The organism is Methylobacterium sp. E-041 (assembly GCF_022829665.1).
GTDB lineage: Bacteria > Pseudomonadota > Alphaproteobacteria > Rhizobiales > Beijerinckiaceae > Methylobacterium.
In genome coordinates this window covers 1-54645 of the sequence record NZ_JAKSYQ010000132.1, presented here as the reverse complement: position 1 = coordinate 54645, position 54645 = coordinate 1, and the positions used below count along the sequence as shown (strand labels likewise).

At 73.5% G+C, this 54645-nt stretch carries 56 protein-coding genes and 1 pseudogene (1 of these 57 only partly in view); 23 read left to right on the top strand and 34 right to left on the bottom strand.

Features of this window, described 5'->3' with window-relative positions:
* The 9 genes from hisG to MKK70_RS12265 form a co-directional block, all read right to left on the bottom strand.
* Positions 1-592, bottom strand: partial view of an ATP phosphoribosyltransferase gene (gene hisG / locus MKK70_RS12310; protein WP_409565993.1) — the 5' portion only. 392 nt of this gene lie to the left of the window's left edge; the window shows 592 of its 984 coding nt (coding positions 1-592); its start codon is at positions 590-592; the stop codon falls past the left edge of the window.
* Between the two features lie 8 nt (positions 593-600).
* Positions 601-1785, bottom strand: coding sequence for an ATP phosphoribosyltransferase regulatory subunit (locus MKK70_RS12305; RefSeq protein WP_243948012.1), 1185 nt, complete (start codon positions 1783-1785; stop codon positions 601-603).
* Between the two features lie 636 nt (positions 1786-2421).
* Entirely contained in the window at positions 2422-3948 is a 1527-nt protein-coding gene (hisS, locus tag MKK70_RS12295; protein WP_147729065.1) for a histidine--tRNA ligase, read from the bottom strand.
* Between the two features lie 385 nt (positions 3949-4333).
* Complete coding sequence (locus MKK70_RS12290; RefSeq protein WP_243932974.1) at positions 4334-4837, bottom strand: DUF3429 domain-containing protein; 504 nt, start codon at positions 4835-4837, stop codon at positions 4334-4336.
* 186 nt (positions 4838-5023) lie between these two features.
* The gene (locus MKK70_RS12285) at positions 5024-6268 is read right to left on the bottom strand and encodes an MFS transporter (protein WP_147860298.1); all 1245 of its coding nucleotides are present in this window, start codon (positions 6266-6268) and stop codon (positions 5024-5026) included.
* 177 nt (positions 6269-6445) lie between these two features.
* Positions 6446-7312: a flagellar motor protein MotB gene (locus MKK70_RS12280; RefSeq protein ID WP_243948004.1), complete on the bottom strand. Its 867-nt coding sequence runs from the start codon at positions 7310-7312 to the stop codon at positions 6446-6448.
* Between the two features lie 34 nt (positions 7313-7346).
* The gene (gene motA, locus MKK70_RS12275; RefSeq protein WP_147727230.1) at positions 7347-8204 is read right to left on the bottom strand and encodes a flagellar motor stator protein MotA; all 858 of its coding nucleotides are present in this window, start codon (positions 8202-8204) and stop codon (positions 7347-7349) included.
* 177 nt (positions 8205-8381) lie between these two features.
* Positions 8382-9251 (bottom strand): SDR family oxidoreductase, encoded by an 870-nt coding sequence (locus tag MKK70_RS12270; RefSeq protein ID WP_243948002.1) that lies wholly within the window; start codon positions 9249-9251, stop codon positions 8382-8384.
* Between the two features lie 93 nt (positions 9252-9344).
* Positions 9345-9734, bottom strand: coding sequence for a tautomerase family protein (locus tag MKK70_RS12265; RefSeq protein ID WP_147727228.1), 390 nt, complete (start codon positions 9732-9734; stop codon positions 9345-9347).
* 97 nt (positions 9735-9831) lie between these two features.
* Between MKK70_RS12265 and MKK70_RS12260 the strand changes: the two genes are divergently transcribed.
* The 3 genes from MKK70_RS12260 to MKK70_RS12250 all read left to right on the top strand — a co-directional run bounded on the left by MKK70_RS12260 (position 9832) and on the right by MKK70_RS12250 (position 11527).
* Entirely contained in the window at positions 9832-10692 is an 861-nt protein-coding gene (locus MKK70_RS12260; RefSeq protein WP_243947995.1) for a LysR family transcriptional regulator, read from the top strand.
* A gap of 171 nt (positions 10693-10863) precedes the next feature.
* Positions 10864-11226 carry a type II toxin-antitoxin system RelE/ParE family toxin gene (locus MKK70_RS12255; RefSeq protein ID WP_187275658.1) on the top strand — a complete coding sequence of 121 codons (363 nt, stop codon included), beginning with the start codon at positions 10864-10866 and terminating at the stop codon, positions 11224-11226.
* Entirely contained in the window at positions 11201-11527 is a 327-nt protein-coding gene (locus MKK70_RS12250) for a helix-turn-helix domain-containing protein (protein WP_147844690.1), read from the top strand. The genes MKK70_RS12255 and MKK70_RS12250 overlap by 26 nt, the downstream gene beginning before the upstream one ends.
* Positions 11528-11671: 144 nt before the next feature.
* Here MKK70_RS12250 and secB read toward each other — a convergent pair whose 3' ends face one another.
* The gene (gene secB, locus MKK70_RS12245; RefSeq protein ID WP_147729755.1) at positions 11672-12172 is read right to left on the bottom strand and encodes a protein-export chaperone SecB; all 501 of its coding nucleotides are present in this window, start codon (positions 12170-12172) and stop codon (positions 11672-11674) included.
* Positions 12173-12637: 465 nt separating this feature from the next.
* On the opposite strand from secB, the gene MKK70_RS12240 reads away from it, so the two are divergent.
* From MKK70_RS12240 to MKK70_RS12210, 7 genes are all read left to right on the top strand, one after another.
* Positions 12638-13354, top strand: a complete 717-nt coding sequence (locus MKK70_RS12240; RefSeq protein ID WP_147860295.1) for a Tim44/TimA family putative adaptor protein — start codon at positions 12638-12640, stop codon at positions 13352-13354.
* A 31-nt stretch (positions 13355-13385) separates the two neighbouring features.
* Positions 13386-14594 (top strand): murein transglycosylase A, encoded by a 1209-nt coding sequence (locus MKK70_RS12235; RefSeq protein ID WP_243947993.1) that lies wholly within the window; start codon positions 13386-13388, stop codon positions 14592-14594.
* Positions 14595-14784: 190 nt separating this feature from the next.
* On the top strand, positions 14785-15483 hold the full coding sequence (locus MKK70_RS12230; protein WP_243947992.1) for a Smr/MutS family protein: 699 nt from the start codon (positions 14785-14787) through the stop codon (positions 15481-15483).
* A 67-nt stretch (positions 15484-15550) separates the two neighbouring features.
* Positions 15551-16279, top strand: coding sequence for a DNA polymerase III subunit epsilon (dnaQ, locus tag MKK70_RS12225; protein WP_243947989.1), 729 nt, complete (start codon positions 15551-15553; stop codon positions 16277-16279).
* A 105-nt stretch (positions 16280-16384) separates the two neighbouring features.
* A complete protein-coding gene (locus MKK70_RS12220; protein ID WP_243948033.1) occupies positions 16385-16819 on the top strand; it encodes a CopG family transcriptional regulator in 435 nt (144 codons plus the stop codon).
* Between the two features lie 85 nt (positions 16820-16904).
* A complete protein-coding gene (locus MKK70_RS12215) occupies positions 16905-18278 on the top strand; it encodes an alpha/beta hydrolase family esterase (RefSeq protein WP_243947987.1) in 1374 nt (457 codons plus the stop codon).
* A 202-nt stretch (positions 18279-18480) separates the two neighbouring features.
* Positions 18481-19353, top strand: a complete 873-nt coding sequence (locus MKK70_RS12210; protein WP_243947986.1) for a transporter — start codon at positions 18481-18483, stop codon at positions 19351-19353.
* Between the two features lie 19 nt (positions 19354-19372).
* Here the strand turns inward: MKK70_RS12210 and panC are convergent, their stop codons facing one another.
* The 6 genes from panC to bla form a co-directional block, all read right to left on the bottom strand.
* Positions 19373-20230, bottom strand: a complete 858-nt coding sequence (gene panC / locus MKK70_RS12205) for a pantoate--beta-alanine ligase (RefSeq protein WP_243947984.1) — start codon at positions 20228-20230, stop codon at positions 19373-19375.
* A gap of 102 nt (positions 20231-20332) precedes the next feature.
* Positions 20333-20677 (bottom strand): DUF6883 domain-containing protein, encoded by a 345-nt coding sequence (locus MKK70_RS12200; protein WP_243947982.1) that lies wholly within the window; start codon positions 20675-20677, stop codon positions 20333-20335.
* Complete coding sequence (locus tag MKK70_RS12195; RefSeq protein ID WP_147860144.1) at positions 20674-20925, bottom strand: DUF4926 domain-containing protein; 252 nt, start codon at positions 20923-20925, stop codon at positions 20674-20676. The genes MKK70_RS12200 and MKK70_RS12195 overlap by 4 nt, the downstream gene beginning before the upstream one ends.
* A gap of 106 nt (positions 20926-21031) precedes the next feature.
* A complete protein-coding gene (locus MKK70_RS12190; protein ID WP_405041682.1) occupies positions 21032-21388 on the bottom strand; it encodes a hypothetical protein in 357 nt (118 codons plus the stop codon).
* Between the two features lie 72 nt (positions 21389-21460).
* Positions 21461-21952 (bottom strand): aminoacyl-tRNA deacylase, encoded by a 492-nt coding sequence (locus MKK70_RS12185; RefSeq protein ID WP_243947980.1) that lies wholly within the window; start codon positions 21950-21952, stop codon positions 21461-21463.
* Positions 21952-22833: a class A beta-lactamase gene (gene bla, locus MKK70_RS12180; RefSeq protein WP_243947978.1), complete on the bottom strand. Its 882-nt coding sequence runs from the start codon at positions 22831-22833 to the stop codon at positions 21952-21954. Before bla ends, MKK70_RS12185 begins: the two co-directional genes overlap by 1 nt.
* Before the next feature lie 188 nt (positions 22834-23021).
* On the opposite strand from bla, the gene mnmE reads away from it, so the two are divergent.
* Positions 23022-24326, top strand: a complete 1305-nt coding sequence (gene mnmE / locus MKK70_RS12175; protein WP_243947976.1) for a tRNA uridine-5-carboxymethylaminomethyl(34) synthesis GTPase MnmE — start codon at positions 23022-23024, stop codon at positions 24324-24326.
* A gap of 188 nt (positions 24327-24514) precedes the next feature.
* Here mnmE and MKK70_RS12170 read toward each other — a convergent pair whose 3' ends face one another.
* Positions 24515-24664, bottom strand: a complete 150-nt coding sequence (locus MKK70_RS12170) for a hypothetical protein (RefSeq protein WP_187275615.1) — start codon at positions 24662-24664, stop codon at positions 24515-24517.
* Positions 24665-25025: 361 nt separating this feature from the next.
* On the opposite strand from MKK70_RS12170, the gene mnmG reads away from it, so the two are divergent.
* The 5 genes from mnmG to MKK70_RS12145 all read left to right on the top strand — a co-directional run bounded on the left by mnmG (position 25026) and on the right by MKK70_RS12145 (position 30142).
* A complete protein-coding gene (gene mnmG / locus MKK70_RS12165; RefSeq protein ID WP_243947974.1) occupies positions 25026-26900 on the top strand; it encodes a tRNA uridine-5-carboxymethylaminomethyl(34) synthesis enzyme MnmG in 1875 nt (624 codons plus the stop codon).
* 202 nt (positions 26901-27102) lie between these two features.
* The gene (gene rsmG / locus MKK70_RS12160; protein ID WP_243947973.1) at positions 27103-27729 is read left to right on the top strand and encodes a 16S rRNA (guanine(527)-N(7))-methyltransferase RsmG; all 627 of its coding nucleotides are present in this window, start codon (positions 27103-27105) and stop codon (positions 27727-27729) included.
* Between the two features lie 50 nt (positions 27730-27779).
* Positions 27780-28628: a ParA family protein gene (locus MKK70_RS12155; protein WP_147728222.1), complete on the top strand. Its 849-nt coding sequence runs from the start codon at positions 27780-27782 to the stop codon at positions 28626-28628.
* A 96-nt stretch (positions 28629-28724) separates the two neighbouring features.
* Complete coding sequence (locus MKK70_RS12150) at positions 28725-29621, top strand: ParB/RepB/Spo0J family partition protein (RefSeq protein WP_243948029.1); 897 nt, start codon at positions 28725-28727, stop codon at positions 29619-29621.
* 254 nt (positions 29622-29875) lie between these two features.
* Positions 29876-30142, top strand: coding sequence for a hypothetical protein (locus MKK70_RS12145; RefSeq protein WP_147728221.1), 267 nt, complete (start codon positions 29876-29878; stop codon positions 30140-30142).
* Between the two features lie 119 nt (positions 30143-30261).
* Here the strand turns inward: MKK70_RS12145 and MKK70_RS12140 are convergent, their stop codons facing one another.
* A complete protein-coding gene (locus MKK70_RS12140) occupies positions 30262-30621 on the bottom strand; it encodes an ArsR/SmtB family transcription factor (protein WP_243947971.1) in 360 nt (119 codons plus the stop codon).
* 50 nt (positions 30622-30671) lie between these two features.
* Between MKK70_RS12140 and arsH the strand changes: the two genes are divergently transcribed.
* Positions 30672-31409 carry an arsenical resistance protein ArsH gene (gene arsH, locus MKK70_RS12135; RefSeq protein ID WP_313899089.1) on the top strand — a complete coding sequence of 246 codons (738 nt, stop codon included), beginning with the start codon at positions 30672-30674 and terminating at the stop codon, positions 31407-31409.
* 110 nt (positions 31410-31519) lie between these two features.
* On the opposite strand, the gene holA is transcribed toward arsH, so the two are convergent.
* The 5 genes from holA to MKK70_RS12110 form a co-directional block, all read right to left on the bottom strand.
* Positions 31520-32551, bottom strand: a complete 1032-nt coding sequence (gene holA, locus MKK70_RS12130) for a DNA polymerase III subunit delta (RefSeq protein WP_147844017.1) — start codon at positions 32549-32551, stop codon at positions 31520-31522.
* A 22-nt stretch (positions 32552-32573) separates the two neighbouring features.
* Positions 32574-33134: an LPS assembly lipoprotein LptE gene (lptE, locus tag MKK70_RS12125; RefSeq protein WP_147728217.1), complete on the bottom strand. Its 561-nt coding sequence runs from the start codon at positions 33132-33134 to the stop codon at positions 32574-32576.
* 525 nt (positions 33135-33659) lie between these two features.
* Positions 33660-34511 (bottom strand): acid phosphatase, encoded by an 852-nt coding sequence (locus tag MKK70_RS12120; RefSeq protein WP_147729549.1) that lies wholly within the window; start codon positions 34509-34511, stop codon positions 33660-33662.
* 139 nt (positions 34512-34650) lie between these two features.
* Positions 34651-36051 (bottom strand): amidase, encoded by a 1401-nt coding sequence (locus tag MKK70_RS12115; RefSeq protein WP_243947969.1) that lies wholly within the window; start codon positions 36049-36051, stop codon positions 34651-34653.
* Positions 36052-36159: 108 nt separating this feature from the next.
* On the bottom strand, positions 36160-37773 hold the full coding sequence (locus MKK70_RS12110) for an ABC transporter substrate-binding protein (protein WP_243947967.1): 1614 nt from the start codon (positions 37771-37773) through the stop codon (positions 36160-36162).
* A gap of 249 nt (positions 37774-38022) precedes the next feature.
* On the opposite strand from MKK70_RS12110, the gene MKK70_RS12105 reads away from it, so the two are divergent.
* Together MKK70_RS12105 and MKK70_RS12100 are read left to right on the top strand one after the other, a co-directional pair.
* Positions 38023-39567 carry an acetolactate synthase large subunit gene (locus tag MKK70_RS12105; RefSeq protein ID WP_243948026.1) on the top strand — a complete coding sequence of 515 codons (1545 nt, stop codon included), beginning with the start codon at positions 38023-38025 and terminating at the stop codon, positions 39565-39567.
* 340 nt (positions 39568-39907) lie between these two features.
* Positions 39908-42265, top strand: a complete 2358-nt coding sequence (locus tag MKK70_RS12100) for a penicillin acylase family protein (protein ID WP_243947965.1) — start codon at positions 39908-39910, stop codon at positions 42263-42265.
* Positions 42266-42400: 135 nt separating this feature from the next.
* On the opposite strand, the gene MKK70_RS12095 is transcribed toward MKK70_RS12100, so the two are convergent.
* The 3 genes from MKK70_RS12095 to MKK70_RS12085 all read right to left on the bottom strand — a co-directional run bounded on the left by MKK70_RS12095 (position 42401) and on the right by MKK70_RS12085 (position 44204).
* Positions 42401-43069, bottom strand: a complete 669-nt coding sequence (locus MKK70_RS12095) for a hypothetical protein (RefSeq protein ID WP_243947964.1) — start codon at positions 43067-43069, stop codon at positions 42401-42403.
* Positions 43070-43203: 134 nt separating this feature from the next.
* Positions 43204-43476 (bottom strand): YiaA/YiaB family inner membrane protein, encoded by a 273-nt coding sequence (locus tag MKK70_RS12090; RefSeq protein ID WP_147729665.1) that lies wholly within the window; start codon positions 43474-43476, stop codon positions 43204-43206.
* A 47-nt stretch (positions 43477-43523) separates the two neighbouring features.
* Positions 43524-44204 carry a PspA/IM30 family protein gene (locus MKK70_RS12085; RefSeq protein WP_243932883.1) on the bottom strand — a complete coding sequence of 227 codons (681 nt, stop codon included), beginning with the start codon at positions 44202-44204 and terminating at the stop codon, positions 43524-43526.
* A 111-nt stretch (positions 44205-44315) separates the two neighbouring features.
* Here MKK70_RS12085 and MKK70_RS12080 point away from each other — a divergent pair, with 111 nt between their 5' ends.
* Complete coding sequence (locus tag MKK70_RS12080) at positions 44316-44966, top strand: TetR/AcrR family transcriptional regulator (protein ID WP_243947963.1); 651 nt, start codon at positions 44316-44318, stop codon at positions 44964-44966.
* 34 nt (positions 44967-45000) lie between these two features.
* On the opposite strand, the gene MKK70_RS12075 is transcribed toward MKK70_RS12080, so the two are convergent.
* The gene (locus tag MKK70_RS12075) at positions 45001-45255 is read right to left on the bottom strand and encodes a hypothetical protein (protein ID WP_147844120.1); all 255 of its coding nucleotides are present in this window, start codon (positions 45253-45255) and stop codon (positions 45001-45003) included.
* A 152-nt stretch (positions 45256-45407) separates the two neighbouring features.
* Here MKK70_RS12075 and MKK70_RS12070 point away from each other — a divergent pair, with 152 nt between their 5' ends.
* A complete protein-coding gene (locus MKK70_RS12070) occupies positions 45408-45599 on the top strand; it encodes a hypothetical protein (RefSeq protein WP_147729394.1) in 192 nt (63 codons plus the stop codon).
* A gap of 106 nt (positions 45600-45705) precedes the next feature.
* Here MKK70_RS12070 and zwf read toward each other — a convergent pair whose 3' ends face one another.
* Positions 45706-47238: a glucose-6-phosphate dehydrogenase gene (gene zwf / locus MKK70_RS12065; protein WP_243947961.1), complete on the bottom strand. Its 1533-nt coding sequence runs from the start codon at positions 47236-47238 to the stop codon at positions 45706-45708.
* Positions 47239-47359: 121 nt separating this feature from the next.
* Positions 47360-47617 (bottom strand): hypothetical protein, encoded by a 258-nt coding sequence (locus MKK70_RS12060; RefSeq protein WP_243947960.1) that lies wholly within the window; start codon positions 47615-47617, stop codon positions 47360-47362.
* 116 nt (positions 47618-47733) lie between these two features.
* Between MKK70_RS12060 and MKK70_RS12055 the strand changes: the two genes are divergently transcribed.
* Together MKK70_RS12055 and MKK70_RS12050 are read left to right on the top strand one after the other, a co-directional pair.
* Positions 47734-48510 (top strand): ABC transporter ATP-binding protein, encoded by a 777-nt coding sequence (locus MKK70_RS12055; RefSeq protein ID WP_243948024.1) that lies wholly within the window; start codon positions 47734-47736, stop codon positions 48508-48510.
* Positions 48511-48586: 76 nt separating this feature from the next.
* A complete protein-coding gene (locus MKK70_RS12050; protein ID WP_147729800.1) occupies positions 48587-49096 on the top strand; it encodes an OsmC family protein in 510 nt (169 codons plus the stop codon).
* 77 nt (positions 49097-49173) lie between these two features.
* On the opposite strand, the gene MKK70_RS12045 is transcribed toward MKK70_RS12050, so the two are convergent.
* The 5 genes and pseudogenes from MKK70_RS12045 to MKK70_RS12025 form a co-directional block, all read right to left on the bottom strand.
* The gene (locus MKK70_RS12045) at positions 49174-49440 is read right to left on the bottom strand and encodes a hypothetical protein (protein WP_147844124.1); all 267 of its coding nucleotides are present in this window, start codon (positions 49438-49440) and stop codon (positions 49174-49176) included.
* Positions 49441-49810: 370 nt separating this feature from the next.
* Positions 49811-50671: a class I SAM-dependent methyltransferase gene (locus MKK70_RS12040; protein WP_243947958.1), complete on the bottom strand. Its 861-nt coding sequence runs from the start codon at positions 50669-50671 to the stop codon at positions 49811-49813.
* A gap of 94 nt (positions 50672-50765) precedes the next feature.
* Positions 50766-52826, bottom strand: a complete 2061-nt coding sequence (locus tag MKK70_RS12035; RefSeq protein ID WP_409568267.1) for a putative bifunctional diguanylate cyclase/phosphodiesterase — start codon at positions 52824-52826, stop codon at positions 50766-50768.
* Between the two features lie 112 nt (positions 52827-52938).
* Positions 52939-54234: a DUF5666 domain-containing protein gene (locus MKK70_RS12030; RefSeq protein WP_243947956.1), complete on the bottom strand. Its 1296-nt coding sequence runs from the start codon at positions 54232-54234 to the stop codon at positions 52939-52941.
* Positions 54235-54394: 160 nt separating this feature from the next.
* Positions 54395-54645 (bottom strand): annotated as a pseudogene (locus MKK70_RS12025) (hypothetical protein); the annotation flags it as partial.

The window sequence follows — 54645 nt, the reverse complement described above, 5'->3', positions numbered from 1 at the left end:
GGATCTTCAGGGCGTTGGCGGCCAGCGTCGCGCCGGTGGTGGTGATGTCGACCACGATCTCGGCCGAGCCCGCGGCCGGCGCGCCCTCGGTGGCGCCCAGGCTCTCCACGATCCGGTAGTCGGCCACCCCCTTCTCCGCGAAGAAGCGGCGGGTGAGGTTGACGTACTTCGTGGCGATGCGCAGGCGCCGTCCGTGGCGGGCGCGCATCTCGGCGGCGACCTCGTCGAGGTCGGCCATGGCGCGCACGTCGATCCAGGCCTGGGGCACGGCCACCACGACGGTGGCGTTGCCGAAGCCGAGCGGCGTCAGGAGCTCGACCTGGCCGTGCGCGTCGGGCAGCGTCTCGCGGATCAGGTCCTCGCCGGTGATGCCGAGATGGGCCGCGCCCGAGGCGAGCTGGCTCGCGATCTCGGAGGCGGAGAGGTAGCGCACCTCGACGCCGGCCACGCCCACGAGCTTGCCGCGGTAGTCGCGCGCGCCCGCCCCCTGCGCCAGGCGCAGGCCGGCGCGTCCGAAGAAAGCGGCGGCGTTCTCCTGCAGCCGGCCCTTGGAGGGCACGGCCAGCACCAGGGGGGCGTCCGGGATGTCCATGGTCTCGCTCATCGGGCGGCTCCCGCCACGGGTCGGCCGGCTCCCGCCGCGGGATCGACCCAGCGCGCGACGCGGTCGACCCAGAAGGTGCAGCCGACCGCCGGCTGCGCGGTCGCGCTGCCGAGATGGGTCAGGAGCCCGTCGTAGCGGCCGCCGCCGACCAGCACCGGGCCGGCGCGGTCCGTCGTCGCCGTCACCTCGAAGATGAAGCCGGTATAGTAGTCGAGGTTGCGCGCGAAGGCGCCGGAGAAGCGAAAACCCTCGAGCGCCAGGCCGCGGGCGGCGATGAAGCCGTTGCGCTCCTCGAACAGGTCGAGCGCCGCCTCGAGCGCGTCGTGGCGCAGGCCCGCGTCGCGGACGAGGGCCCGCAGGTCGCGGGCGGCGGCGTCCGGGTCGCCCCCGATCGCGCGGTAGCGGTCGACGAGCGCACGGTTCTCGGCGTTCAGGCCGGCGCCGCCGTTGGCCTGGGCTGCGGCCTTGGCCAGGAACCGCTCGGCGATCTCGCTGGCGCTGCGCCCGCCCACCGCCGAGATCCCGGCGATCGCCAGCACGTCCTCGACGAAGGCGCGGACGCCGCGCGGGTCCTGGCCCTGGATCGCGGCGAGCAGGCCCGCATGCGGGTCCTCGGGCTGGGCGGCGTTGGTGACCGCGTCGAGCGAGCGCCCGGCCGCGAGCGCCCGCAGCGTCCGGCGCTTGGCGGCCGGCGGCACGCTCAGGGCCTCCAGCAGCGCCACCGTGAGCCCCATGTCGCCGAGGCGCACGCCCGGCGCCGCGTGCCCGAACAGGGCGAGGCCTTCCAGCGCGATGCCGAGCACCTCGGCATCGGCGGCCGGCGTGTCGGTGCGGCCGATCGATTCGATGCCGGCCTGCAGGAACTCGTCGGGCTCGTCGGCCGCCAGCCGGAAGACCGGGCCGCAATAGCTGTAATCGGCCGCCTGCCCCTCGGCCTGCGCGCGATGCAGGCGGCAGACGGGGATCGTCAGCTCCGGCCGCAGGCACAGCTCGGCCCCGTCCGAGCCCTGCGTCACGAAGATGCGCCGGCGGATGTCCTCGCCGGACAGTTCCAGGAACGGCTCCACCGGCTGCAGCACCGGCGGCGTCACGAAGCGGTAGCCGCCCTGCGCGAGATGCGCCGAGAGCCGCGCCTGCGCGAGCCCGTCCGCCCCCATCTCTCCTGCCTGCGGTCGCGTCATGATCCTGCCCGTCGTCGTCGAGCGGTTCTGTAGCAACCGGAACCGGGCTTGGCGACCGCCCCGCCGCCGCGCACGGGCGCGAATGAACACGCAGGGGCGAACCTGTGGGACGCGGCGGCCGTGCGGCGCCCGGCGCACCGGCTCTGATGGGTCCCCGACCCGATGGGAACCGGCTCCGATGCGCGCCCCCCTCGCCTTCCTCCCGGCGACCTTGGCCCTGGCGACCTGGGCCCTGGCGACCTTGGCCCTGGCGACGTTGGCCCTGAAGACTTGGCCGCTCCTCGCCGCGCCGGCGCGGGCGGAAGTCCCTCGCGACGCGCTCCGGGGCGTGCGCAACGCGGTCTACGCCGAGGCCGGCTGCTGCTTGCCGCACGCCGCGCGGGCTCCGCGCCTTCGGCAAGGCCGGCGGCCGCTACCGCGACATCGCCGACGTGCCGCTCCCGGCGCGAAACCGCGCCAAGGTCGCCGAGATCCAGCGCCGGGAACGCGCCGCCGGCTGCCCGCGCTGAGGGAGCCGCCGCTCTTCCCTCCCCCGACGGATCTCGGGCTCGCCCGAGATCCGCATCCCGTGTGCCCGAGTCGGGCAGGCCCGACTGGGGTGCGGGGGAGGGAGAGTCTGACCGTTGGCGCTTGCCTTCAGGCCTCGTCCGAAAAGTGCTGGGCCAGCACCTCGCGCACGCGGGCGACCATCTCGGCCTCCGGGCAGGAGAACTGCGCCGGCCGGGCGGCCTTCCACTCGGCGTTGCTGGCGATGTTGCGGGCGGCCTCGGCGCCGGCGATGAGGTCCTTGACCTGGACCTCGCCGGCCGCGCGCTCGTTCGAGCCCTGGATGATCGCCACCGGGCTGCCGCGGCGGTCGGCATACTTCATCTGCGCCTTCATCCCGGCCCCGCCGAGGTAGAGCTCGGCCCGGATGCCGGCCTGCCGCAGGGTGGCGACGAGCCGCTGGTAGGCGGCGATCTCGTCGCGGTCGAGCACCAGCACCACCACCGGGCCGGGCTTCGCCGCCGCCTCGACGAGCGGGCTGCCGGTGAGCTGCAGCGCCGAGAACAGCCGCGACACGCCGATGGAGAAGCCGGTGGCCGGCACCGGCTCGCTGCGGAACCGCCCGACGAGCCCGTCGTAGCGCCCGCCGCCGGCGACCGAGCCGAAGCGCACGGTCTGCCCGTCCTCGTTGACGACGGGGAAGGTCAGCTCGGCCTCGTAGACCGGGCCGGTGTAGTATTCGAGCCCGCGCACCACGGAGGGGTCGACGCGGATGCGGTCGACGCCGTAGCCGGCCGCGTCGACCAGCGTGGCGATCGTCCGAAGCTCCTCGATGCCGGCCCGCGCGGTCTCGTTCTCGCCGAAGGCCGAGAGCAGCGCGTCGACGAAGGCGAAGCGCTCGGGCGCCGTGTCCGAGCCGCCGCCGAGCAGCAGCGCGATCACCTTGTCGGCCTGGCCGGAATCGAGCCCGGCGCCCTTGGTGAAGTCGCCCGATTCGTCCTTGCGGCCGGGGCCGAGCAGCAGGCGCACGCCCTCGGTGCCGAACTTGTCGAACTTGTCCATCGCGCGCAGCACGGTCAGGCGCTGCCCGGCCTGGGCGTCGCCGGCGAGCCCGATCGTCGCGAGCACGCCGTCCAGCACCTTCCGGTTGTTGACCTTGATCACGTACCGGCCGGCGAGCCCGAGCCGGTCCAGCGTGTCGGCCATCAGCATGCAGGCCTCGGCATCGGCGGCGACCGACGGCGCGCCGACGATGTCGGCGTCGAACTGCATGAACTGGCGGAAGCGGCCCGGCCCCGGCTTCTCGTTGCGGAAGACGAACCCGTTGCGGAAGCTGCGATAGGGCTTGGGGATCGCGTCGAAGTTCTCGGCCACGTGGCGGGCGAGCGGCGCGGTCAGGTCGTAGCGGAGCGAGAGCCAGGCCTCGTCGTCGTCCTGGAATGAGAACACGCCCTCGTTCGGGCGGTCGAGGTCGGGCAGGAACTTGCCCAGCGCCTCGGTGTACTCGACGAACGGGGTCTCCAGCGCCTCGAAGCCGTAGAGCTCGAACGTCGCCCGGATCGTCTCCAGCATCCGCCCCTGCGCCGCGATCTCGGCGGCGCGGCGATCGACGAAGCCGCGCGGCAGGCGGGCCTTCAGGCCGGGCTTCTCGCCGGTGTTGGAATCGGCCTTGGACATGACGGTTCGTTTCGATCGCGCGCTTCGGGGGTCGCCGGGCTGTATCGCGGCGGCGGGGGCAGCGGCAAGCCGGCGGCTTGGCGACGGCGTCGCGCGACAGGATCCCGACGGCATGGCACGACGCCCGCAGATGGATCGCGGGGAGCCCCTCTCCCCGCACGCGGGGAGAGGCTCAGCGGCACCTCGTCGTGCCGCTGAGCAGCGGCGGCGAAGCCGAAGCGAGGGTGAGGGGGTGCGATCGGAGGAGGCTCCTCGGTCGAAGCCCCCTCACCGTCGGCTGCCGCCTCGCCGTGCTCCCCGACAAGGGGGAGACACGGCCCTCTCCCCGCGTGCGGGGCGAGGGGATGCACGGTTGGCGACGCGCCCGGTGGGTCGACGCGGCGACCTAGTACGGCGAGATCCACTTCAGCCAGAGCAGGGCCGCGAGGCTGATCACCGCGATCGGCATCTGCAGCGGGCGCAGGCGGGCGAAGAACAGCGGCGCCTCGCCGGCGCGCGCGGCGATCGGGTCGAGCACGGCGATGGCGGCGTAGCCGACGATCAGGAGGCCGAGCGCCGGGATCGCCTTGCCCATCACCACGGTGACGAGGGCGGAGAGCCCGAGCACGAACAGCCCGAGCATCGTCGCGATCTGCATCACCGTCGGGCCGCCCTCGGTGCGGAAGCTGACGCCGCGGCGGACGCCCGCCAGGAACAGCAGGATCGCGGCGCCGTAGAGGATCGTCATCAGGGCGACGAGGTAGTCGAGCGGCTGGCCGCGCATCCACCAGGCGGCGGCGGCGCCGGCCGCCAGCGGCAGCATCGGCCCGTAGCCCAGCACCACGCTGAGCCAGGGCGTCTCGCGCGATTCGTGGGCGGTGAGGGTGCGTCCGGTGGCGTCGTCGCGCATGGGGGGGGCCGTTTCCGTGTTGTCTCGGGCAAGGGGCGGGCAAGGAGGGGAGGGGGTAAGGTGCCGGCGGCCGCGCGTCGGGGCGATGCGACCGGCCGACACGGGGCCTGTCGCGCCCCGGCGCGTCACGTTTCGTGCCACCCGATGCGCGAGCGTGAACCCGCGCGCGATCCCGCAGTTCCGGGATCACGTCGCGGGGTGCAGGGTGCGGGCCTGGCGCCGCCGCGAGCGCCGGCCGGGCTCGGGCGTCGCGTCGAACCAGATCACCAGGGCGAGCGCCGCCAGCGCCGGCGCGCCGAGCGCCAGGAACGCGCCGGTCCAGCCGAGCAGGCCGAAGGCGAGGCCGCCGTACCAGGCCGAGAGCGCGCCGCCGATGCCCTGCACCGCGTTGACGGTGCCGAGCGCCGTCTGCGTCCGGCCCGAGCCCCAGGTCAGGTCGGCGACCACCACCGGCACCGCCACGCCGACGATGCCGGAGGCGACGCCGTCGAGGATCTCGGCCGCGATCAGCCAGGTCGGGTCGTCGACGAAGGCCGAGAGCGCGGCGCGCACCGGCAGCACCGCGAAGGCCGCCAGCAGCAGCTTGCGCCGGCCGCGCCGGTCGGCGAGCGAGCCGGAAAACAGCGCCACCGGCACCATCGTGAGCTGGGCCACCATCACGTAGATCGCGGTCCAGTGCGTCGCGCTGACGGCGGTGGCGACGAGCTTCTGGCCGAGCAGCGAGAGCATGCCGCCGCTGCCGAGGTTGAACAGCGTCAGCGCGCAGGCGAGCACCAGCAGCCGGCGGTCGCCGAGCACGGCGCGGATGCCGGCCCGCTGCGGCGCCTCCTCCGCTCCGTCTTCCCCACCGGGCTCCGTCCAGCCGACCGCGCGGCGCTGGCTCCAGGCCGAGGCCGGGGTGGTCAGCGCGGCGGCGATCGCCAGCACCGCCATCAGGCCGAGCACCCAGAAGGCGATCGCCGACCCGAACCGGGCGGTGCCCAGCGTGATGGCGCCGGCGGCGATCAGGATGCCGACGTGGTTGAAGGCCTGGTTGCGCCCCTGCTGGCCCGGGAACCGGTCCTTGCCGACGATCCCGAGGGTCAGCGCGGTCACCGCCGGCAGCAGCAGCGTGCCGCCGGCCGCCGCCAGCAGTTGCGCCGTGAACACGAAGGCGAAGGCGCGGGCCGGCAGCAGCAGCAGCGTGCCGGCGAGGATCGCGGTGCAGGCCGCGGCGATCAGCAGCCGCGGCCGCCCGACCCGGTCGACCAGCGCGCCGAACGGGCCGGAGAGCAGCAGCGTGCCGAACCCGACCAGGGTGGTGACGAGGCCGACGCGGGCCGGGCTCCACGATCCGGCCTCGGCCAGCCACGTGCCGAGGAACGGTCCCAAGCCGCCCTGGATGTCGCCGATGAAGACGTTGATCAGGGCGAGGTGGGTGGTCGGGGCCATGCCGTCCTTGGGTGCACGCGGGAGCGGCGCAGGGCGTGGCCCGGTCCGGTCCCGCGGTCAAGGTACGATCGGATCGGGCGGAGTCGCGGTGCTCAGGCGGCGCAAGCGGTCCGCTCGGGGCGGAAAGCGGCGCGCGGGAAGACGCTGCGGCCTCGGAGGGCGCCGGGCGCCCCGTCGTCAGCGGAGAACGTTCGGGGGCACCGGCGGGCTCCCGCTGAGCAGGGTGATCGTCACCCGCCGGTTCGGCGCGATGTAGGGATTGTCGGGGAAGACCGGCTCGGTGTCGGCGCGTCCCACCACGGACGCGAAGTTGTCGTTGGGCACCCCGGCACCGGCCAGGACCTCGCGCACGGCGAGCGCCCGCCCGGCGGTGAGGGTCCAGGGCTCGCCGGCCCGCGTCGAGCCCGGGCGCGCGGCGGCCGTGTGGCCGGTGATGGACAGGCGGTTGGGCAGCTTGCGCAGGGCGGGCGCGAGCGCCTCCAGCACGCGGCGGGTGCGCTCGTAGGGCTCGACGGAGCCCTCGCGGAACATCGAGCGGCCGTCGTCGTCCACGAGGGAGACGTTCACGCCCTCCTTGGTCGTCTCGAACACGATGTTGCGCGACAATTCGGCGATCTCGGGCAGCTTCTGGAGCGCCTGCCGGAGGCTGGCGATGGCGCTGTAGTTGGCCGGAACGCTGGCGGACCGCCGGCTCGCCTCGAGGTCGCTGGCGCTGCCCGGGCTGCTCGCGCGCACCGCATCCTCCTGCTGGGCGGAGCCCGTCGCCGCCTCGCGGGGCTTGGACGGCTTGTTGCCCGAGGTGTCGAGGGAGGTGCCGTACAGCAAGCCGCCGGCGCCGCTGGTCGCAGGGCTCGAAGCCGCCGGCGCGAAGTATTCCGCCAGGCCGATCTTCTGCTCCTGCGTCGTCATGCTGATCAGCCACATCAGCAGGAAGAACGCCATCATGGCGGTGACGAAGTCCGCATAGGCGATCTTCCAGGCCCCGCCGTGGTGGGCATGCGCGGCCTTCTTGACCTTCTTGATGATGATCGGCTGGAGGGCCATGGCCGTCGAGTTCCTGCGCGAGGTGGGGTCGGAACTAGGCGGGCAGGGCGGCGGTCGCCGCTTCCACTTCGTTGAAGGTCGGGCGGACGTCGCTCATCAGGGCCTTGCGGGCGAACTCGACCGCCATCACCGGCGGCTGGCCGGCGATGTGGGCGAGGAGGCCCGCCTTGAGCGAGACGTAGTACTTGGATTCGGCCTCGAAGAGGCTCTTGAGCGACTGCGCCATCGGCCCGAAGAAGCCGTAGGCGACGAACACGCCGAAGAAGGTGCCGACGAGCGCGCCGCCGATCAGATGCCCCAGCACCTCCGGCGGCTCCTTGATCGCCCCCATGGTCTTGATCACGCCGAGCACGGCGGCGACGATACCGAGCGCCGGCGTTCCGTCGGCGAGCGACTGCATCGCCGAGATGATCCGCTCCTGCTCCTGGTGGTGCGTCTCCAGCTCCTCGTCCATCAGGGCGTCGATCTCGTGGACGTTGTTGGCGCCCAGCGTCACCATGCGCATGTAGTCGCAGACGAACTCGACCGCGTGGTGGTTCGCCGCGAAGGTCGGGAAGCTGTTGAACAGCGCCGACTCGCTCGGCTCCTCGATGTGCGGCTCGAGCGCCATCAGGCCCTTCTGCTTCGCGAGCCGATAGAGCGAATACTGCATGCCCAGCAGCTCGACATAGGCTTGCTGATTGTATTTCGGTCCCTTCACGAGCGTGGCCAGCATGGCGGGCACGGCCTTGAGCACCGGCCCGGTGTTGCCGATGATGAAGGCGCCGATCGCCGCGCCGAGGATGATGACGAACTCGAACGGCTGCCACAGCACTTCCAGGTGGCCGCCCATCGCCGCGTAGCTGCCGAAGACGCAGGCGAAGACGACCAGTGTGCCGATGATCAGCCGCATGATTTGCCACCCTTGCGCGGCGGCAGGGACAGCCCGAGCGACGCCACTAGCGATCCGACAAATTGCCGATCTCGGTTAACGGCGGGTTTAGGCCGTGGCTCGGATGCCGTCCGGCTCCCTCGGCGCGCGGTCCGGGCGCCCGGCGACGGCGCCCGGACCGCGCGCCGAGACCCGCCCTCAGATCGTGACCATGCCGCCCGTCACCGCGATCATCGCGCCGTTGATGTAGCTCGCCGCGTCGGAGGCCAGCATCACGTAGGGGGGCGCGAGCTCGGCCGGCTGGCCGGGGCGCCCGGCCGGCGTCATCGAGCCGAAGCTCTCGACCTGGCTGGTGTACATCGTCGACGGGATCAGCGGCGTCCAGATCGGGCCCGGCAGCACCGCGTTGGCGCGGATGCCGCGCTTGCCCAGGATCTTGGCGAGGTTCGCCACCATGTTGCACAGCGCCGCCTTCGTCGAGGAATAGGCGAGCTGCTGCTCGACCGGGTTCTTGGCGTTGACCGAGGAGGTGGCGATGATCGAGGCGCCGGGCTTCAGGTGCGGCGAGGCGGCCTTGAGGATGTAGAACATCGCGTGGACGTTGACCGCGTATTGCCGGTCCCAGTCGGCGATCGCGATGCCCTCGAGGTCGTCGGCCAGCACCTGCACGGCGGCGTTGTTGACGAACACGTCGAGCCGGCCGAACTCCGCGATCGTCGTCTCGACCAGCGCGGCGCAATGGCCGGCCTCCGAGACGTCGCCCGGCAAGAGCAGCGCGCGTCGGCCGGCCTTCTCGATCCAGGCGGCGGTGTCCTTGGCGTCGTCGTGCTCGTCGAGATAGGCGAGCGCCACGTCGGCGCCCTCGCGGGCATAGGCGATCGCCACCGCCCGGCCGATGCCGGAATCGCCCCCGGTGATCAGCGCGACCTTGCCGGTGAGCTGGCCGGAGCCGACGTAGCTGTGCTCGCCGTGATCGGGCGGCGGCTGCATCTCGGACGAGCGGCCGGGATAGGGGATCGGCTGGGCCGCGAAGGGCGGCTCGGGGCGCGGGGAGGCGGTGTCGGACATGACGTTCCCATCGGTGAGGCCGCGGCATGCGGCGCCTCCTCGGGAACACGCCGGGAGGCGGACCGGCTCAAAGCGGCCTGCCGCGCCGGATCGTCACGCCGGCGGGCCGTACTGCATCAGCCCGTCGCCGAACGACCAGTTCTCGCGCGCGACCTCCACCAGGTTCACGAGCACGTTGCCCGGCTTCACGCCCGGATCCCGCCCGAGGTTGCGGGCGATCGCCGCGTAGAGCGCCCGCTTCTGCGCGGTGTCGCGGGTGTCGTTGGCGGTGATCTGGATCATCACGAGGTCGTCGTCCCGCGCGATGCCGAGATAGCCGGGATCGTAGGCGAAGGCGGAGGAGCCGTGCTCGTGGATCACCGTGAACAGGTCGTTCTCGGGCACCGCGAAGGCCTCGCGCATCGCCGCGTAGAGGCCGGCGACGAGAGCGGCGTGGTAGGCCGGGCTCTTGCCGGCGCGCAGGGAGATGCGGGTCAGGGGCATGGCGGGGGTCCTCGGGTCCGGTCGAGGGACACCCTTGCCGTCTGCGATGATAACGGCAAGATATCGGGCGCTATATCTGCCATAACGGATCGATGTGATGCTGACCCGCCCGCTCGACATCGAAAGCGTCCAGGCCTTCGTGCTCACCGTCGACCTGGCGAGCTTCACCCGCGCCGCCGCGGCGCTGGAGACCTCGCAGGCCGGGATCAGCCTGCGGCTGAAGCGGCTCGAGGACCGGCTCGGCTGCCGCCTCGTCGACCGCACCCCGCGCAGCGTCCGGGCCTCGGCGCGGGGCGAGCGCTTCCTGCCCGCCGCCCGCGACCTGCTGGCGGCCCATGCGCGGGCGATGGCCGACCTCGCCGCCGCGCCGCCCGCCCGGCTCGTCCTCGGGATCAGCGACCACGTCGCCGGCCCGGACCTGCCGGCGCTGCTGCACCGGCTCGGGCTCGCCGGGTCCGGCCTCGTCGTCGAGGTGCGGATCGCCCCGTCGCGCGACATGATGCGCCTGTTCGATGCGGGCGAGGTCGACGCGGCGATCGTCCGGAGCGAGGACCCGGCCGAGGCGGGCGGCACGGTGCTGGCCGAGGAGCGGCTGGCGTGGTTCGCCGCCCCCGGCTTCCGGTTCGAGCCCGGCGCGCCCCTGCCGATGGCGACGCTCGCCGGCCCCTGCAACGTCCGGGCGGCGGCGTTGCGCGCGCTCGACGCGGCCGGCCTGCCCTGGAGCGAGATCTTCGTCGGCGGCGGCGTGCTCGCCGTCGGCGCCGCGGTGACGGCCGGGCTCGCGGTGGCGGCGCTCGCCCCCAGCGTCGCGCCCGCCGGCGCGCGGGACGTCGGCGCCGCGTTCGGGCTGCCGGCCCTGCCGCTCACCCGGATCGTGCTGCACGCGCAGGCGCCGGACCCGCGCGCCGCCGCGGCGCTGCGCACGCTGGCGGCCGCCTATCGCGGCGTGGCGCGGTGAGGGTCTCCACGGCACCGAGGGCGGCGCTGCCCCGGGATCGGGGAGAGGCTTGAACCGTAGGATTCGTTCCTATACTTTGGGCGTCGGTACCGAGCGCTTGCGTTCCCGGTCTTGAGAGGCCGCCGAACGGATCTAGGTTCGGTCCATGTCGGGGGTGTCATGAGACTTTTCGTGACCCGCTCGGCATGGAAGCAGGCCTGCAAGGGCAAGATCGCCGCGGGCACGCTCGCCAAGGCCGCCGAGAAGGCCAATCTCGGGCTGGTGGACGCCGAGATCGGCGCTCACCTGTACAAGCAGCACGTCGGCCGAAAGGGCGATTTCCGTGCCGTCCTTTTCCTGGTCACGGACCGGCGATGCGTCGTCCTGCACATCTTTCCCAAGAACGTCCAACCCAACATCAAGGGTGCCGAACTGACGACCCTTCGCGCGTTCGCGAAGATCCTCGCAGATGTCGGCGACGCCGGATTCGAGACGCTTGCCGAAACCCAGGGGTGGAAGGACCTCTCCGATGAGAAGCCCGAAACGGACCTATAGGAGCGATCTGCTTCGATCGATCCACGAGGCCACGAGCGACCTTCACGCCATCGGGGCGATCGACAAGGCGACGCTGCGCCGGTTCGATGTTTCGTGCCTCACGCCCATCGAGCCGCTGCCGCCCGAGAGCATCCGGCGGATCCGCGAACAGGCCAACATGAGCCAGGCGATCTTCGCCAAGGCTCTCAACGTGACGACCTCGCTGGTGAGCAAGTGGGAGCGGGGAGACGCCAAGCCTGGCGGTCCCTCGCTCAAGCTGCTCTCGCTGGTGAGCCACAAGGGCATCGAAGCGATCCTGTAACGCGCCCCGGGCGTGCCGGCCGGGCTGTCCGCGCCGGCGGATCGCTTTCAGCGAGCCGCCCGGATGCGGTGTTTCCCGTGAAAACGAAACAGCCCGGCCGCGCGGGCGGCCGGGCTGTCGTCGAGACGCGGGAGGCCGCGGAACTCAGGAGGCGAGGGGGCCGGTCGCCTCGCCGGCGCCCTGGGCTTCCATCGCCTTCTGGCGGTAGAGGCCGACGAAGTCGATCGGGTCGATGTAGAGCGGCGGGAAGCCGCCGTTGCGCACGGCCTCGGCCACGATCTGGCGGGCGAACGGGAACAGCAGGCGCGGGCACTCGATCATCACCGCTGGGTGGACCTGGTCCTGCGGGATGTTGCGCATGCGGAACACGCCGGCATACTTCAGGTCGAAGGCGAACAGCACGTCGCCGTTGATCTTGGCGTCGCCCTCCAGCGTCAGCTCGACCTCGAAGTCGGCCTCGGCGAGCTGCTGCGCGTTGACGTTGACCTGGATGTTGATCTGCGGGCCCTGGCCCTCCTGGGGCTGGAGCGAGCGCGGCGCGTTCGGGTTCTCGAAGGACAGGTCCTTGGTGTACTGCGCGAGCGCGTTGATCGCGGGGGCCTCGTCGGCCTGCCCGTTGCCGTTCGGTGCGGGGGAATCGGCCATGGCGGGTCATCCTTCTCGAAAGATCGAACACCGGCCGCGGGCCGATGGCTACGGGTGACCGCCATGCCTGTGCGGTCGTGGGCAGAGGCGAGGCCGCTAACATGCCCGTTCGATGCGGACAAGCGAGGCGCCGGACGGCGCGCGGACCCCGCGCCGCCGCCCGGCCGACCGGGTGCCGGCGTCGGGCCGCGGCCGGTCCCGGCGGCGCGTGTCGCGACGACGCGGCCGGGGCGATCCTCCGCGATGTCGCCTGGAACCGGCCGGTGCATTGCCCCATATGCCCATTGCCCCCTATGCAAAGGGGGACGCGGCGCGTTTCCTCGAGAGCCCGGCCGCGTCCGCTCGAGGATGCGTGCGGCGTGACATGACCATCGTGCGACCCCTCTCGGATTTCCCGGAGCCGCGCGCACGGGCCAAGGCTGCGGCCGGGACCCGCGCTCCACGGCGGCCACCATCGGATCGGTGATGCAGGACAGCTTCGACGTGACGACGATCATCTTCCTGGCGCTCGCCGTCTTCGTGATCTGGCGGCTGCGCTCGGTCCTCGGGCAGAAGACCGGCGCCGAGCGCGCCCCGTTCAAGCCGGTCGACCGCAGCCGCACCGAGCCCCAGCCCGGCCGCGGCGACGGCGACAACGTCGTGCGCCTGCCCGGCGCCGACCGGGTCCAGCCCGAGCGCGCCGCCGAGGCCCAAGCGCGCGACTGGCGCGGCATCGCCGAGCCCGGCTCGGCCGTCGCCCGCGGCCTCGAGGCGATCGTCCAGGCCGAGCCCGGCTTCGAGCCGCGCGCCTTCATCGAGGGCGCCAAGGGCGCCTACGAGGCGATCATGATCGCCTTCGCCAAGGGCGACCGGAAGACCCTGAAATCCCTGCTCTCCCGCGAGGTCGGCGACGCGTTCGAGCGCGCCATCGCCGAGCGCGAGAAGAACCGCCAGACGGTGGAGACCACCTTCGTCTCGATCGACAAGGCCGAGATCGTCGCCGTCGACGTGCGGAACCGCGTCGCGCAGGTCACGGTGCGGTTCCTCTCCAACCTCATCACCGCCACCCGCAACGCCGACGGCGTCGTGGTGGACGGCAGCGCCGAGGCCGTGGTCGAGGTGCCCGACGTCTGGACCTTCGCCCGCACCCTGGGCACCCGCGACCCGAACTGGCAGCTGGTCGCGACCGAAGCCGGGGCCTGAGGGCGCCCGCGCAGCCATCGTCCCGAGAGCCATGCCGCCCCGACACCCGCCCCGTCCGACCGCAGCGTTCCGCGCTGCGGTCGCTCTCGTTTCGGGGGCCGCCGCGGCGAGCGCCGCCGAGCCGCTGCGCGTCGGCAACGCCGTGCTGGAGCCGGTCGCGATCGCGGCCCTGCCCGGCTGGCAGGCGGACGAGACGGCGGCGGCCTTCGAGGCTTTCCGCCGGACCTGCGCCGCGCCCGGCCCCGATCCGGCGCAGGCCGCCGGCGTCGCCGGGTCGCCGGCCGACCTCGCCGCCGCCTGCACCGCCGCCGCCGCGCTCGATCGCACCGGGGCCGGCTGGCCCGAGCGGGCGCGGCGGTTCTTCCAGGAGCGGTTCTCGGCCTACCGCGTCGTGCGCCCGGCCGACGGCACCGAGCCCGAGCGGAAGACCGGGTTCCTCACCGGCTACTTCGAGCCGCAGCTCGAGGGATCGCTGGCGCCCGGCCCCGGCTTCGCCGCCGCCGTGCTCGCCCGGCCCGACGACCTCGTGACGCTCGCCCCCGGCGAGACCCGCCCCGGCCTCGATCCGGCGTTGCGCGCCGGGCGCGCGGCGGCGGCCGGGTTCGAGGCCTATCCCGACCGGGCCGCGATCGAGGACGGGGCGATCGCCGGGCGCACCCGCCCGCTGCTGTGGCTGCGCGACGCCGTCGACCTGTTCGTGCTGCAGGTGCAGGGCTCCGGCCGCGTCCGCCTGCCCGACGGGTCGGCGATCCGCGTGCTCTACGACGGCAAGAACGGCCGGCCCTACACCTCGATCGGCAAGCTGCTGGTGGCGGAGGGGCACCTCGCCCTGAACGACCTCAGCCTCGCCCGCTGGACCGCCTGGCTGCGCGCGCACCCGGACCACGCACGCCGGCTGATGCGGATGAACGCGTCCTACATCTTCTTCCGCACCGAGCCGGTCACCGATCCCGCCCTGGGCCCGCCGGGCGCGGCCGGCGCGCCCCTCAGCCCCGGCCGCAGCCTGGCGGTGGACGGCACCCTCTGGCGCTACGGCCTGCCGTTCTGGCTGGAGGGCAGGCTGCCCGGCCAGCCCGGCAGCGGGCACCTCGTGGTCGCGGCCGATACCGGCTCGGCCATCCTCGGCCCGGCCCGCGGCGACCTCTACGTCGGCACCGGCGCGGCGGCCGGCGTCGCGGCCGGAGACCTGCACACCAAGCCCGGCTTCGTCGTGCTCCTGCCGAAGCCGGCCGCGCCATGAGGGGGTTCTGGTCTCCGACGCCATGGCTCCAATGCCATCGCTTTCCGCGACTCGCTGGAACCGGAACGGACGAACGAATGTCCGCATGTCGGAGTGTGGAAGCCGGAAGGATCCTGGGCGTCACGGCGCGGCTCCCTCTCCCATGGGAGAAGAGACCCGCGCTTCACCTCACGCGATCCGAGCGTCCGGCATGAGGCCGCCGCGCCGGCCGCGGGCGCTGTCCCGCGAGGATGCCCATCTCTGGGGCGAGATCGCCAAGCTGATCACGCCGCTGCGCGCCCGCGCGCCGCTGCGGAAGGCCAAGCCGGCTGCCGACGCCCCAGAGCCCGCGGCGCCGGCCGCGGCGAAGCCGACGCCGAAACCTGCGCCGGCCAAAAGCCCCGCCGAGAAGGCGGTGCCGCTCCCCGAGCCCGTGCCGGCGATGCCGAGCGTCGTGCCCGGCCCGGTCGCCGTCGTCGCGCCGGCGAAGAAGCCCAGGCGCGTGGTCCGGCTCGGCGCGGGGACACCGGCCCCGCCGCCGACGCCGGTGCGGCCGGCCTTCGTCCCGGGCCCCGCCCCGCCCGGGCTGGAGCGGCGCGAGCGCCAGCGGCTCAGCCGCGGCGTGCTGGCGATCGAGGGCCGGATCGACCTGCACGGGCTCTATCAGGCCGAGGCGCACGCGGCCTTGGTCGGCTTCCTGATGCGGGCGCGCGCCGCCGGGCATGCGCGGGTGCTGGTCGTGACCGGCAAGGGCGGCGAGGACGCCTATGCCGAGCGCGGCGTGCTGCGCCGCTCGGTGCCGCACTGGCTGCGCGGCGCGGAGCTGCGCCCGATCGTGCTCGGCTTCGAGGAGGCCGCCCGCCACCACGGCGGCGCCGGCGCGCTCTACGTCCGCCTGCGGCGGCGCTGAAGGCGCGGGTTAACCCGAGCGGGCTAATCGGGTAGGCGACGCGCGGAAGCGTTCGGGACCGGACATCATGCACGACGTCGTACGCGAGATCGTTCTCGACACCGAGACCACCGGCATCGACCCCAAGACCGGCGACCGGCTGATCGAGGTCGGCGCGGTCGAGCTCCTGAACCACATCCCCACGGGCCGGACGTTCCACAAGTACTGCAACCCGCAGCGGGCGGTCTCGGAGGGCGCCTTCAAGGTGCACGGGCTGTCCGACACGTTCCTGTCCGACAAGCCGCTGTTCTCGGAGATCGCCGGCGCGCTGATCGAGTTCTGCGGCGACGCCCGGCTGGTGATCCACAACGCGCCGTTCGACGTCGGCTTCCTCAACATGGAATACGCCCGGCTCGGGGCCAACGCGCCGCCGCCGATCGTCCTCGAGAGCGTGGTCGACACCCTGCCGATGGCCCGGCGCAAGCACCCCGGCGCGCCCGCCAACCTCGACGCCCTGTGCAGCCGCTACGGCATCGACACCAGCCGCCGCACCAAGCACGGGGCCCTGCTCGACGCGCAGATCCTGGCCGAGGTCTACATCGAGCTGCTCGGCGGCAAGCAGACCGGGTTCGATCTCGGCGCGACCACGGTCGCCGACGCGGTGGTCGACCGCAGCGCCGAGAGCGTCGTGCGCACGGTCCGCACCGCCCGCGCCCGCCTGACCGACGCCGAGCGCGAGCGCCACGCCGCATTCCGCGCCGGCCTCGGCGCCAGCGCGATCTGGGCCGAGTACATCGGCGAGGGCACCGCCGTCTGACGGCAGAGCCGCCCTCACGGGTTGGTGCATCGCACGAAGCCCATATTGCAATGCAATATGGCGCCCCCATATGCCATCCACACGGATGGTGACGGGATGGTCGCGATGATGGATGTGATGGCACGGCCGAAGCCCGCGCGGGCGGCGGCGCGGCAGCCCGAGAGCGAGAAGATCACGATCAACCTCGGGCATGTCGACCTCGGGCACGTCGACCTGCTCGTGGCCGAAGGGGTGTTCTCGAACCGCAGCGACTTCATCCGCACCGCGATCCGCAACCAGATCGAGCGGCATGCCGACGTGACGCGCCAGTCGATGGCGCGGCGCAGCGTCGAGCTCGGCCTGCGCCACATCGACCGCGCCAGCCTCGAGGCGGCCCGGGCCGAGGGGCGGATGCTGGACATCCGCGTGCTCGGCCTCGCCACCATCGCCGACGACGTGACCCCCGACCTCGCCCGTGCGGCGATCGCCTCCCTCGACGTGCTCGGCAGCCTCCAGGCCAGCCCCGCCGTCCGCGCCGCGCTGGCCGACCGGCTGCGCTGAGGCGCTGCCGCGCCTCTGCTCCGAGCCTCCGCTCCGAGCCTCCTGCCCCATTCCGATCCGCCCACGGCGATCCCCAGGACTTCCCATGACCGACCATTCCGACTCGATGCGCGACCGCTTCGCCGACATGATGGAGGCGACCCGGCTGACCGGTGCCGGCCGCCTCGCGGAGGCGACCGACCTGATCCAGCGCAGCCTCGGCGGTCACGCGACGCCGCGGGACACGCCGCAGGACACGCCGAAGGCGATCGAGCCGCCGACCCTCGACCTGACCGCCGAGCGCATCGACGACGCCCCGCGATCGGCGCCCCGGGCCGAGGCGAAGGTCGAGGCCGCGCCCAAGCCCGCGGCCGCGCCCAGGCCCGAGGCCGCGCCCAAGCCCGCGGCCGCGCCCAGGCCCGAGGCCGCGCCGAGGAGCGCTTCGCCCCGAGCCGAAACCGCGTCGGCCGGCCCGATCCCGGAGAAGCTGCGTGCGGCGGTCGACGGCGTCGTGCGCGGGCTGGCGCCGGTGCTGAAGGGCCTGAGCGCCAAAGGCCTCAATACCAAGGGCCTCAACACGAAAGAGCTGGCGCCCGGCTTCGGCTTCGCCAAGCCGCCGATGCCGGGCCGCTCGGCCGAGCCCGCCGAGGGCGAGGGATCGCTCGTCACCAAAAGCTTCGCCGGGCCGGCGGGTGCGCGCGAGTATCGCCTGTTCGTCCCGAGCCGGCCGCAGAATCCGGCCGCGCTCGTGGTGATGCTGCACGGCTGCAACCAGACCGCGGACGACTTCGCCGTCGGCACCGGCATGAACCGGCTGGCGGAGCGCGACGGCGTGCTCGTCGCCTACCCGGTCCAGACCGGCCGCGCCAACGCGCAACGCTGCTGGAACTGGTTCGAGCCGCGCGACCAGGGCCGCGAGACCGGCGAGGCCGCGATCATCGCCGGGCTCACCCGCGCGGTGATGGCCGAGCACGCGATCGACCCGGACCGCGTCTTCATCGCCGGGCTCTCGGCCGGCGGGGCGGCGGCGGCCAACATCGCCCGCGCCTTTCCCGATCTCTACGCGGCGGTGGGCGTGCATTCCGGCCTCGCCGCGTCGTGCGCCCGCGACGTCGGCTCGGCGATGATGGCGATGCAGATGGGCGCGGCCGGCCCCGGCGGCACCCGCGTGCCGACGATCGTCTTCCACGGCGAGGACGACACCACGGTGAGCATCCGCAACGCCGACCAGGTGCTGGCACAGGCGGGCGCCGCGGCGCTGACGCCCTCGCGCGAGCAATTCGACGGCGACGGCCATCCCTACACCCGCACCCGCTACGCCGACGCGGCGGGCCGGGTGATGCTGGAGGATTGGCGGGTGCGCGGCGCCGGCCACGCCTGGTCCGGCGGCGACCGGGCCGGCAGCTTCACCGATCCGCACGGGCCCGACGCCTCGCGCGCGATGCTCGACTTCTTCGCCGCGCATCCCAAGGGGGTCTAGAGCATTTTCTTTACGCGAGCCGGGATCCACCTCTCTGGAAAATGCTCGAGCGGCCGGGCGCCGTCCCGGCGACGGCGTGGCCCGGTTGCAACGCCGAACCTGCGATCGTGCGGTGCCCGCGATCGGAGGCGGCGGATCGGCCGCGATCCGTGCATGGTCCGTTTGCCGGCGAACCGCGTCGGCGGAGGAGGCTTGCGTGCCGGTGTCGGGTTGGAAGGTGGCGCTCGTGGGCGCAGCGGTGGCGTGCGCCGCGCACGGAGCCGCCCGGGCGGGCTCGGCCGCGCAGCCGGGCCAGACCGTCGGCCTGCCGGCCGGGTTTCCGCTGGCGGAGGGGCTGTACCTCATCGACACGTCGAGCTTCGGCGTGCGCGACACGCGACCCCGCGACTCGGAACTCAACGTCAACCTGCCGTCCATCATCTGGGCGACGCCGTGGCGGGTGCTGGATGCCCGGCTCCAGTTCACGGTGCTGCAGCCGGTGACCGCGACGGCGCCGAACGGCGCGCGCTACCAGAGCGGGTTCGGCCAGACCCTGCTCGCGGCCCAGCTCGCCTGGGATCTCGGCCAGCATGTCGGCGTCAGCTACCTGCTCGGCGCCTACCTGCCGAGCGAGACCAAGGTGGTGATCCGGAACCCGGTGCTGCACCAGCGCTTCGCCGCGACCTACAACGGCGACGGCTGGAACCTGACGGCGCATTTCCTCTACGGGATCTTCTTCGACACCACCTCGCCCACCGGCACGTACTACCCGGACTTCCTCAACCTCGACCTGACCGCGACGAAGAAGTTCGGCAAGCTCGAGGTCGGTGCCGTCGCCTTCGGCTCCACCGACCTGCCGACCGGCCGGGCGAACTACCAGCGTCAGGGCCAGTTCGCCGTCGGCGCCCTCGTCGGCTACAACTTCGGGCCGGTGAACCTGCAGGCCTACGTCACCCGGGACGTCGCCGAGCGCAATTACGGCGGCTTCGACACCCGCGGCTGGCTGCGGGCGATCGTGCCGCTGGGCAAGCTCGACGATCAGCCGGGCGAAAAGACGGACGGGCCGCAGCCCGAGCCGCTGCTCGCCAAGCACTGACGCCGGCGCGGCGGGGGGCTCACACCGCGACGTTGTCGATCAGACGGGTCTTGCCGAGATAGGCGGCGGCGAGCACGCGAGCCGGGCCGTCGACGCGGGCGAGCGGGGCCAGCGTCGCCGCATCGCAGACGGCGAGGTACTGCACGGCGAATCCCGCGGCCTCCAGCGCGGCGATCCCGCGCGCGATGGCGGGTGCCGTCTCGCCGCCGTCCCGCGCCTGCGCCGCGATGTCGGACAGGACCGCGTGGAGCTTCGGCGCGGTCGCCCGCTCGGCCGGCGCGAGGTAGCGGTTGCGCGAGGACAGGGCGAGGCCGTCGGCCTCGCGGATCGTCGGCATGCCGTGGATCGCGACGTCGAGGTCGAGGTCGGCGACCGCGCGCCGGATCACCTGCAGCTGCTGGAAATCCTTCTCGCCGAACAGGGCGGCATCCGGCCGGACCTGGTTGAGCAGCTTCGTCACCACGGTGGCCACGCCCGAGAAGTGGCCGGGGCGGAAGGCGCCGCACAGCCCCTCGGTGAGGCCGCCCACCTCGATGCGGCTCGAAAACCCCGGCGGGTACATGGCGGCCGCCTCCGGCATCCAGGCCGCGTCCGTCCCGGCCTGCGCCAGCAGGGCGAGGTCGCTCGCGGCGTCGCGCGGATAGCGGGCGAAATCCTCGCTCGGGCCGAACTGGGTCGGGTTGACGAAGACGCTCGCCACCACGCGCTCGCCCAGGGTCCGCGCATGCGCGATCAGCGCGAGGTGGCCGCGATGCAGCGCGCCCATGGTCGGCACCAGCACGACGCGGTCGCCGGCCGCGCGCCACGCGGCGACCGTCTCGCGCAAGCGGGCGAGATCGGTGATGGCCTGCGTCTCGGGGGTGGGATGGGCTGGCATGGCGGGCTCCGGCGGAACAGGCGTGCGATCGGCGCGATCCGCCCGCGGGCAGATCGGCTCGCCCCGCCTCGCCGCGGCTTCTTGCAAGGCCGTCGAGCAATTTCAACCGGCTCGGTGGCGCGGCCCCGGGAATGCCGTGACGAAGGCTGCCACGGCATCCTCGCTCATCTGCCGGACCGTGCGGATTCCGGGATGGCGGCCGTCCGGGGCGTCCAGCGGTCCCTCATAGACCAGGCGTTGCGCGCCGATCGCGTCGCTGAAGCGTTGCGGAGCGGCATGAGCCAGCAGGGCGCGGACGAACACGTCGGGCCGGTCGAGGCTGAACCCGAAGTCCAGGAAGAACGCCGCCTTGCCCTGATTGCGCGGATGGGACGGCACCAGAAGATACTTCGTGATCTTGTCGCTGTTCAGGACGAAGTTGCGAACGAACGGCGGTTCGCAGGTCACGCCGCGGGAACGCCGACGTGGCGCAGGTCGGCTGCGAGCATGGTCGCGACGGCGCCGTAGGGCTCGGCGAACTCGACCCCATAGGCGAAGCCGCCGCGAATCACCGAGACGACGGTGCCCCGGCTGCCGGCCGGGATCACGTCCCCGTCGTCCGACGTCGCCGACCGGATCGTCTCGACCGTGTCGAGGTCTCGGAAATCCGTCACCGGCTCGTCGCCGAGCACGAAGAAGAAAGCGCCCAGCGTCATTCGGGCAGGATACGCCGCGCGTGCCGGACCACAAGCCTCGTGCATGCAGGGGGAGGGGGCGGCGACCGCATCGGGTTGGCCGCCGCCGGTCATGCCCCCGTCGCGCTCATCGGCAATACGGCAGCAGGGGCCGGCCGAACGGGTCGTCGACGCCCGGCGGGGGCGTGAGTCCGTAATAGCTCGGCTTCGACAGGCCGTAGGACGAGCCGACGTAGCTCGGATCGTCGGGCGCGTTGGTCGGCACCGGCGCGCGGCGCGGCAGGCAGGCGACCCGGCGCGGGGGCGGGGCGGCGTGAAGCAGGACGCCGTCGCTGCCGTCGCCGCGCGGGAAGTAGCGCGGCGCGCTCACGACGGGTCTGCCATAGGCCGGCCCCGGCTCGGGGGCGAACAGGTCGGCCGCGCCGGCGGGCCCCACGGCGAAGCCGCAGAGGAAGCAGGCCCGGATCATCGCTCTCGCGCGCATGCGCCCGTCGTCCCCCGACCCGCGGAAACCGGGCACGCGGTGCCAGTGTCGGCGCACAGGGTGAACCGATCGTTACCGATCGGCCAACGCGACCAGCCGGGCCTGGAGCACCGTGACGAGGTCGGCGGTCGCGAGCCGCAGCTGCAGGCCGCGCCCGCCGCCGTTGACGTGGATCTCGGTGCGGCCGGCGAGCGATCCCGCATCGATCAGCACCGGCACCCGGCGCTTGGCTCCGAGCGGGCTGATCCCGCCGACGTGGTAGCCGGTGATCCGCTCCGCCTCCGGCGGCTTCAGCATCGACGCCGCCTTGCCGCCCATCGCGGCGGCGACCCGCTTCATCGCCACCTCCCGGTCGGAGGCGACGAGCAGGCAGACCGGCTGGCCGTCGACGGCGGCCATCAGGGTCTTGAGGATGCAGCCCGGCTCGACGCCGAGCGCCTCGGCCGCCTGCAGGCCGATGCGCGGCGCCTCCGGGTCGTAGGCGTAGCCCACCATCGCGTAGGCGATGCCGGCCTCGTCCAGCGCCCGCGAGGCGGGGGTCGCCCGCGGCGTCGCCTTGGCCATCACACCGCCTCCGCCAGGATGCGGCCGATCTCGGCATGGGCGGCGTCCCGCGCGGCCGGCGGCGCCTCCGAGCCGGTCAGGAACACACCCGCGAGGATCGGCGCCCGGCCCGGCGGATGCAGGATCGCCACGACGTTCGACGTCGCGTTGTCGCCGCTGCCGGTCTTGTCGCCGACCGGCCAGGCGGGCGGCAGGCCGGCACGGAGCTTGGCCCCGCCGGTCTCGCAAGCGACCATCCAGGCTTCCAGCCGCGCCCGGTGCGGCGGGGCCAGCGCGTCGCCGAGGAGGCAGCGGTCCAGCGTCCGGGTGATCGCGGCCGGGCTGGTGGTGTCGCGCGGATCGCCGGGCAGGGCGGTGTTGAGGGTCGGCTCGGTCCGGTCGAGGCGGGTGACCGCGTCGCCCTGCCCGCGCAGCCAGGCGGTGAGCGCCGCCGGTCCGCCCAGCGCGTCGAGGAGCAGGTTGGCCGCGGTGTTGTCGCTCCGGACGATCGCCGCCGCGCAGAGCCCATCGACGGTCATCTCCGCACGGCCGCCGCCGGCCCTCTCCAGGGCCGAGCGCGTGACCGGGGCGTAGCTCTGCAGATCGTCCGCCCCGTAGGCGATGCGCCGATCGAGCGTTTCGCGGCCGGCGGCGACGCGGGCCAGGATCGCCGCCGCCGCCAGCACCTTGAAGGTGCTGCACAGCGCGAACGCTTCGTCCGCGCGATGGCCGAGGAACACGCCCGTCGCGTCGCGGAACGCCACGCCGACCCGACCGCCGAGGCGCGCCTCGAGCGCCCCGATGCGTCCGGCGGCGGCGCCGAGCCGATCGGCGGCGCGGGCGGAGAGCGCCGGCCCGGCGAGCGCCAGGCCGGCGACGACCGCGCGACGGGTATGGGCCATGGCGTGCTCCCTTCGGACGGGTTTCGCGGCGCCGCGGTTTGCGCAACGTCGTTTGCCGAGGCAAGACCCTTTCGCCGGGATGCGGCCGATCGATGACGGCCGCCCCCGCGCGGAGGGCGGATGCCGGGAAGCCCCGGGCCCCCATCAGCGATCCGAGCATGAGCGATCCGAGCATGAGCGATCCGACCATGAGCGATCCCCCTACCCTGTTCGCCCCGGCCTCCGGCTTCGGGCGCGCCGCCATCGCGGTGATCCGCGTCAGCGGCCCGGATGCCGGTGCCGTGCTCACGGCGCTTGCGGGCCCGCTGCCGGCGCCGCGCCGCCTCTCGCTGCGGACGCTGCGCGACCCCGCCGACGGCGCCATCCTCGACCGGGCGCTGATCGCCTGGATGCCCGGGCCGAGCACGGTCACCGGCGAGGACATGGCGGAGCTGCACCTGCATGGCGGCGTCGCGGTGCGGGCCGGCGTGATCCGCGCGCTCACCGCCTTTCCCGGCTGCCGCCCGGCCGAAGCCGGTGCCTTCACCCGGCGGGCCGTGCTCAACGGCCGGATGGACCTGACCGAGGCCGAGGGCGTCGCCGACCTGATCGAGGCCGAGACCGAGGCTCAGCGCCGTCAGGCCCTGCGCCAGCTCGACGGCGCTCTCGGCCGGCAGGTCGCGGCCTGGCGCGACGAGGCGATCAATTGCCTGGCCGCCGCCGAGGCGGCGCTGGATTTTTCCGACGAGGGCGACGTCGACGACGCGGCCCTGGATCGCGCCCTGTTCGACCGCGCCGCCCGCCTGCGTGCCGCCATCGCCGCGGCGCTCGCCGACGGGCGCCGCGGCGAGCGGGTGCGCGAGGGGTTCTGGGTCGTGCTCGCCGGGCCGCCGAACGCCGGCAAGTCGACGCTGCTCAACGCGTTGAGCCGGCGCGACGCGGCGATCGTCTCGCCGGTGCCAGGCACCACCCGGGACGCGATCGAGGTGCGGCTCGATCTCGGCGGCCTGCCGGTGATGCTGGTCGACACCGCGGGCCTGCGCGAGACGCACGATCCGGTCGAGGCCGAGGGCATCCGGCGCACCCGCCGCCGGATGGCGGAAGCCGACCTCGTCCTGATGCTGGTGCCGCCGGGCCCGGAGGCGACCGAGCCCGCGGCGACCGGCCGGGTGCTGCCCGTGCGGACGAAGGCGGACCTCGCCGACGGGTCCGGCGGCGGCCTCGCCGTGTCGGCGCTGACGGGGCAGGGGATGCCGGCGCTGCTTGATGCCATCGCCGCGGAGGCCGAGGCTGCGCTCGGCGGCGGCGATGCGCTCATCACCCGCGAGCGCCACCGCGACGCCCTGGAGCGCTGCGTCGCCCATCTCGACCGGCTGCCCGCCGTCGCCGCGATGCCGGAACTGGTGGCCGAGGATCTGCGCCTGGCCGTCCGCGCGCTCGGCGAGGTCGGCGGCCATGTCGGGATCGAGGCGGTGCTCGATCGCCTGTTTTCCGGCTTCTGCATCGGCAAGTAGCCCGGCTTTCCCCCTTCCGTGCGCGGAGAGAGGGGCGGCTCGATGCTGTCGCGCGGCACCGACTCAGCGCGTGCGTCGCGCGGGCTGGTCGCCCAAGGCGATGTCGACAGACGACGCCGACGATGTCGACCCTGTCACCGGCTTACGCGAAACACGGCCGATGTTTCACGTGAAAACCCGATCGCGTGTCACGAGCGGGTCAGGAACATCCCGGTGAGCAGGAAGCCGAAGCCGGCGAGGCCGAAGACGCCTTCCTTGCGCTGGCTCGGATCGATGAAGTGGGCGACGGCCCCGCCGGCGCAACAGAGCGCGCCCAGGCCGATGGTAATGATGTGCATCGTCTCGATCCTCGTTGGTCGCCCTCGCACGTGCGAGGTCTGCGATGTCACGAAATCCCGGGTGGCCGGGACGGACGCCGTTGTCCGTTCATAAGTCGTTCACAGATCGTCGATGACACGCGATCGTGAGTCCCGCAAGGGGTTTCATCGCGAGTCGGCATCCAAATTCGCCATGATCGACTGCCGAACGCAGTCGACCATCGTGCGGCAAGGCTCGGGCCGGATGGATCGACTGATCGAATGCAGTATTCGTTGCCGAAGGCGACGGCACCGTGCCTCTGGATGGGGCATGATCGATGCCATCCCCCTCAGCGGATCCCGGGCGATTGACCTTTCCGCAGCGCGGCGGCACATCCCGCGGATGCGTGAGACGTCTCCACAGGCCTTCGATGTCCTCGTCGTCGGCGGCGGCCATGCCGGCGTCGAGGCGGCGGCGGCCGCCGCCCGGTGCGGCGCACGCACCGCCCTGGTCACGCACGATCCGGCGACCATCGGCGCGATGTCGTGCAATCCGGCGATCGGCGGCCTCGGCAAGGGCCATCTCGTGCGCGAGGTCGACGCCCTCGACGGCCTGATGGGCCGGGTCGCCGACGCGGCCGGCATCCAGTTCCGGCTGCTCAACCGACGCAAGGGCCCGGCGGTGCGCGGGCCGCGCACCCAGGCCGACCGCAAGCTCTACGCGGCGGCGATGCAGGCGGCGGTGGCCGAGACCCGGAACCTGACCGTGGTCGCAGGCGCCTGCGAGGATCTGGTGGTGCGGGACGGGCGCGTCGCCGGGATCGTGCTCGGCGACGGGCGTACGCTCAGCGGCGGCGCGGTGGTGCTCACCACCGGCACCTTCCTGCGCGGGTTGATCCATATCGGCCCGGTTCAGATCCCGGCCGGCCGCGTCGGCGAGGCGCCGGCGGTCGGGCTGGCCCGGACCCTCGACCGGCTCGGCTTCCGGCTCGGGCGCCTGAAGACCGGCACCCCGCCGCGCCTCGACGGCCGCACCATCGACTGGTCAAGATTGGAGATGCAGGAGGCCGACGCCGAGCCGGTGCCGTTCTCGACCCTGACCGAGCGGATCACCACGCCGCAGATCCGCTGCGGCATCACCCGGACGACGCAAGCGGTCCACGACCTGATTCGCGAGACCCTGCACCTGTCGCCGATGTATTCCGGCGGCATCAGCAGCCGCGGCCCGCGCTACTGCCCGTCGATCGAGGACAAGGTGGTGCGCTTCGGCGACCGCGAGGGCCACCAGATCTTCCTCGAGCCCGAAGGCCTCGACGACCCGACGATCTACCCGAACGGCATCTCCACCGCGCTGCCGGAGGCGGTGCAGCACCGGCTCGTCGCCCTGATCCCGGGCCTGGAGGCGACGCGGATCCTGCGGCCGGGCTACGCCATCGAGTACGATTACGTCGACCCGCGCGAGCTCGATGCCGGGCTCCAGGCCGAGCGCCTGCCGGGCCTGCTGCTCGCCGGGCAGATCAACGGCACCACCGGCTACGAGGAGGCGGCGGGGCAGGGGCTGGTCGCCGGGATCAACGCCGCACGGATCGCCGGCGGCGCGGCGGTGGCGACCTTCGACCGGGCCGAATCCTACCTCGGCGTGATGATCGACGACCTCGTCACCCATGGGGTGAGCGAGCCCTACCGCATGTTCACCTCGCGCTCGGAGTATCGCCTGAGCCTGCGCGTCGACAACGCCGACGAGCGCCTGACCCCGCGCGGGGCCGCGCTCGGCTGCGTCGGGACCCGGCGGGCGGCGCACTTCGCCGCGTCGCAGGCCGAGCTGTCGGCGGTGCGCGCCCGCCTCGACGCGCTGACCCTGACGCCGACCCAGGCGCAGGCCCACGGCCTCGCGCTCAACCAGGACGGCATCCGCCGCACCGCCTTCCAAATTCTCTCCTATCCCGATCTGGACTGGGGCCGCTTGGCCTCGGTCTGGCCCGAGCTGAGCGCGGTCTCGCCGCGGATCGCCGAGCGCCTGCGGACGGATGCGACCTACGCGGTCTATCTCGACCGGCAGAATGCCGACATCGCCGCCTTCCGCCGCGACGAGGCGGTGAGCCTGCCGGTTCGGCTGGATTACGGGCGCATCGCTGGGCTCTCCAACGAGATGCGGATCAAGCTCGAGACCGTGCGGCCGGGAACCCTGGGGCAGGCGGCGCGGATCGAGGGCGTCACCCCGGCCGCGCTGACGCTGCTCGCCGCCCATGCGCGGCGTCGCGAGGCGGTGGCATCGTGAGGATGGTCCTAGCCGCAACGCGCGTCTTCCCTCCCCCTTCTGCGGGGGAGGGTACCCTGCGCAGCAGGGGGGGAGGGGGGAGCGCCGCTTCCGGCACTGTCGCTCCCCTCTCCCGACCCTCGCTGACGCGAGGCCCACCCTCCCCCGCAGGGGGGGGAGGGGAACCCGTGGATGTCGTCCGAAGCCTTCCGGGGGCGTCGCGATGAGCGCCGATCGCGACCGCGTGCTCGCTGCCGCGAATGTTTCACGTGAAACAGCGCAACGGCTCGATCTCTACGTGGCGCAGCTGGCGCGCTGGCAGACGATCAAGAACCTGGTCGGGCCGGCGACCCTGGCCGAGGTCTGGACGCGGCACGTGGCCGATGCGCTGCAACTGCTCGATCTGATGCCGGAGGCGCGCCGCTGGCTTGACCTCGGCTCGGGCGCCGGCATCCCCGGGCTGATCCTGGCGATCGCCGGGCCGCCCGGCATCCGCGTCGACCTCGTCGAGAGCAACGCCCGCAAGTGCGCCTTCCTGACCGAGGCGGCCCGGGTCACCGGGGCGCCGGTAACGGTCCACAACGCGCGGATCGAGGCGGTGATCGGCGATCACCACGGGGTCGACGTGGTCTGCGCCCGGGCGCTCGCGCCGCTCGACCAGCTTCTCGCCTGGACCGAGCCACTGTTGAAAACGGGCACCACCGGGCTGTTTCCGAAGGGACGGGAAGCGGTTGCGGAATTGACCGATGCCGCGGCGCGGTGGACAGTCGGCCACGATCTCATTCCGAGCCGAACCGAGTCGGCCGCCCGGATCGTCCGCGTCACCGCCCTCGCTCCCAAGAGCCCCTAGCTCTCGAGAGCCTGCCACTCCCCCCAAGCGTTCCCGTCTCCCAGGCGCCCATGACAAGCGACGCGACTCCCCATCCCGCTGCCGATGCCGCGCCCGCGCGGCCGCTCCGGGTGCTGGCGCTGGCCAACCAGAAGGGCGGCGTCGGCAAGACCACGACGGCGATCAACCTCGGCACTGCGCTCGCGGCGATCGGCGAGCAGGTTCTGGTGATCGACCTCGACCCGCAGGGCAACGCCTCGACCGGGCTCGGCATCGACCGGCGCGCCCGCCGGGTCTCGACCTACGAGGTGATGGCGGGCGAGGCGTCGCTGGCCCAGGCCGTGGTGCCCACCGCGGTGCCGCGCCTGTCGGTGGCGCCCTCGACCATGGACCTGCTCGGCCTGGAGCTGGAGCTGGCCTCGCTGCCCGACCGGGCGCACCGCCTGCGCAACGTGCTGCGGGGCCTGCGCGACGCGAACGCGACGCGCGACGTCAGCTACGTGCTGATCGACTGCCCGCCCTCGCTGAACCTGCTGACCATCAACGCGCTCGCCGCCGCCGATGCGGTGCTGGTGCCGCTGCAATGCGAGTTCTTCGCGCTCGAGGGCCTGAGCCAGCTGCTGCGCACCGTCGAGCAGGTGCGCGGCGCCTTGAACCCGAAGCTGACGATCCAGGGGATCGTGCTGACGATGTTCGATCCGCGCAACAACCTGTCGACGCAGGTGGTGGCGGACGTGCGCGGCTTCATGGGCGAGAAGGTCTACGAGACCATGATCCCGAGGAACGTCCGCGTGTCGGAAGCGCCCTCGCACGGCAAGCCGGTGCTGCTCTACGACCTGAAATGCGCGGGCTCGCAGGCCTACCTGCGACTCGCCTCGGAAGTGATCCAGCGTGAGGGCCGGGTGCCGGCGGCGGCGTGAGCGGTCGCGGCCCGCCCGTTTCGGCGGGCGGATGCGGCCCGGGACGGTTCGGGTGTACGGCGTAACGATGCGTAACGGAGTGAGTGGGTGAGCGGGATGGCGGACGAGGTGGCACGGCCCCGGCTGGGGCGCGGGCTCGCGGCCCTGATCGGCGATTTCGGGGATGCGGGCAACGAGGCGGGCAAGGTGCAGGCGCAGCGCAAGGTCGCGGTCGAGTTCCTGCGGCCGAACCCGCGCAACCCGCGCCGCAGCTTCAGCGAGACCGACCTCGACGAGCTCGCCGCCTCGATCCGCATGCGCGGCATCATCCAGCCGATCGTTGTGCGGGCGCTCGGCGAGGTGCCGGGCACGTTCGAGATCGTGGCGGGCGAGCGCCGCTGGCGCGCGGCTCAGCGCGCCGGGCACGACGAGGTGCCGGTGGTGGTGGTCGAGATCGACGACCGCGCCTCGCTCGAGTTCGCGATCCTGGAGAACATCCAGCGCGCCGACCTCAACGCCATCGAGGAGGCCTCGGGCTACGAGCGGCTGATGAGCGAGTTCTCCTACACGCAGCGCGAGCTCGCCGAGATCCTGGGCAAGAGCCGCAGCCACCTCGCCAACACCCTGCGCCTGCTCAACCTGCCGGCGAAGGTGCAGGAGCGGCTGGTCGCGGCCGAGATCACCGCCGGCCATGCCCGCGCGCTGCTCGGCGTGCGCGCGCCCGAGCTGGTGGCCAAGCGCATCGTCGAGGAGGGGCTGACGGTGCGCGACGTCGAGGCGATCGCCGCGTCCGAGCAGCAGCCCGACGACGTGCCGCGGCCCGGCCGGCCGCGCGGGCTGACCGAGAAGACCGCCGAGGTGCGCTCGCTGGAAAGCCGCCTCGCCCTGGCGCTCGGCCTCGGCGTGACCCTGAAGGCGAAGTCGTCCGAGGCCGGCGAGATCCGGATCCGCTACGGCACGGCCCAGGAATTCGAGGATCTCTGCCGCCGCTTCCAGGTGCCCGACGCCAGCTGACCGGCCGACGCCGGACGCCTCATCGCGGCGTCCGGATCTCTCCCCCCCGCGTCCGATCCCGGGACGGATGCGGGGCCGAGCCTTGTGGCGGCGGCGTGCGCGCGCCTAGAAGCGGGCTGCGTCCACCGCCCGGGCGCGCGTTCCATCGGTCCACGCCGTGGCGTCGCGGCGGGGCCTGCAGGCTCGCATTCGGGCCTCGGTGCCGGCCTCCGGCCGTTCGCCCGGCCCGTTCCATCCTTCGCACGGACACCTCCATGCCCCGCCTCCGCACGATGATCCTGGCCGCAGGCCTTCTCGCGATCCCCGGTCTCGGCCTTGCCCAGACCAGCTCCATCCGCGAGGCGCTGAAGCAGAACTGCACCGGCGATTACCTCGAGCATTGCAGCGAGCACCCGCCCGGCGGCCCGGCGGTGGAGGCCTGCTTCCGGGCCAACCTGAGCAAGCTGTCGCCCGAATGCGCCGCGGCGATCGCCCTCTACAAGCGCGAGACTAAGGGCCGGCGGATCTCCGAGGGGCGGTGAGCCGGCCCCGGCCGCCACCTCGCCGGTCCGGGAGCAGATCGCGCACCGCCTCGGGCGGGCGGCACGGACCGACGCCCCCCGGGGCGACGTCGATCGGCGGGGCTCCGGCGGCCGTCGCGTCAGCGACGGCGCTCGTCATCGGTGAGGATTCGGCAGGCGTCGAGAGCGGACAGGGCCGGCGCGCAGACGTCCGGGTGGCCCTGGCAGCAATCGCGCATCAGGAACTGGATCAACCCGCCGAGCGCCGGGTAGGCCGCGCTGTAGAGGATCGAGCGGCCCTCGCGCCGGGACGCGATCAGCCCGGCATGCTCGAGTTCCTTCACGTGGAACGACAGGTTCGAGGTCGAGACGCCGACCGCGCCGGCGAGGGCACCGGCCGCGACGCCGTCCGGCCCCGCGGTCACGAGATGGCGCACGATCCGCAGGCGGTGCGTCTGGGCGAGCGCGCCGAAGGCGGCCAGAGCTTGCGCTTCGTCCATCGTCGGTCCAATATTTCAATGAATATTGAAACATAACGGACGCCCGACGCGTGGACAAGCCGCCCCTCGCCGATCTGCCCAACATCGCCGCCGAGCACTTCGCCGTGCCGACGCCGGGCACCCTCGCGCCGAAGGCCGGCTTCGCCCATCCGCCGCGATTCCTCATCCTGTACGGATCGCTGCGCGCGCGCGCCTTCAGCCGGTTCCTGGCCGAGGAGGCGGCCCGCCTGCTCGCGGCGATGGGTGGCGAGGTGCGGATCTATCACGCCGACGGCCTGCCGCTGCCGGACGACGCCACCGCCGACCACCCGAAGGTCCGGGAGCTGCGCGCCGCCTCGCTGTGGTCGGAGGGGCAGGTCTGGGTCAGCCCGGAGCGCCACGGCACGCTCACCGGCGTGATGAAGAGCCAGATCGACTGGCTGCCGCTCTCGGAGGGCTCGGTGCGCCCGACGCAGGGGCGCACGCTCGCGGTGATGCAGGTCTCGGGCGGCTCGCAATCGTTCAACGCCGTCAACGCGCTGCGCGTGCTCGGGCGCTGGATGCGGATGATCACCATCCCCAACCAGTCCTCGGTGCCCGCCGCCTACACGCAGTTCGACGAGGCCGGCCGGATGAAGCCGGGGCCGCTCTACGACCGCGTCGTCGACGTCTGCGAGGAGCTCTACAAGTTCACGCTGCTCACCCGCGAGCGGGCCGACCTTCTGGTCGACCGCTATTCCGAGCGGAAGGAGCGGGCGCCCGCGCGCCTCGATGCGGTGGCCGCCGACATCGGGTTCGCCAAGCCGTAGGCGGCGGCCCGGCCGGCTTCGGCCGGATCACGCAGCGTGATCCGGCGCGGCGGTGGCTCGTCAAGCCGGATCGGCGCCGATCGGCGGGCTTTGCTTGCGCGATCCGGGCCTCAGCCCCGTCGCCGCGCCGCCTGCGTCGCGATCCGCAGCAGGGCAGAGGAGGCGTGGGCGTGGGCCAGGACCGGATCGGAGCGGCGGCAGGCCAGGATCGCGTCCTGGAGGATCTGCACCGCCTGGCGCAGGGTGTTGGGGCTCCAGCGGGCGAGCTGCGTCTCGATGCTGCCCTTGCGCTTGAAGTGCAGGCCGCGCCAGCTCGCGACCATCAGGCTCGGCGCCTTGTCGCCGCCCTCGATCCGCACGGCGAGCAGCTGCAGCGCGTGGCGCAGGCCGGAGCCCAGCATCGCCGAGGGGTCTAGGCCCTCGTGGCGGAAGCGGCGGATGTCGCGCTCCACCACGTCGCCTTGGCCCGCGAAGGCGGCGTCGATCAGGGTGTTGAGCTGGCTGCCGGCGACGTCGCTCACCACCGCCTCGACGTCGTCGAGCCCGACGGTTCCCGTGCCGGCCGCGTAGAGCGCGAGCTTCTCGATCTCGGCGAGGCTCGCCCGGCGGTCGCCGCCCAGGCTCTCGGCCAGCAGGGTGCGGGCGTCGCGGTCGATGCGCAGGCCGCGCGCCTCCAGCGTCCGGTCGATCAGGTCGGCGATCGCGCGGGCGTCGTCGGCGTAGCACGGGATCGCCAGCGCCTTGGCCGACTTCTCGCACAGCGTGCGCAGCGGCGCGGTCTTGGCCAGATCGCCGGCCTCGATCACGATGCGCGTGCCCTGGATCTCGCCCTTGAGCAGCGCCTCGACGGCGGGCGCGATCGGCCGGCTCGTCGGGCGCACCCAGATCGCGCGCTTGTCGCCGAACAGCCCGACGGTGCCGGCCTCGTCGACGAGCCGGCCGGGATCGCCGGCGAGCGCGTCGCCGTCGATCCGCACCAGGGCGAACGGGTCGCCCGGATCGGTGACGAAGCCCTCGGCGAGCTGCTTGGCGCGCTCGGCCACCAGCCCGGTATCGGGGCCGAACAGCAGGATCACCGGCATGCGCGGGTCCGGCCCGCGCCGCAGCAACCCCTCGATCTCGCCGGCCTTGACCGCGGTCACGCCCGGGCTCCCCGCCCGATCCTCAAGGCTTGGCCGAGAGCACCGAGGCGAGGCGGGTCTTGATCTGGTCGGCCAGCACCGAGGCGAGGCGGATCTCGGCGTCGCGGGCGGCGCGCAGGGATGCGAAGCGCTGCACCGAGCGGTCGTAGGTCGCGGTCGAGGTCGCGACGCCCTCGGTGACGATCTTGGTGCCGTCGAGGTTTTCGAGGCTGTACTTGACCACGCCGACGATGGTGCCGGCCTCGGCGCGGCCCGTGGTGGTCGAGACGATCGGCGTCTGCACCGACTCGCTGCCCTGCAGCTTCAGCCGGTAGCGCTTCGGCCCGGGCTGGCCGGAGCCGTCGAGGGCGAAGATCAGCTCGCTGCGCAGGTAGTGCCCGATGCGCTCCTGGTCGCGCGCCATCGCGATGTCGTCGACCTGGATGCCGGCGAGCAGCGCGGGCAGCGACTCGCCCGACGCCGTCGGCCCGTAGAGCGGGCGGAAGCAGGCCGAGAGGTTGAGCGCGAGGCCTGCGACGCAGGCGAGACGGGCCGCCCGCGCCGCGGCGCGAGCCGTCGCGGTCCCGATCGTTGTGTCCGCCATCCGCCTCATCCGCCCGCCGCAATCCGTCTCGTCCAGGGTTCTTTAGCGCGAGCGAACGGCCCGGCGCCACGACCCTACGCGCGATCCCTTACGATTCGTCTGCGGCGGGAGTTGGGTCGCCGAGGTCGGTGACCGCGGGCCGCGGAGGCCGGACGCGTCGCGCCGCGGCGAAGCCGAAGACGTCGGCGGGAACGCTCCCCGGGGGGCATCGACCGGCCGCTTCGGCGCCTGCGGGCGCGGCCGTCCCGCTGCGCGCGAGCCGCCATCGAGACCGCCTGCGGCGTCTCGAACCAGGATCGTGCCGGTCTCAGGCCGTGCCGGGCCGACGCAGGCGGTGCAGCCGCCGCCGGAGCGTTGACGCGCGAGGCGACGCGGACCGGGCGGACCGCGCGAAACCTGACGACGGGGGGCGCGGCGCGCGCGGGCATGCCTCCCGGTCACGCACGCGCGATCGTCACGACGGCATCGTCGCAATCGCGTGCCGAGACGGGTACGGATCCGGGATTTCCCACGGATCGCGGTCGTCTAGAACTCGAGGCCGGGGCTTTTCAGGGCGTCGGCCTCGCGGCTGCAGAAGGCCTGATCCGGGGGCTTGCGCTCGCCCGCCAGCACCTTGGCGAGCTCGGCCCGCGCCCGGTCGAGATCGGCCCGGAACGCGGCGTCGCCGACGAGCGCCGCGAAGATCACCGAGCCGTTGGTGCGCCCGGCGGCGACGTCGCTCAGCCAGTGCACGCCGCAGACCACGCGGCTCTCGCCGTAGGCCCGGCCGCGGGCGAGGATGGCGGTGGCCTTCTCGGGCACCAGCGCGGCCATGATCAGGGCGTAGGCCCAGCCCTGGGTGGCGTGGCCCGACGGATAGCTGAAGCTGTCGGCGAGCGCCTGGGTCCGCTGCACGCAGATCGGCGCCTCGTTGCCGACGAAGGGGCGCAGGCGCCGGTAATGCACCTTCGGACCGCGGGTGCCGGCGGCGATGTCGAGGCGCGCGCGCTCGAACAGGGTGATCACCGCCGGCACGCGGGCCTGGTCGATGCGGGTGCCGAGCACGCAGGCGAAGGTCTCGAGGATCGCGGCCGCGCCCTCGGCCACGTCGGTGGCGGCCATCTCCCAGCGCGGCGTGCCCTTCATCGCCCGCGTGGCGTTGAAGGCGGCGCGGTCGGCCGCCTCCAGGGTCGAGTGGCTCGCAGGCGGCGCCGGCAGGATCTGGACGGTGTCGGGCACGCCCGTGCCGGTCAGGTACGGCTTGTGCGCCGGCTTGTCCGGGCGGACCGGGTCGGCGGCGACGGAGGGCGCCGACGGCTCGGCCGTGGCCGGGGTCTCGGCATGCACGGCGGGAGCGAGGAGCGCGAGGAGCGCCAGGGCGATCGGGAAACGCGGCATCGGGTCCGTCCTCCGGGGCGGGCGAGGCCCAAGCCATAACGCCCGGACGTTGAACGGGATACGACGGCACCGCGACTTTTCCGATCGCGACCTCACCTCTTCCCTCTCCCGCTTGAGGGGGGAGGGAAGAGCCGCCCCCTCAGAACCCGGACGGCGCCCGCAGGTGCCAGTCGGTCGCGCCCTGGAACGCCTGCCCGATGCGCAGGGCCAGCGCCTCGTCGTAGCCGCGGCCGACGATCTGCAGCGAGAGCGGCAGGCCGCCGCGCGAGACGCCGTTCGGCAGGCTGAGGCCGCACAGGTCGAGCAGGTTGGCGAAGCGCGTGAAGCGGGAGGGCAGGTGCAGCTCGTCGACCTCCGCCAGGGGCACGGCCGCGGTCTCGGTGGTCGGCGTCAGGATCGCGTCGATCCCGTCCCAGGCGCGCGCGAGGTCGCGCTTGAGCGCGTCGCGGCGCTCGAGCGTCGCGAGGTACTCCTGCGCCGACAGGGTGCGGCCGCCGAGGATGCGCGCGCGCACCGCGTCGCCGAGCGGCGCGGCCGCGTCCTCGGCGAGCGCGCCATTGACGAAGTAGGCCTCGGCGTTGGTGATCCCGCTCATCGCCACGAGGTCGGCGAAGCGGAACGGCAGCGCGACGTCGACGATCTCCGCGCCGAGCCCGGACAGCACGTCGAGGGAGGCGTCGTAGGCGGCCAGCATCTCGGCCGAGCAGCCGTCCCGCTCGGCCTCCGGCATCCGCGCGAGCCGCAGGCCGCGCACGCCGCGGTTCAGGGTCGGGAACGGGTCGACGGGCAGGATGCCGCGGGTCGCCGGGTCGAGCGGATCGGGGCCGGAGATCGCCGCGTAGAGCAGCGCGGCGTCGGCGACGCTGCGGGCGAGCGGGCCGGGGGTGTCGAGGGTCGCGCTGAGCGGGACGATGCCGTGGGTCGAGACCCGGCCGACGGTGACCTTCAGCCCGGTCAGCCCGCAGAAGGCCGCGGGCAGGCGCACCGAGCCGCCGGTATCGGTGCCGATGCCCCAGGGCGCCATCCGCGCCGCCACCGCGACGCCGGTGCCGCTGCTCGATCCGCCGGGCGTGCGGGCGACCGCGAGGTCCCACGGGTTCCACGGGGTGCCGAGATGCGGGTTGGTGCCCCAGCCGCCATAGGCGAACTCCACCGTGTGGGTCTTGCCGAGCACGATCATCCCCTGCGCGATCAGGCGCCGGGCGATGGTGGCGGTGCGGGCGGCGCGCCGCGCCCGGTGGGCGGCCGAGCCGCCCATAGTGATGCGGCCCTCGAGGTCGATCAGGTCCTTCAGCGCGATCGGCACCCCATGCAGCGGCCCGACCGCGTGGCCGGAGCGGATCGCCCGGTCGGCGCCCTCCGCTGCCAGCCGCGCATCGTCGGCGAACACCTCGGTGAAGGCCTGGAGCTTCGGCTCGCGGGTGGCGATGCGGTCGAGCATCGCCGCCACGGCCTCGACCGGCGACAGCGTTTTGCCGGCAATTCTGTTTGCGAGCTCGGTCGCGGAGAGGTCGGCGATGGCGTTCGTCGTGTCGGTCATCCGGAAGGACCCTTTAATGTCCGGTCGTCGTGGTCGGGGGCCATCCCGTCGTCCCGGGGCGCCGCTCACGCGGCCCCGGAACGACGGGGCGTCGAGCGTCGGACGCGGCTACGGCAGGCTCACCAGCGTCAGGTCGACGAACCAGCTCTGCGGCGAGACGAACCCCTTCACCTTCGGGCTCATGCCGCGGGGGTTGAGGTCGTGGACGACGTAGAGCCAGGGCGGGTCGTCGACGAGGCGCTCGTGCGCGGCCTTGGTGGCGGCCGAGATCTCGGCCGGGTCGCTCGATTCGGCGAGCGTTTTCAGGGCCTTGTCGAAGGGCGCGTCGGTCCAGTTCGGGAAGTTGAAGCCGTTGGGCGGAAACCGGTCGGCCGCGAAGTAGCGCACCATCACGCCCGCATCGGATGTGGGCGAGGAGACGTTGAGGGCGTTCGAGCCCTGCAGGCTGGCCGCGTCGGGCAGCGCCCGGCTCGAGTTCAGCAGGATCTGCCACTCGACGACGTTGAACGACACGTCGACGTCGCAGGCCTGCTTGAGGTTCTCCTGCAGGAACTCGTTCATCGGCATCGGCGACATCTGGCCCGAGCCTGAGGCCGAGATCATGATCTTCAGCGCGAGCGGGTTCCTGGCGGTGAAGCCGGCCTCGGCCAGCAGCGCCTTGCCCCGCTTCGGATCGAAGCCGTAGCGGTTCTTGGGGGTGCCGAAATCCGGGTTGCCGTCGTTGAACCAGCCGCTCGCGGCCTCCGCGGTGCCGTTGAGGAAGCTGACCACCGCCGCGCGGTCGACGCAGTAGTTCAGGGCCTGGCGCACGCGCACGTCCTTCACCGGGCTGTTGGTCGCGCCGATGTTGAAGATCCACGGCCAGACATGCGGGTAGGTGCCGGTGGTGACGGCGAAGCCCGCGGCCTTCAGCGACGGGATCGCGTCGGGCGCCGGCACCTCGATCCAGTCGACCTGGCCGGCCCGCAACGCGGCGATCCGGGCGTTGGCCTCGGGGATCGGCATCAGGCGGACCCGGTCGACCTTGGCGAGGCGGGACCTGTCCCAGTAGCCGTCGTTGCGGGCGAGATCCGCCGATTCCCGCGGCGTCACCTTGGTCAGCTTGAACGGCCCGGTGCCGGCGGCCGGCACCGCCTGCACCTTGGCCCAGTCGCGCCCGGCCTTCTCGAACGATTTCGGGGAGGTGAACAGCAGGTACACCGCCATGTAGGGGAAGTACGAGGCCACCTGCGTGGTGGTGATCTGCACCGTCCTGTCGTCGAGCTTCTTGTAGCTGCCCATGATCGGCACCCGGGCGCGGGAGATGCCGGCGCCCTGCGCCTCGAATTGCGGGCTGTCGTTCTTGAAGTAGCGGTCGAGGTTCCAGATCACCGCGTCGGCATCGAACGCTTCGCCGTCGTGGAAGCGCACGCCGTCGCGCAGGTGGAAGGTCCAGACCCGCTTGTCCTCGGCCGACTGCTCCCAGGCGGTGGCGAGCGCCGGCATCAGCCCGGCCGGCCGGTCGGTGCGGGTGAGGTCCCACTGCACCAGCCCCTCGAAGATCGGGTAGCCGAGGAAGCGCATGCCCTCGAAGCCGTTGTTGGGCATGCCGGTGGCGGTGGGAATGTCGGTCGCGGTCATCGCGATGCGCAGGACGCTCTCGGCGAGCGCCGGCGGCGCGGCCAGCGCGGTGGTGACGGCGAGGGCAGCCAGGGTACGGCCGAGCATCGTGCGGCTTCTCATGCGTGGGTCCGGGAAAGCCCCTGCGGGCGAGGGGGGAGGCCCCTGCGGGCGAGGGGGACAGTCCCTCCGGGCAAGACCTGCGCCAACGATCTTGGGTTGTGCCGCAGGACAATGGCGTCTTGGGCGTTGCGCCCGGGCCTTGCGCCGCCCTATCCCGCGGCACCACGATGGCGCCTTCGGAGGTTTCGCTCCCGGCGGGGCCTGCGGTTCCGGACCGCCAGATGAGGGATGAGCGCGTTGGCAGAGACGATGAACGGCGCCGAGAGCCTGGTCCGCACCCTGGTCGCGGGCGGCGTCGAGGTGTGCTTCACCAATCCCGGCACCTCCGAGATGCATTTCGTGGCGGCGCTCGACCGGGTCGAGGGCATGGCCTGCGTGCTGTTCCTGTTCGAGGGCGGCGCGACGGGGGCCGCCGACGGCTACGCCCGCATGGCCGACAAGCCGGCCTCGACCCTGCTCCATCTCGGCCCCGGCCTCGCCAACGGCCTGGCCAACCTCCACAACGCGCGCCGCGCCCGCTCGCCGATCGTCAACATCGTCGGCGAGCACGCCACCTACCACCGCATCCACGACGCGCCGCTGACCTCGGACATCGCCGGCTTCGCCCGGCCGGTCTCGGCCTGGCTGCGCATGGGCACCACCGCCGAGGCCATCGCCGCGGACGGCGCCGACGCGATCGCCGCGGCGCGGACCGCCCCGGGGCGGATCGCGACCCTGATCCTGCCCGCCGACACCGCCTGGAACCCGGGCACCGGCATCGCGCCCGTCCCCGCGATCCCCGAGCGCGCGCGGGCGGGCGCGGATGCGCTGGGGCGCGCCGTCGCGGCCCTGGCCTCGGGCGAGCCGGCGGTGCTGCACCTGTCCGACCGGGCGGTGCGCGGCGAGGGCCGCCGCATCGCCGCCCGCATCGCGCGGAAGACCGGCGCCAAGCTGCTGGCCATGGCCGCCAACGCCCGGATCGACCGCGGCGCCGGCACGGTGCCGATCGAGCGCCTGCCCTACCCGATCGACGCCGCGATCGAGACCCTGGCGCCCTTCCGCCACGTCATCCTCGTCGGCGCGACGCCGCCGGTCGGGTTCTTCGCCTATCCCGGCAAGCCGAGCGTGCTCAGCGCGCCGGATGCCGAGACGATCGTGCTGGCGACGCCGGAGGAGGACCAGATTGAGGCGCTGGAGCGGCTGGCCGAGGCCGTCGGCGCGCCGGCGGACGAGTCGTCGGCCGCCGGCCCGCGCCCGGAGCTGCCGACCGCCGGCGCGCTCGCCGACGCCGCCATCGGCCGGGTGCTCGGCGCGCTGATCCCCGAGGGCGCGATCGTCTGCGACGAGTCGATCACCACCGGCCGCAACTTCTTCGGGCAGACCCATGCGGCCGCGCCCCACAGCTGGCTCCAGCTCGGCGGCGGCGCGATCGGCCTCGGCATCCCGATGGCGACGGGCGCCGCCATCGCCTGCCCCGGCCGCAAGGTGATCGCGCTGCAGGCCGACGGCAGCGCGCTCTACACCGCCCAGGCGCTGTGGACCCAGGCGCGCGAGCGCCTCGACGTGGTGACGCTGATCTGGTCGAACCGCTCCTACGCCATCCTGCGCCACGAGCTCGCCAACGTCGGCGCCGCCAATCCCGGCCCGAAGGCGATCGGCATGCTGACGCTGGACGACCCGGCGATCGACTGGGTCAGCCTCGCCAAGGGCTTCGGCGTCGAGGCGCGCCGCGTGGAGAATTTAGCCGACTTCATCGACGTGGTCCGCGGAGCGCTGGCCCGGCGCGGGCCGTTCCTGATCGAGGTGGCTCTGTGAGGACCGGACAGACAGCCGCCGCGTCCGTTTCCTCTCCTTCAGCCGGCGTGCCGATGCCCGAAAGGCCCTCCCTCCCCCTCTCCCCGCACGCGGGGAGAGGCCCGCAGGCCCCTTGTCGTGCCTGCGGGAAGCGGTGGCGAAGCCGAAGCGGCGGTGAGGGGGCGTCAACGGACGCGACTCCTTCGTCGAGACCCCCTCACCGTCGGCTGCCGCCTCGCCGCGACGACGAGGTCGTCGCGGCCCTCTCCCCGCAGGCGGGGCGAGGGGATGCGCGCGGATCTCGGCGTGATGCCTTGCCGTCGACGTCCCGGCTTGCGGCATCAGGGCAGGGGACGCGGGCGTGACCACCTTCACCCTCCCGGGCCTGTCCGCGCCCGCCGAGATCCGCGTCGACCGCCACGGCGTGCCGCATCTCCGCGCCGCGTCGCAGGACGACGTCTTTCGCGTGCAGGGGTTCAACGCCGCCCGCGACCGGCTGTGGCAACTCGACCTGTGGCGCAAGCGCGGCCTCGGGCTGCTCGCCGCCGATTTCGGGCCGGGCTACCTCGCGCAGGACCGGGCGGCGCGGCTGTTCCTGTACCGCGGCGACATGGAGGCCGAGTGGGCGGCCTACGGGCATCCGCGCACTCGGAACATCGTCGAGGCCTTCGTCGCCGGGCTGAACGCCTACGTCGCCCTGACCCTCGAGCGTCCCGACCTGCTGCCGCCGGAATTCGCCGCCCTCGGGACGCGCCCGGCGGCGTGGGCGCCCGAGGACGTGGTCCGCATCCGCAGCCATGCGCTGGTGCGCAACGTGGCCTCCGAGGTCGCCCGCGCGCAGGTGCTGGCGCGTGCCGACGCCGAGACCGACGCCCTGCGCAAGGGCCTCAGCCCCCCGCACGCGACGATGCCGCTCGGCGATCTCGAGCCGGCGCACTGGCCGGACGACCTGCTCGACGTGGTCCGCCTCGCCACCGCGCCGGTTGGGTTCGATCCGGCGCGGCTCGCCGCCACCCGCGACGCGGCCTGGGCCTGGACCCGGGTCGACGCGCACGGGAACGTCGGGCGCGAGACGATCGCCGAAAACCCCGAGCCGGCCGGCGACGGCTCGAACGCCTGGGCGGTCGCGCCGTCGCGCAGCGCCACCGGGCGGCCGATCCTGGCGAGCGACCCGCACCGCGCCTACGCCCTGCCGGCGCTGCGCTACGTCGTCCACCTCACCGCGCCCGGGCTCGACGTGATCGGCGCCGGCGAGCCGGCGCTCCCCGGCATCAGCATCGGCCACAACGGCAAGGCCGCCTTCGGCCTGACCATCGCCCCCTTCGACCAGGAGGACCTGTTCGTCCTCGACGTCGACCCCGGCGACCCGGACCGGTTCCGGTTCGACGGCGGCTGGGCGCCGATCGAGCGGGTGCACGAGCGCATCCCCGTCCGCGGCGAGGCCGACGAGCCGGTCACGCTCGGCTTCACCCGCCACGGCCCGGTGATCTGCGAGGACCGCGCCACCGCCAAGGCCTTCGCCGTCCGCACGGTGTGGTCCGAGCCCGGCGCCGGCGCCTATCTCGGCAGCCTGGCCTATCTCGACGCCGCGACGCCGGAGGCCTTCGGCGCGGCGCTGCGGCACTGGTCGGCGCCCTCCATCAACCAGGTCTACGCCGACGTGACCGGGCGGGTCGCGTGGTTCACGGCGGGCAAGGCGCCGATCCGCCCGAACTGGGACGGCCTGCTGCCGGTGCCGGGCGACGGCCGATACGCCTGGGCCGGGTTCCACGACGGGGGAGACCTGCCGAGCCGGATCGATCCGGGCGCCGGCTTCGTCTACTCGGCCAACGAGATGAACCTGCCGGAGGAGTACCCGGCTGAGGCGCGGAAGCTCGGCTTCGAGTGGCACGAGCCGTGGCGCGCCCGGCGCATCCGCACGGTGCTGGCGCACCAGCCGCAGCACGCGCCGGCCGATTCGCAGCGGCTCCAGGGCGACGACGTCTCCGAGCCGGCGCTGCGGCTGGCGCACCTCGCCGCGACGCTGGCCGCGCCCGCCGACGCGGAGGCCCGCCGGGCGATCGCCCTGCTCGAGACCTTCGACGGGCACCTGCACGAGGGCTCGGCCTCGGCCGCGCTGGTGGAGGTGTTCTGGGTGCACCACCTGCGCCCGGCCCTGCTGCACGCCCTCGTGCCCGATCCGGAGACCCGGCGCCTGCTGCCGCCGGGCGACCTGCCGGCCCTGCTCGACCGCCTGGAGACGCCGCGCCCGCCGCTCGACCGCGCCGCCCGCGACGCGCTGGTCGAACGCACCCTGGCGGCGGCCTGGCGGGACTGTGCGGCCCGCCTCGGCCCCGATCCCGCGGCCTGGGCCTGGGGCCGCCTGCACCACGCGCTGTTCGCGCACCCGCTCGGCCCGCGCGGCTTCACCGGCCACGATGTCGGCCCCCTGCCGATGCCGGGGGCGGGGCCTTGCGTGATGCACGCCGAGTACGACCCCGCGACGTTCCGGATGACGCACGGCGCCTCGTTCCGGATGGTGCTCGACGTCGGCGACTGGGATGCCGGCGTCTTCGTCAACGCGCCGGGCCAATCCGGCCACCCGGCGAGCCCGCACTACGCCGACCATGCCGAGCCCTGGGCCCGGCGCGCCTACCGTCCGCTGCTGTACTCCCGCGCGGCGGTCGACGCCGCGACGGAGACGGTGATCACGCTGGTGCCGGGCGGCGACGGCGCCTGACGGGATCGCTCTGGACGAAGGCCCCGCCTTCGACCGAGCGGACGCCGACGCCGTTCCCGGGCCTCGAACGAAGACAGGCCCCCCGCCGTCCCTCCCCCCCCTCTGCGGGGGAGGGAAGAGGCTCCGCGCGTTCCGTCATCCCGCAGCGGGTCGCGAGCGCGCCGGCGCCCAGCGGCGCAGGGCGAGGTGGGTCGGGAGGAACAGCAGGGTCGGCAGGCCGACGATCAGGCCCGCGAGCCAGGCCCAGGCCGGAACCCAGGTCTGCGCCGCCCGGTCGCTCATGCCCCAGACGTAGTTGATGTTGACCGGGGTCAGGCCCGGCTCCGGCGTCGGCGGCGGCATCAGGAAGAAGCACGCCAGCAGGGTGACGATCGCGAGCGCGGTCCAGGTCGGCAGGGCGCGGCAATCGTAGCCGAGGCGGCCGACCAGGTAGATCAGCAGGAACGGCAGCCAGCCGTGGAAGCCCGACAGGCCGCGCAGGAACGGCGCGGTGCTCCGATCGAACATGTAGGCGGTCATCCCGGTGATCGGGCAGCCGAGGGCGGTGCCGAGGAAGTCGAGCACCCACAGCAGTTGCGGCGCGACGAGGCCGACCGCGCACATCGCGACGAGCAGCGGGCTCTCCAGCCAGATCCCGACCAGGGTCAGCAGCAGCGACTGGTCGCAGAAATACAGGAAGTTCGTCGGGCCGTAAGAGGACAGGTAGGTCGGGACCAGGACCGCGACGAAGGCGGTGTAGGCGAGCTTGACGGGCATCGGGATGCGCCCGCGCGAAGCGGGGGCGAGCGCCGGGGATTCGGGCATCGGATCGTCTCGGCTGGCGAAGGGACGGGGGAATTCGGGTCCGGCGAGGCCCGGCCGGGATTTCGGCAGGGCCCCGCGAGGGGGCGTCGGTCCTGTCTCGGGTCGGACCTTGCCCGGATCGGACCCTGCGCGGATCAGTCCTTGCCGACCGACATCAGCAGGCGCTCGGTCTTGGCGTCCTCGATGCGGTTCACCATGCGGCGGCCCTCATGCACGTCGCGCACCGTCTTGGTCGCGGTGATGCAGGACTGGACCAGCATCACCACGCCCATGGCGAGGTAGCCCTTGATCCAGATGTCCACCGGCAGGAACAGGATCCCGCAGGCCACCATCGCGGCCGAGCCGAGGAAGGCGGCGTAGGTGAAGGTGACCCAGGCGCCGGAATGCTGGGTGGTCTCGTTGTTCATGACACGCTCCTGATGCGGGACGGGAAAGGGATGGGATGCTCGGTGGGTCAGGCGGCCGGGGCGAGCCCGGCCTTGCGGCGCAGGCGCTCCAGCACGTCGCCGCCGGTCGGGCGGGTGCGCGGGCCGAAGCCCTCGCGCGCCAGGCGCTCGGCGATGTCGGCGCCGTCGGCCTCGGCAAGCGCCGCCTCGGTGTCGGTCGCCTCGGCCTGGAGCGCGCGCAGGCGCGCCAGGGTCGCCTCGGCCTCGCGCAGGGTGGCCGTGTCGCCGCGGCCGGTCTGGGCCGAGAGCCGCCGCACGGCTTCCGTCGCGCCGGCGACCCGCCGGCCGCGTTCCAGCTCCGCCTGCCGGCGGGTGGCGTCGGCGACGGTGGCGCGGATGCGGGCGACCTCGGCGGCGAACCGCGTGCGGGCCTCGTCGATCGCCCGGCGCTCGGCCTCGAGCTCGGCGATCGCGTCCGCCGCCTCCGCCGCGAGGTCGTCGCGCCCGGCGGCGAGCGCCGCGACGGCGCGGCCTTCGAGGTCGGCCGCCCGGGCGTCGATCTCGGCGCCGCGGCGGGCCTCGGCCTGGTCGCCGGCGATCGCCACGGCCAGCGCCCGACGGCTGCGCTCCAGCGCGGCGCGGGTCTCGCGGATCTGCTGGTCGAGGATCAGCAGGGCGTTGCGGTCGTGGAGGTCTTCGGTGGCCCGGGCGACTTTCCCCCGGGCGAGGAGGTTGAGCAACTTGAGCATGGTGGGGCTCCCGCGTTATGAACATCGTTCACATCCGGAACCTCCCACGAACATGAACAGCGTTCAAGTGCGCGATTGCACGTCGTGCAAAATAGGGCCGCGAGGCGGCGCATGACTGGGCTGGCCGACGGCGGCAAGCCGACGAAGGCGGAGGCTCGCCGGGAAGCGCTTCGCACCACGCTCGTTGCCGCGGCGGAGCGCCGGATCGCGGCGGACGGGCTCGGCGCCCTGCGCGCCCGCGACCTCGCCGCGGATGCCGGCTGCGCGCTCGGCGCGATCTACACCGCGTTCCCGGATCTCGACGCGCTGATCCTCGCGGTGAACCTGCGCACGCTCGGCCTGTTCGAGGCGGCGCTCGGGCCGGAGGCCGACGGGTTCGACGCGGCGGGCGCGGCCGACGAGCTCGTCCGGCTGGGCCAGGCCTATCTCGCCTTCGCGCAAGGCCACGCCAGGCGCTGGCGCGCCCTGTTCCAGCACCAGCTCGCCGACGGGCGCCGCCCGCCGGACGGGTACGTCGCCGAGCAGGCCCGCCTGTTCCGCCGGATCGAGGCGCCGTTGCAGGCGCTGCGCCCGGACCTCCCGGCCCTCGAGCGTGTCCTGCTCGCCCGCAGCCTGTTCTCGGCGACGCACGGCATCGTCATGCTCGGCCTCGACGCGCGCCTGATGGTGCTGCCGGTCGCGGTGGTGCGGGACCAGCTCGATCTGCTGATCCGCGCCATGGCGACGGGATTGGCGAACGCGGGCGGGGCGGGCGCCGCGTGACGCGCTCGGCCGCGCCGACGCTGCGAACCGACGCTCAGGGCGCCTCGGCCTTCGCGATGGCGCGGACCGCCCTCAGCGCGTCCGCCCGGCTCGCGTCGCTCGCAAGCCCGCTCCACAGGCCGAGAAGCTCGCGCAACCCGGCCAGATCGCTCGGCGTGGCGGCCTCGCCGAACAGCGACGCGACCGTGCCGCCGAGCGCTTCGGCGAGACGGCGAAGACTGTCGTTCCCCTCCCCGACATCGTCGCGACCGGGGGTCTTTCCGCGATCCGGGCCGGGCTCAACACACATCGACGGTCGCCTCTTAAATAGCCATGCGACCGCACGCGTTCTCGTATTCTGCATTCAGAACGCTTTTACGGCAATACGCAACCTCTGGTCGTAAGGCGGCGTTGTCGGCTTAAGTCTGAGTTGGCAGATGAGAACATCGCTTTGAAGACAACATGATGGCGACAGACGAAAGGTTCTCCGCCGGGGCCATGGTCGACGCTTGCCTGCGGCTCTACGAAATCGTCCGCGAGGTCGGAACACCCGAGATGGTCATGACGTGCCGTCTGCTGCTCTATCAAGCCGGATTGCAGATTGCGGACGAGGTCAAGGCCGAGAAGGACGGCGCAAGACGCGACGAACATTGACGGCGTGGGAAAGGCCGGGACCCGGTCCCCGCTCCGTTCCCGCGATGCGTCCGGCCCGACGGGCCTGTCTCGAGGCTCGATCGGTCTTGCCTCGGTCGGTCCTGCCTCAGTCGGTCTTGCCGTCGAGGCCGAGCCAGTGGCGGCCGTCGCGGGCCAGGAGGTCGTCGGCGGCCTTCGGGCCGGGGGTGCCGGCCGCGTAGTCCTCCACCGGGGCGGTCTTCCAGGCCTGCAGCAGCGGCTCGACCGCGGCCCAGCCGGCCTCGATGTTGTCGGCGCGCTGGAACAGCGTCGCGTCGCCGGTCATGCAATCGTAGAGCAGGGTCTCGTAGCCGACGTTGGGCTGGTTCTGGAAGAAGTCGGCGTACTTGAACCCCATCGTCACCCGGCCGATCTGCATCTGCGGCCCGGGCACCTTGACGTTCAGCTCGGTCCCGGCGCCGTGGTCGGGGTCGATGGTGATCCGCATCACGTTGGGGCTGAGCTCGGCCACCGGCGTGTCGGAGAACAGCTGAAACGGCGCCGGCTTGAACAGGATCGCGATCTCGGTGCGGCGCCCGGTCATGCGCTTGCCGGTGCGGACGTAGAACGGCACCCCGGCCCAGCGCCAGTTGTCGACCTCGAGCTTCAGGGCGACGTAGGTCTCGGTGGTCGAATCCTCGGCCACGTGCGGCTCTTCCCGGTAGCCGACGACCGGCTTCCCATCGAGCGTGCCGGCCGTGTACTGGCCGCGCACGGCGTGGTCGGGCTGGATCGGCTTCACGGCCTGAGCGAGCTTGGCCTTCTCGCCGCGCACGTCCTCGGCCTTGAACGAGTTCGGCGGCTCCATCGCCACCATGCACAGCAGCTGGAACATGTGGTTGGGCACCATGTCCCGCAGCGCGCCGGTGGGCTCGTAGAACCCGCCGCGCTCCTCGACGCCGACGGTCTCGCCGGCGGTGATCTGGATGCTGTCGACGTATTCGCGCCGCCAGACCGGCTCCAGCATGCCGTTGGCGAAGCGCAGAGCCATGATCGACTGCACCGTCTCCTTCCCCAGGAAGTGGTCGATCCGGTAGAACTGGCTCTCGTCGCCCTGCTTCAGGATCCGCGCGTTGAGCGCCTGCGCCGAGGCGAGGTCGGAGCCGAACGGCTTCTCGATCACCACCCGGCGGAAGGCGTCGTCCGCCTGCTTCAGCAGCCCGGCCTGGCCCAGCCCGTCGACCAGGGTGCCGAAGAAGCGCGGCGCCACCGCGAGGTAGAACACCACGTTGCCCGAGACCTTGCCCTTCAGGGCCTCGAAGGTCTTGGCATCCTCGAAGTCGCCCTTGAGGAAGTGGATGCGGTCGCGGATGAAGCCCCAGCTCTTCGGGTCGATCCGGTCGGCGTGGAACTCGGAGCCGGGGTCCTTGCTCAGGGTCTCCATCGAGGTGGTGAGCTCGGTGCGCAGGCCCTCGTCGCTGCCGTCGTTGTGGTCGACGCCGAGGATGGCGAAGCCGGGATCGAGCAGGCCGGCGCCGGCGAGGTTGTAGAGCGAAGGCATCAGCAGGCGCTTGGTCAGGTCGCCGGCGGCGCCGAAGATCACCAGCGTGCAGGGCGGCGCCGGCTTGGTGCCGCAGGCGGCCTCGTCCTTGAGGGGCGCGTCATGGCTCGATTCGGGCATCGGCGTCGTCCGGTTCTGCGACGCGATGGTGCGTCGCGGCATTCGATCGCACGTCAACCGGCGACCGCCACGGCCGTTCCCGGCGTGACGCGATCGTGTGGGGGCGGGAAGGGCCGGCTCCTCACCCCCTCCGGCGCAGCACCACGCCCGGCAGCGGGCAGGCGGCGGGGGCGACGGTGAGCACCGCCGCGCCCGGGCACAGGGCGCGGCAGCCCTGCGCCGCCTCGATCTGGTCGCGGCCGCAGGCCGTCGCGGTGCAGAACCGCCCGAGATCCTCGCAGGTCGCGCGGAAGCGGCCGGCGTCCGGCCGCTCGCGCAGGTCGGCGGCGGCGGCCGGGGCCGCGAGGGCGAGGAGCACCGAAAGAACGAGCCTGATCACGGGTCCACCCCATCGCCTCGCGCGGTCGCGCCTGCGCGAGGCGCCGACGTAGCATGGCGGCGCCTCGCGCCCTATGGCATGCACGCGACAGGCGACAAGAGGACTTGGCGGACACCGTGCTCGACATCCAAGGCCTCTCCAAGACCTATGCCGACGGCACGCAGGCGCTCGCGGGCATCGACCTGTCGGTGGCGGCCGGCGAGATCGTCGCGCTGATCGGCGGCTCGGGCTGCGGCAAGACCACCCTGCTCCGGCTGATCGCCGGCCTGGACCGCGGCAGCGCCGGCACGATCACGCTTGACGGCGAGGCCATCGCCGCGCCGCATCCCGGCGTGGGCCTGGTGTTCCAGGAGCCGCGCCTGCTGCCCTGGCTCACGGTGGCCGACAATGTCGGCTTCGGCCTCGACGGCGTCCGCAGGCCCGAGCGCCGCGCCCGCGTCGCCCACGCGCTCGAGCGGGTCGGGCTGTCCGAGCACGCCGCGCGCTGGCCGCGCGACCTGTCGGGCGGGCAGCAGCAGCGGGTCTCGATCGCCCGCGCCTTCGTGGCGCGCCCGCGGGTGCTGCTCCTCGACGAGCCGTTCTCGGCGCTCGACGCCTTCACTCGCAAGGACCTGCACGGGCACCTGCTCGCGCTCTGGGCCGAGACCCGCCCGACGATCCTCATCGTCACCCACGACGTCGGCGAGGCGGTGGCGCTCGCCGACCGCGCCGTGGTGATGCGGCCGAAGCCCGGCCGCCTCGACGAGACGGTGCGGCTCGGCATCGCCCGCCCGCGCGATCCCGCCTCGCCGCAGAGCGAGGCCTCGACCCGCGCGATCCTGGCGGCCCTGGACCGCTCGCTGCGCCCGGCCGAGGCCCAGGTCGCCGCGGCGCCCGCCGGGAACTGGTGGTAGCGGGCGGCGCCGGTTGAGCCGCGGTGCGGTTCCCGCTAACGGCGACCGATCAAGACCCACGATGGAGGAGACGACGATGGACGCCACCACGCTTCGCGCGCTTCAGGCCCCGCTGAAGGACCAGTACCGCAACACCCCGGACGACGCGGTGATCACCCTGCGGGCCAAGGGCTCGCTCGACGACACGGCGATCGCCTGCAAGGTCGAGACCGGCCGCGCGCTGGCGGTGGCCGGCCTGCACCCGGCGACCGGCGGCTCGGGCGCCGAGCTGTGCTCGGGCGACATGCTGCTCGAGGCGCTGGTCGCCTGCGCCGGCGTGACGCTGAAGGCGGTGGCCACCGCCCTCGAGATCCCGCTGCGCGCCGGCACGGTGAGCGCGGAGGGCGACCTCGACTTCCGTGGGACGCTCGGCGTCGACAAGGCGGCGCCGGTGGGCTTCCGCGCGATCCGGCTCGCCTTCGCGCTGGACACCGACGCGCCGCAGGACAAGCTCGATCAGCTGCTCAAGCTGACCGAGCGCTACTGCGTCGTGTTCCAGACCCTGAACCACAAGCCGGAGCTCGCCGTCACCGCCGCCCGCAGCTGAGGGGAGCGCCCACGAAAAAGGGCGGCGGAGCCGAGGCTCCGCCGCCCGTTCGTCCGATCCTGCGATCGGAGCGCGGCTTACCGGGCCAGGCTGCCGGTCCGCGACAGGGCGCGGCCGGTGCGCACCGGGGCCTCGTCGCCGAGGCGCGGGCCGATCGAGCCGGTGGTCAGGGCATCGCCCTCGCGGGCGGAGTCGACCCAGGCCGGCATGCCGAAGAAGCTGCGCGAGTCGGTGCGGTCGACGCGGGGGGCGTCGAAGCCCTGCGAACCGAAGCCCTGGGCGAAGGCGGAGGCCGGGGCGGCGAGCGCGAGGACGAAGGCGAGGGAGGCGAGACGCTTGGTCATGGTCGGTTCCTTGTCGTGATGGACGACCCGGTCTCGCGTCGCTGCGCGCACCCCGTGGCCGTCACTGCCATGACCGGGAGATGGTGCGCTGCGGAACGGTTTCACGTGCGCTTTCGCACGTGCGAGAAAGTCAGATTATAGTTCTATTTCAATGAGATCGTAGAACTATTCCACCGCGTGCGCCGCCAGGGATATCCCGGTGCCGTTGCTCGACAGTCCATTCGAGGCACCGCGCTCCCTCCCCCGCACCCCGTGTGCCCAAGTCGGGCCTGCCCGACTTGGGCACACGGGGTGCGGATCTCGGGCAAGCCCAAGATCCGTCGGGGGGAGGGAAGGGGCGCGTCGCGCTTTCGCCGATGGAAAAAGCGCCTCACCCGGCCGAGACGAGCCAGCACCCGGCCGCGAGCCGCACGGCGCCGTCGTCCGCATGGGGCAGCACCGCCGCGGCGACGGCGGCGAGGGCCGCCCGGCGCAGGGGCGGCTCGGCGTCGCGCAGCAGGCGCGAGACCGGGCCGAGCTCGACCGCGACGGCGGCGGCCGCCTCCGCGGCGGCGCGGGCCGAGCCGTCCGCGGCGCGCCCGAGCACGAGGTCGCGCACCACCGGCGCGACCGAGACGGCGCCGAAGCCGGCCTCCGCCAGCAGGCGGCGCAGGGCGTCCGCGTCGGCGAAGCGGAACGGCCCGGGGCCGGCGAAGTCCGGCGGCCCCGCATCGGGCACCAGCGGCAGCACGGCCGCGCGGGGCACGGTGACCCACGGGTTGTCGGCCATCGCCTGCCAGCACAGGAAGGTCAGGCGCCCGTGCGGCGCCAGCGCCCGGCGGAGGTTGGCGAAGGCCGCGCGCGAATCCGAGAAGAACATCACGCCGAAGCGCGAGATCGCCCGCGCGAAGGGCGGCCCCGCGAACGCCTGCGTCTCGGCGTCGGCGACGATCCAGTCGATCGGCGCGGCGCCGGCCGGCACCGGCCGCGCCCGCGCCACCGCGAGCAGCGGCTCCGACAGGTCGGCGGCGACGACCCGGCCGGCCGCGCCCACCGCCTCGGCCGCCATCAGCGCCGTCGCGCCGGAGCCGCAGCCGACGTCGAGCACCCCGTCGCTCGGCCGCAGGTCGGCGGCGGCGAGCAGCGCCTCGGTCAGCGGCGCGAACACCGCATCGAGCACGCCCTGGCTGCGCGCCCAGCGCTGGCCGACCGCGCCGTTCCAGTATTCGGCCTGGGTCATCGTCGCTGTCATGGCCTGCTCCGTCGCTCGGCGATCCGGGCGGCATCTTGCATGCCGGGCGGCCGCCGTCAGCGGGGCGCGGCGACGCCGGCGCGTTTCGCCGGTTTCAGGCCGCGGCCATCCGCGCCCCCGCCTGCGACGCCAGCAGGTCCGCCACGGCCTCGGCCGACATCGGCCGGCCGAGATGGTAGCCCTGGAACAGGGTGCAGCCGAACGCCTGCAGCGTGGCGAGGTCGTCGGCGGTCTCGACGCCCTCGGCGACCACCTCGATGTCGAGCCAGCGCCCGAGCGCGAGCACGGCCTGGACCAGCCCGCACTTGTCGTCCGAGCCGGTCAGCCCGGTGACGAAGCTGCGGTCGATCTTGATGCGGTGGGCCTGGAGCTGGCGCAGGGAGGCGAGGGAGGAGTAGCCGATCCCGAAATCGTCCAGCGTCACGCGGATGCCGGCCTCGGCCAGCGCCGTGAGCTTGGCCTGCACCGCGCCGATGTCGAGGGCGGTCTCCTCGGTGATCTCGATCTCCAGCATCCGCGGCGGCAGGCCGAGGGCGGCGAGACGGCCGAGCACGATCTCGTCGACGGCGATCTGCGCCATCTCGCGGGGCGAGACGTTGAGCGCGACCTGGACCGTCTCCAGCCCGTGCCGGCACAGGGTCGCCACCATCGCGCAGGCCTGCTCGAGGATGGCGCGCAGCAGCGACTCGGTGAGGCCGGCCGTCGCCGCCGCCGCCACGACGTCGGCCGGCGGGATCCAGCCGTGGCGCGGGTGGTTCCAGCGCACCAGCGCCTCCAGGCTCACCAGCGTGCGCCCGTCCCGCCCGAAGATCGGCTGGAAGCACACCGTCACCACGCCCTCGGCGAGCGCCTGCGACAGGTCGCGCTCGCTGTCGCGCCGCGTTTCCATCCGGTCGCGCAGGCATTCGTCGAACAGGCGGGCGCGGTTCCGGCCGGCGCCCTTGGCCGCGTAGAGCGCCTCGTCGGCGCAGCTCAGGCGATGCGTCAGGCTGCCGGCGTCGCCCTGGTGGATGCCGATGCTGATGCCGAGCCGGCCGGCGTCGAGGGATTCGAACGGCTCGGCGACCGCGCCGATCAGGCGGGCGGCGAGCACGTCCTGCGCGATCCCCGCCGGCGCCGGCGCGTAGAGCACGGCGAACTCGTCGCCGCCGAGCCGGGCGGCGAGGCTGCCCGGCGGCAGGGCGGCGGCCATCCTTCGCGCCACCTCGGCCAGGACCCGGTCGCCCATGGTGTGGCCGTGGACGTCGTTGACGGATTTGAAGCCGTCGAGGTCGAGCAGCATCAGGCAATGCGCGACGGGCTCGACCGCCGCGTCGTCGCGCAAGGCTGCCTCACCGCGCAAGGCTCCATCACCGCGCAAGGCTGCCTCACCGCGCAAGGCGGCGTCGGCATCCTGCTGGAAGCCGGCGCGGTTCAGGAGGCCGGTGAGGTCGTCGTGGGTCGCCCGCCGCGCCATCTCGAGGGCGAGCGCGCTGGCGCTGGCATGGGCCTCCATGCGCGACTGCGCGAGGGCGCTGGCCTCGTTCTTCAGCCGGCTCGCCTCGCGAAAACCCGCCTCGCACAGGAACGCACCGCGGATCATCGCGGCGAGGTAGAGCAGCACCGTCGCGGCGAGGCAGATCCGGTCGAAGCCGCCGGCCACGAGCAGGCATCCGGCGAACGAGAGCAGCGGCGGGGTGAAGAAGCCGATCGGCATGCGGGCGAAGGCGGTGCCGTAGGTGACGGCGCCGGCGGTCGTGCCGCAGGTCAGCGTCAGGTAGAACACCGTCTGCGCCGCGGTGCAGCCGGCGCACAGCGCCGGAAGGAACGCCCAGACCAGGCCCGACAGCCAGGCCGCCATCCAGACCAGGCGCAGGTGCCGGTCGACCGAGTGGGCGGCGGCCTCCGCCGACAGCGCCGTCCGCGGCGACAGCGCGGCGCAGGGCACGCGGCACAGGGCGAGGCGCAGCAGGTTGGCCGCCGTCGAGGCCGCGAACCAGGTCGCGCCGACGGCGCCCTGCCCGGCATGGATCGCCACGATCATGCCGACCAGGCCGAGGGCCATGTTGATCGGGATGGCGGTCGACATGCTCAGGCGCAGGGCCGCGAGCTGATCCCGCCGGATCAGGCGGTCGAGGTCCGACGGGCTCGGAACCGAACGGGGCCGGTCGTTCAAGGGGTCAGGCACGTCGCATCCAACCTGCAGGCGTTTCTTCGACTGACGCCGGAGCGGTGAAGGATCGCTTAAGCACGCGGCCCGCCGAGCGCCGGACGGCGCGCGTGCGACATCAGCGTCGGGGGCCGCCGCCCGGCCCGCCCGGCCCGCCGAACCCGCCGGGGCCGGCCCCCGGCCCGCCGAAGCCGCCGGGACCGCCCGGGCCGCCGAGCCCGCCCGCGCCCCCGAATCCGCCGGGGCCGCCGTGCCCGCCGCCGAACCCGTTCGGGGCCGTGCGGGTGTCGATGCCGAACCCGCCGCCCGGTCCGTTGCCGCCTGGGGCGCTGCCGCCGAGCCCGCCGCCCGCAGATCCGCCGCCCGGTCCACCGCCCCCCGGCCCGCCGCCGCCGGACCCACGGCCGCCGCGCTCGAAGCGTCCGTCCGGGCCGCCTCCGGGCAGGCCGCGGCCGTCGATCCGGTCCGGCGCGCGCTCGAACAGCGGGTTGCGGCCCGGCGCGGTGCCGCGTTCGTCGAGGCGCAGGGCCTCGACGGTGAGGCGCCCGTCGGCGGCCGGCCGCGTCGTCAGCACGGCGCGGACGCTGCCGCGGCGCGGGATCGCCGCACCGGCCGGCCCGGCGACGTCGAGGCCGGAGCCGAGATTCATCCGGCCGCCGCTGCGGCCGATATAGGCCTCCACCGAGACCCGGCTCAGCCCCGGCGGGAACGGCAGCGCCTCGCTCGCGCGGGCCACCTTGAGCACGCCGCCCGCCGCCTCGCCAGCGACCGCGGCGCGCCGGCCGGCGGGCAGCGCGTCGGCGCCCTCCAGCCGCAGGCGTCCGATCACCGGGCGGCCGTCGCGGTCGTGCCGGACCGGGCCCGCGACGCGGGCGGGGCCCTCGGCCCGGGGCTCGATCAGGCTGGCGACGACGACGCCGTCCGGCCGGCGCAGGCCCGACACCGCGACCCGGTCGCCGACCGCCCAGCGCCCGGCGACGCCGGCCGTGGCGACGCTCTGGCCGAGGACGACGAGGGCGCCCTCGGCCACCCTCTCCACCGGCCCGACCACCTCGCTCGTCACGTCGATCCGCCGGGTCGCGAGGCCGCCCGCCTCGGCATGGGCGACGACGTGGACCACGTGGCCGATCCGCATGTCGGCGGCGCGCGCCGCAACCCCGTCGATGCGCACGCTCACGTCCTCGGGATAGGCGATGCGCAGGTCGTTGACGACGATCGAGCCGAAGCGGCGGATCGTGCCGATCACCCCCGTGCCGCCGATGCCGCGGTCGCCGTCCCCCGGCGTGTCCGTCGGCCGCGCCCCGGTGCCGCCGATGCCCTGGTCGCGCGGCGCCTCCTGCGGCAGCGCGCGCCCCGGAACCAGGGCGGCGCCGGCGAGCAGGCGCAGGACGAGGCGGCGGGTCGGAGCGCTCATGCGCGCGGTCCCGGGGCGTCTGAATGCGAAGAACCTCGCGGGCCACGCTCCCCCGCAGAGGGGGGAGGAAGGGCACCTCGTCCGAGCCGGTCGCTCGACGACCGAACACCGCCCCGATCCGCGCGCGATCGTGCGACCGACAGGGTTCCGACCGACAGGTTCACGCCCCGGCCTCCGGCGTGGCCGGCAACGCCTCCTCGGCAGGGGGGACGCCCGCGCGCGGCGGCACGGCTTCGGCGTAGACGTAGAGGCCGAAGTTCCAGCGGTGGGGGCCGCCGGGATCGGTGGCGCAGGCGGCGTGGGCCTCGCGGTTGGCCTGGGTCAGCGCCTCCATCGCGATCTCCTTGGCGCGCGCCTCCAGCCGCCGCGCCAGATCCTCCGACAGCCCGTCGTAATGCACCGCGCGCTCGA

Bases quoted from the DNA above. Each gene is read 5' to 3' on its own strand.
- MKK70_RS12305 (WP_243948012.1), bottom strand. From the start codon at position 1,785: ATGACGCGACCGCAGGCAGGAGAGATGGGGGCGGACGGGCTCGCGCAG.
- hisS (WP_147729065.1), bottom strand. From the start codon at position 3,948: ATGTCCAAGGCCGATTCCAACACCGGCGAGAAGCCCGGCCTGAAGGCC.
- MKK70_RS12290 (WP_243932974.1), bottom strand. From the start codon at position 4,837: ATGCGCGACGACGCCACCGGACGCACCCTCACCGCCCACGAATCGCGC.
- MKK70_RS12285 (WP_147860298.1), bottom strand. From the start codon at position 6,268: ATGGCCCCGACCACCCACCTCGCCCTGATCAACGTCTTCATCGGCGAC.
- MKK70_RS12280 (WP_243948004.1), bottom strand. From the start codon at position 7,312: ATGGCCCTCCAGCCGATCATCATCAAGAAGGTCAAGAAGGCCGCGCAT.
- motA (WP_147727230.1), bottom strand. From the start codon at position 8,204: ATGCGGCTGATCATCGGCACACTGGTCGTCTTCGCCTGCGTCTTCGGC.
- MKK70_RS12270 (WP_243948002.1), bottom strand. From the start codon at position 9,251: ATGTCCGACACCGCCTCCCCGCGCCCCGAGCCGCCCTTCGCGGCCCAG.
- MKK70_RS12265 (WP_147727228.1), bottom strand. From the start codon at position 9,734: ATGCCCCTGACCCGCATCTCCCTGCGCGCCGGCAAGAGCCCGGCCTAC.
- MKK70_RS12260 (WP_243947995.1), top strand. From the start codon at position 9,832: ATGCTGACCCGCCCGCTCGACATCGAAAGCGTCCAGGCCTTCGTGCTC.
- MKK70_RS12250 (WP_147844690.1), top strand. From the start codon at position 11,201: ATGAGAAGCCCGAAACGGACCTATAGGAGCGATCTGCTTCGATCGATC.
- secB (WP_147729755.1), bottom strand. From the start codon at position 12,172: ATGGCCGATTCCCCCGCACCGAACGGCAACGGGCAGGCCGACGAGGCC.
- MKK70_RS12240 (WP_147860295.1), top strand. From the start codon at position 12,638: ATGCAGGACAGCTTCGACGTGACGACGATCATCTTCCTGGCGCTCGCC.
- MKK70_RS12235 (WP_243947993.1), top strand. From the start codon at position 13,386: ATGCCGCCCCGACACCCGCCCCGTCCGACCGCAGCGTTCCGCGCTGCG.
- MKK70_RS12230 (WP_243947992.1), top strand. From the start codon at position 14,785: ATGAGGCCGCCGCGCCGGCCGCGGGCGCTGTCCCGCGAGGATGCCCAT.
- dnaQ (WP_243947989.1), top strand. From the start codon at position 15,551: ATGCACGACGTCGTACGCGAGATCGTTCTCGACACCGAGACCACCGGC.
- MKK70_RS12220 (WP_243948033.1), top strand. From the start codon at position 16,385: ATGATGGATGTGATGGCACGGCCGAAGCCCGCGCGGGCGGCGGCGCGG.
- MKK70_RS12215 (WP_243947987.1), top strand. From the start codon at position 16,905: ATGACCGACCATTCCGACTCGATGCGCGACCGCTTCGCCGACATGATG.
- panC (WP_243947984.1), bottom strand. From the start codon at position 20,230: ATGCCAGCCCATCCCACCCCCGAGACGCAGGCCATCACCGATCTCGCC.
- MKK70_RS12195 (WP_147860144.1), bottom strand. From the start codon at position 20,925: ATGACGCTGGGCGCTTTCTTCTTCGTGCTCGGCGACGAGCCGGTGACG.
- MKK70_RS12190 (WP_405041682.1), bottom strand. From the start codon at position 21,388: ATGCGCGCGAGAGCGATGATCCGGGCCTGCTTCCTCTGCGGCTTCGCC.
- MKK70_RS12185 (WP_243947980.1), bottom strand. From the start codon at position 21,952: ATGGCCAAGGCGACGCCGCGGGCGACCCCCGCCTCGCGGGCGCTGGAC.
- bla (WP_243947978.1), bottom strand. From the start codon at position 22,833: ATGGCCCATACCCGTCGCGCGGTCGTCGCCGGCCTGGCGCTCGCCGGG.
- mnmE (WP_243947976.1), top strand. From the start codon at position 23,022: ATGAGCGATCCCCCTACCCTGTTCGCCCCGGCCTCCGGCTTCGGGCGC.
- MKK70_RS12170 (WP_187275615.1), bottom strand. From the start codon at position 24,664: ATGCACATCATTACCATCGGCCTGGGCGCGCTCTGTTGCGCCGGCGGG.
- mnmG (WP_243947974.1), top strand. From the start codon at position 25,026: ATGCGTGAGACGTCTCCACAGGCCTTCGATGTCCTCGTCGTCGGCGGC.
- rsmG (WP_243947973.1), top strand. From the start codon at position 27,103: ATGAGCGCCGATCGCGACCGCGTGCTCGCTGCCGCGAATGTTTCACGT.
- MKK70_RS12155 (WP_147728222.1), top strand. From the start codon at position 27,780: ATGACAAGCGACGCGACTCCCCATCCCGCTGCCGATGCCGCGCCCGCG.
- MKK70_RS12150 (WP_243948029.1), top strand. From the start codon at position 28,725: ATGGCGGACGAGGTGGCACGGCCCCGGCTGGGGCGCGGGCTCGCGGCC.
- MKK70_RS12145 (WP_147728221.1), top strand. From the start codon at position 29,876: ATGCCCCGCCTCCGCACGATGATCCTGGCCGCAGGCCTTCTCGCGATC.
- MKK70_RS12140 (WP_243947971.1), bottom strand. From the start codon at position 30,621: ATGGACGAAGCGCAAGCTCTGGCCGCCTTCGGCGCGCTCGCCCAGACG.
- lptE (WP_147728217.1), bottom strand. From the start codon at position 33,134: ATGGCGGACACAACGATCGGGACCGCGACGGCTCGCGCCGCGGCGCGG.
- MKK70_RS12120 (WP_147729549.1), bottom strand. From the start codon at position 34,511: ATGCCGCGTTTCCCGATCGCCCTGGCGCTCCTCGCGCTCCTCGCTCCC.
- MKK70_RS12115 (WP_243947969.1), bottom strand. From the start codon at position 36,051: ATGACCGACACGACGAACGCCATCGCCGACCTCTCCGCGACCGAGCTC.
- MKK70_RS12110 (WP_243947967.1), bottom strand. From the start codon at position 37,773: ATGAGAAGCCGCACGATGCTCGGCCGTACCCTGGCTGCCCTCGCCGTC.
- MKK70_RS12105 (WP_243948026.1), top strand. From the start codon at position 38,023: ATGAACGGCGCCGAGAGCCTGGTCCGCACCCTGGTCGCGGGCGGCGTC.
- MKK70_RS12095 (WP_243947964.1), bottom strand. From the start codon at position 43,069: ATGCCCGAATCCCCGGCGCTCGCCCCCGCTTCGCGCGGGCGCATCCCG.
- MKK70_RS12090 (WP_147729665.1), bottom strand. From the start codon at position 43,476: ATGAACAACGAGACCACCCAGCATTCCGGCGCCTGGGTCACCTTCACC.
- MKK70_RS12085 (WP_243932883.1), bottom strand. From the start codon at position 44,204: ATGCTCAAGTTGCTCAACCTCCTCGCCCGGGGGAAAGTCGCCCGGGCC.
- MKK70_RS12080 (WP_243947963.1), top strand. From the start codon at position 44,316: ATGACTGGGCTGGCCGACGGCGGCAAGCCGACGAAGGCGGAGGCTCGC.
- MKK70_RS12075 (WP_147844120.1), bottom strand. From the start codon at position 45,255: ATGTGTGTTGAGCCCGGCCCGGATCGCGGAAAGACCCCCGGTCGCGAC.
- MKK70_RS12070 (WP_147729394.1), top strand. From the start codon at position 45,408: ATGATGGCGACAGACGAAAGGTTCTCCGCCGGGGCCATGGTCGACGCT.
- zwf (WP_243947961.1), bottom strand. From the start codon at position 47,238: ATGCCCGAATCGAGCCATGACGCGCCCCTCAAGGACGAGGCCGCCTGC.
- MKK70_RS12050 (WP_147729800.1), top strand. From the start codon at position 48,587: ATGGACGCCACCACGCTTCGCGCGCTTCAGGCCCCGCTGAAGGACCAG.
- MKK70_RS12045 (WP_147844124.1), bottom strand. From the start codon at position 49,440: ATGACCAAGCGTCTCGCCTCCCTCGCCTTCGTCCTCGCGCTCGCCGCC.
- MKK70_RS12040 (WP_243947958.1), bottom strand. From the start codon at position 50,671: ATGACAGCGACGATGACCCAGGCCGAATACTGGAACGGCGCGGTCGGC.
- MKK70_RS12030 (WP_243947956.1), bottom strand. From the start codon at position 54,234: ATGAGCGCTCCGACCCGCCGCCTCGTCCTGCGCCTGCTCGCCGGCGCC.